A 57,671-nucleotide genomic window follows, 5' to 3' on the forward strand; every position below is an offset into this window, starting at 1 on the left:
TTGTTTACTGTCACTATGAAAGTCCTCTCCTTCGCGATTATCGCACTGCTCGGCCTGCTACAACAGGTGAATGCTCAAACCAACGAGACGACTCTCAACACAATGACAGGCGAATCCGCCACTGAACTCGACCTAACGAGCAGCACCGCACCAAGGGAGGTGTCGCCCTTCTCCGAAGGCACACTGGATCTGCCCGTGATGCGTGAGCGACTCACCATCACCGAAAGCTCTCAAAATCGGCCACTTCTAGGTGAAGATATCGATGAAACTTACGTTCAGATGATGCAAGACTTCGCGGCGACACACGAAGACAATAAAGTAAGCCCAAGCGCTCAAATTAAAGAGCCTGAGTTAGACCAGCTACTGAGCACGCTAATCGTTTTTTTCGTCGAGGCCATCATCACACTCATTGTTCTCAAAATTACATTTCGACTTGGGGAGCATCGCGCCCGCCTGAAGCACATCCTCCCAATCAGCCTCGTAATTGCCACAGTCGGTGCGCTGCTCCAGCTCCTCTTCGATCTCAGTCCCTTTAACCCGATTCAAGTCAGCCTCAGCTCCATACTCTTACTCATGTTGATCCGCTTGGCGACTAACGTGCACGAGTGGGCTGCAGCACTTCAGATTACAATTGCGACACGGCTCATCTCTCTAGGAGTGATGTGGCTGACTTTCACGAGCATAATCTTGCTCCTAGGGCTCTAAAGAGAATTGTGATAGGCAGCTTCACGGCAATCGCGCTCGCCCCCGCCGAGACGCCAAAGTAGCCAAGCAACGAAGCCAACGAATGCGCCCCCGAGGTGCGCCCCGCCAGAGATACTGCTGAGCCCCGCAATCTGCTGACCAGAGATGACAACCTGCATGAGCACCCAAAGGAAAAATAGCCAAATCGCGCTCATACGAAACCAAAAGGGCTTGATGAACCAAAACATCATCGACAACTGCGTCTTAGGAAAGCGCAACGCATAAAAGGCAATCACACCAGAGATCCCACCACTCGCCCCCACACAAGGAATCGTCGAACTCGGGTCGAATAAAATATGCACGAAATCCCCAAACAGCGTGGCGACCACAATCAATAGAAAGAGCTCCAAACCGCCAAAGCATTTCTCCACATTATCACCAAAGACCACCAGAAAATAAAGATTTCCGAGCAAATGAAGCGGCCCAACATGTAAGAAAAATGAAGTCAACCACGTCAGCCCACCAAGACGCCCGAACTCCGCAGGAATCAAGCCATACGCCTGAATGAGAGGCTCTAAATCAAGCATCGCCAGCGCACTCACTAGAAAAATACCGCTCGCCAGCGTCCAGGTGAGTAAAGGTCGCTCGTGATTCTTATGATGCCCCGCAGGTTGAGCATCCTCAACAGGCATACCAAATAGCGCTGGTATCCAATGCCAAAACTCAGTCGGCCCCTGTCCCCAAGCGCGCGAAGGCTCTGACTCCGCATACACATGCTGATGGGGCTGCCTACCGCGACGCCGCGTGACCTCAGCGCCAGCATTTGGCGAGCGTCGATGCGACTCCACAGGACGTGCCTTTGATTCGCGATTCTTCACGGCCGATACATTGCGACGCACCGGCTGCGACCGAGGCGCAAACTCCCGAAGCGCACGGCTCGGTTTAGACTGCGGCAGCACAGGCGACGAGACGCACTCTTCTTTCAGCTCAGACCGCGAATGCTCCTCCAATGGAGAAGGCGCATTTCGAACGCGCCGTTTCTGCTCAACCCGCTCGCGCACCGCTGCGCGCAGATCAGCACTCGGTGCGTGCGCGCGCACTTTCAGATTTGCTAGATCATGCCACTCTCCACCATCCAGCCAGACCGACTGACAATGCGTGCACACATCTACCTCACAATGCCGCCCCGCCTTAGTCTCAACAGCCACTTCTTTCATACGATTTGAACAACTTGGGCAGGACTGCTTCAACGGCACGTCCCCGCGACGCGCTCGCTGCCACACAGAGTTCAACGCCTCACGCGGCACAAATTTACGCAGCAGCGACATCGTCACCACACTCCCATCGCAAGCCTGGCAGTGCCAAAACTGACCAAAGGAATTGGTCGCACGCGCCATCTTAGACTGACATCTGGGACAATTAAGCATATTTTAAAGAAGTTAGTATATAGTTTTCAGAGCGCAAGCTAGAAGAATCATCCCATCCGATCAGGAAAACGATAAGATCCCCTATAAATGGCTAGTAACTGTTAAAAATAAGCCAAATCGCCACAGATTCACCCAGAGCCGCCCCTTTGTTTTGACTCGAACGCATTGACCCCCATAGTCGCCAAGAAATCATAACTGTGAGTATTAAGGCAATCATTTGGGGCTCATGTGGCTCCCTTCCGTCTCCCGCATCCTCTGCTACCATCCGTGGCAAAGTCAAAGCGGCACTTTGGGCTGCACGAGATGAAAATTTCACATCCGAAACACAGGTCGATGCCTTCCTCGATACGCTGCCTCACAACATGCGGGGCACCTTTAAAGCCAACACCTCCTGCGTGCAGATCGATGCTGGCACAGAAGACGTTATTCTATGTGATGCGGGCACTGGCATCCGCGATTATGCACTCACACTGCCAGCAAACACTCCGCCGAAGACCTACCACATTTTCGTCTCCCACCTACACTGGGATCACATACAAGGCTTCCCCTTTTTCACCCCCGCCTATGTCCCCGGAAATCGTATCATCTTCCACGGCTTCCACGCGGGAACTGAAGCAGCGCTACGCATGCAAATGGAGGCTCCCTGCTTCCCAGTGCCCTTCGAGACGATGCAGGCCGAAATCGAGTTCGACATCCGTGAGTCCGGAGCCTCTTTTCAAGTCGGCGATGTCGCGGTCAGCACCATCAAGCAACAGCACCCTGGCGATTCTTGGGGCTACCGGTTCGAGCAAGACAGCAAGTCAGTCGTCTACTCATCGGACTCCGAACATGGGCCCGAAGCACAAGAGCCCGACTACCCATTTGTAGACTTTTTCCGCAACGCCGACGTGCTCATTTTCGACGGACAATACACCTTCCAAGAAGCCACCACTAAAAAGCGTAACTGGGGTCACTCCAACCACATCACCGCCGTAGAGCTTGCCGCACGCGCGCAAGTCAAACAGCTTGTAATCTTCCACCACGAACCCTCGCATACGGATCGCGATATCGAGAAGATAAACAAAGGCTCCCTTCAATACAGCCGCAGCTACAACCAAAAAATTTACCCAGACAACGAGCCTTTCTTTCCCAAACAAATTGCCATCGCTTATGATGGCCTCGTGATCGAAGCCTAAAGCGCCGAAGCATCCCCATTAAATCATCCACTGATGATTTTGAATCAGCCCCATTACATGTCAGCAAATAACGAATCGTCTAAACCAGAACCACGCAGCATTTCCAAAGCCGAAATCAACGAGCTCCCAATGATCTTCTGGGAAGGTCGTATCGAAGTCCTCAATACCATAGAGGAAATGGCAGCTGCCGTCGAAAAATTAAAAGACGAGACCATCCTAGGGTTCGACACCGAGACACGCCCCACCTTCAAAAAAGGCGACTACCATCCGCCCGCACTCATACAGCTAGGCACTCCAGACTGCGTCTATCTCTTTCGTATCAGCTGCACCAAGACACTCGCGCCCGTGCTGCCGATTTTAGAATCCCAAACGATCCTAAAGACCGGCGTTGCCATCAAAGACGACGTCAAAGAACTGCGTAAGATGGAAGAGTTCAACCCCGGCGGCTTCGTCGAGGTTGCCGATATCACACTCAAGCTCGGTTATGAGAATCGAGGCCTCCGCGCCCTAGCGGGACTGCTGATGCAAGGCCGCATTAGTAAAGCCGCACAAGTCTCGAACTGGGCACGTCCCGAGTTAGATAAGAAGCAAATTCGCTACGCAGCCACCGATGCATGGATCAGCCGCGAGCTCTACGTCCGCGCCATCGCCGAGCGCGACGCATCCGCATAGGTAGCATCATAGTCTAGGTCATAATCGTAATTTTATTCATGATCTTAATCCTCTAGCTGAGCCGAAAGGCCTTCTTTCCCACGCTCTGATTATGTTGAAGATTAAGAGTAGGATTAAGAGCGTAGTAGTGCGCTCCTATGCCCCTGACACCTAACATCTAGGATTATTATCCTTCTCAAAGAGACAGCATTCGGCTCTATTCGTCGCCATGCTCTACCTAGCCATCGTCTCTCTTATATGGGCCTTCTCATTCGGCCTGATCGGCAGCACCTTGTCGGGTGTCGACTCTTACTTCGTCGCCACCTTGCGACTCGGCTGCGCGACCCTGCTCTTCCTGCCCTTCTTTCGACCTAAAGGACTCGGCAAGCACGATCAGCTCAGACTGCTAGGCTACGGTGCGGTTCAATTCGGTTTAATGTATGTGTGCTACATCAAAGCCTTTCAATACCTCCCCTCGCACCTCATCGCTCTTTTTACAGTGCTCACCCCTGTCTACGTCGTGCTCATCCATGATGCAAGGCAACGGCAATGGACGCCGCGCTACCTCTTTGCAGCCCTGCTCTCCGTCGTTGGTGCTGCGGTTATCAGAGCCAAAGGCACACCCGATGGCGACTTCTGGCTCGGCTTCGTTCTGATGCAACTAGCTGGGCTCGTCTTCGCCTATGGCCAAGTCGCGTATCGCGATTGGAAACGCCAACACTCAAAGATCAAAGACCACCAATGCTTCGCACTCCTCTACATCGGCGGCACGCTTTGTGCCCTCACCTTCAGTCTCACCTTCACTGATTGGGCAGCCCTCGAAGTCAGCACTGATCAATGGAAGGCGCTCCTCTATCTCGGCTGCATCGCCTCCGGCCTCGGCTTCTTCCTTTGGAACAAAGGTGCAGCCCTGAGCACCCCCGGCACCCTCGGCGCGTTCAACAACGCCGTCGTGCCACTCGCCGTGCTCAGTTCCTTATTCGTCTTCGGCGAAATCGAAAATACCAACGCCGAGACCCTCGTGCGCCTAGCCATCGGCGCCGCACTGATCGCCACCGCCGTCTACGTCGGCCAACGCAAGTAGCGCGACGCTTCAGTGCCTCATCAACGAAGTGAAACAGACATTTCTGCCTGTCCCGTAGCATCAGTCACAGGCAGAAATGCCTGTGTCACAATACTAGGATCCTTCGCGTGCAAAACACAACAGAGCCTCCACGCGCAGCACCTCGCTTGACTCCACACACGAAACCACCGATTTTCCGCTCACGCATGAACACATTTAAAACACTTGGACTCCCTGAAAAACGCATCGAGGCACTGGCGCGGCAAAACATCACCACGCCCTCCGACATCCAAGTGCAGGCCTACCCGACCTTAAGCAATCAACAGGACGCATGGCTCAGCGCCCCCACCGGCAGCGGCAAAACACTCGCCTACCTCCTACCCCTGCTCGAACGCATTGACTCCAGCAGCAAAGACCTGCAACTCGCCGTGCTGTCACCCACGCAGGAGCTCGCCGTCCAAATTCACGAGTGTATTCTCTTGCTCGCAAAGGACTACGAGCCAGCCATCCGCAGCCAACTCTTGATCGGCAACGCCTCCGTCGTGCGCCAAAAAGAAAAGCTCAAGAAGAAGCCACACGTCATCGTCGGCACCATCGGCCGCATGCTCGAGCTCAACATTCAGCGCAAACTCAAGCTCCACAAATGCCACATGATCGTGATCGACGAGGCCGACAATATGCTCGCCGACGACAACATCGGCGACGTCGAAGCCTTCCTCAAAACCACGCCACGCGACCAACGCCAAGTGGTGTTCACCTCCGCCACCGACAAAGGCGCGGCATTCGAAACCGCGCAATCGATCGGCACCGACGTGCAATGGCACGCCGCCCAGGCGCAACAAGTCGTGCCCACGATTGAGCACAGCTTCATCGAAGCGCCCTATCACAACAAAGCACGCGCCCTTCACCATTTCATCAAAACCGCCCGTCCCGAACGCGCCATCGCCTTTGTCCATCGCAACGAGAGCGCCGAAGAGCTCGGAGCCGACCTAGAACGCAGACACCTACGCATCGCCGTGCTGCATGCTGGCCTGAGTAAATTCGAACGCCAAACCGCGCTTGATGAATTCCGCAGCGGAAAAATTAAACTGCTCATCGCCTCCGATGTCGCAGCCAGAGGATTAGATATCAAAGGCGTTACCCACATCATTAATGTGGACCTGCCATCCGACTCCAACGACTACCTGCACCGCGTCGGACGCACCGCCCGCATGGGCGAAAGTGGGCACGCCATCTCACTTGCCAGCGAAGACGAAATGAAATTGATCCGCCGCTACGAACGCGACCTCAAGATCTCCGTGAACGAAATCACGCTTTAAAAGGGCTCGCATCATAATTTGCGAAAAATGCCGCGGCTTACGCGGACCTGCTGAATGTGTATAGCTTAGGGAGGGACGGCCTCGGCGCTTGCGCGTTTTACGCTGCCGTCAGCGGAACAAAGCACCAGCACACCGCAAGACGAGGCGGAGCCTGAGCTTTATCCATAAGTTGTAAATGTGTAAAGTTAGTGGTAAAAAAGCTCCTTCCCTGCGAAGAGAAGGAGCTAAAAGAACCGCTTTCATCGCGAAAAGAAGAAGATACACACTTATGGATAAAAATCCGGGCGGAGCTCGTCCCTCCCGAATGGGTTAAGCTAGAAATCACAATTCGTGATGCGCAGCAGTATCAAGCATCAGTCACTTCATCTTTTTTTAAACGCTCATTCAGTCGATACTCAGTCGCGTAGTCTTTCCCGGGCTTCAGCAAGTTCACTAAATCCGCATCACACAGCTCGCGCAGTGCCGCCAACGTTTCCTTACATTCTGGGTTGTTGATCAGGTTGTTCCTCTCTCCCGGATCCTCTGTAATAAAAAGCCTCGGCTCAGTAAAGAACCGAGGCTTTGAAAGAAACGTGTTGAGCTCTGACTAATTCGAGGTCGCCGAGTCACTGGTCTCGACGTTGTCATTCGGGTCGTAAATCAACCCTGCTGCAGTCACTGAGTTCACGGTCAAAACGAAGGTGCCCGGATTGCGCACTTTGTCCGACGTGTGCGTCGCGACACCAGAGGCATCAGTGACTACACTTACTGTTTGTGCGATCGCACCACTCCAAGCGATATCAACCGTCGCACCGGCGACTGGATCCCCAACAGCATCGACGATTGTAAGACTCGCCACGCCGCGATGACGTTTGCCGCCATTGGTTGACTCGGCAATCACTGCAATGTCCGAGACAGAACACTCAGCTGGCACGTCGACGTTGATCGTCATTTCAGCTGCCACAGGAGGATTGATACCATCATCGACTTCAATGAAAAAGACGTTATCACCTCCATCGCTCACGCTTGGAGTGCCCGTCAATTTACCATTATCAGGAGAGATCGACAGCCATGCAGGACCGGAGATTTTAACATAGTTCAAATCATCTGATTCTGGATCGGACACCCGCCAGTTGACATACGACGTATATGCCACGTCAGCCGTCGCACCCGTTTGCGTGAAGACCGAATTGTTCCAGACAGGAGGCAGATTGGCTGGCGGTTCAACATAAGTCACCTCAAGGAACGCACCTTGGCTACCCTCGCGTGAACCCAATTGACCAACAGAATCACCGACTTCCTTAATCATAAAGGAGACCGTTGAGTCTGCACTCACCGCACTCGTCACATCAAGGCCGGAATAAATACCGACTTCAGGATCAAAGCTACCCACCAATGCACCTGCGGTCGGTTGATTGTCCCAAGTCAACGCGCCCTCATCCCATGTGGAATCGACACTATACACTTCCAACGCATCGCCTTCATCCAACGAATAGAGGAACAACTTCACGTCTTGAATCGTGCCATTCACGGTCGGCACGCTGAACTTCACGAAGCTGTTACGCGAAAATGAATTCGACGCTTGTGTGCGCACTTCAATGTAGGCACGTGTCCCGAAGTTCGTCGTCGCACTGCTTGATTTCGAATACGTATCTTCTGCGACATCCACAAATAGAATAGGATCTGCAGGCGCTTCGAAGTAAGGCGATTCACGCACAAAGACTTCGAGGTCGAAATCAACCGATGCTGTGCCGTCTGAAACTTGCACGCTAAATACATTGGAGCCTGACTCACCCGCATTTGGCACACCTGTCGCGAGGCCCGCATTTGAAATCGCCAACCAGCTTGGACCGGACAGCAAAGTATAAGTCAGCGCATCCCCATCTGGGTCATACGAACGATCAACGAGGTCGGCGACGAATGTTTGACCGACAAGAGCATCCGCAGTCTGTAGTGGATTTTCAACGACTTCAGGCGAGTGATTGCCTACACCCACTGGGAACACACGTTCACCCAAAGCAGATGTCAGTAGCATCGGCAAGGTATGCATCGTCACGACTTCAGAGACCTTTGCACTATCTCCCGTGGCGGTGAGCAACGTAAGTGTGCCATCACCAACGTTGTCGTCCTGGATGCCAGGAATCACACCACCGACCGATTCGTCAGTCGGATCTTTCAGGCGCGGCTGGCTACCCGAACCACGCGCACCCATGTAATAGCTGCTCGCAGCGGCATTATTCCCCAGAATGTAATCCCAAGAGCGTGTGCCACAGTCGCGCGCATCCTGCCAACCGAAGACATCTGCGACCATCAGCATTTGCGGGCCGATATGTGTGAGCTTACGGCTCCAGCCATTACTGACTGCCGCGGCACCCGCATTCTCTGGCACGCCCCAAGGTGTCGGATTGTTTGCAATCCAGTAGTCCTTCCAATCTTCCATCTGCACCTCGATCGCAGCAGCGACATTGCTCGCAGCCACTGAGTGGTAACGGCTCAAATGCAAGACAGAGCCCGAGTCGGTCAAATCACGTTGACGATTCGTATGCACGCCCGGCCAGTCATCTACCGAGCTCAGGTTCTTATAAATCCCGCCTTGGTAACGTGCTTCTAAGATACGCGCATCGGCATAGTTCGCATATTCCGCAGCACCGGTCAGCAAATATAATTCCGTCGCCAGATTGATGACATTGCTTTGAGCACCGCGGTAATCTTCACCGTTCTTATTGCCCAACACCGTAAAATTATTAGGCAGCCCATTGGCATCCACAGAGCTCTGCACATAATCCCACGCATCCTCCGCAGCAGCCTGCGCCCCAGCCGAACGTGTCGCATCGACGCCGTCGAGCGCCTGCGCCAATAGAGCGAGCCCAGTGCCAACACGTGCCGTCACGCCTGCATCCGTATCCGTGCTCCACAGATACACCGTCGGCGAAATACGGAATTTACCCAATGGGAAACTACCATCCGTATTTTGCTCCAACTGAAAGTGATCCACCAAATCCTGCAGCACAGGAGTCAAAGTCGCGCTCTGCTCGGTTGAGCCTGCGTAGATGTGAGATAAGGACAAATATTTAGCAGCCGTGCCAGTGCGAGCCATCTTGCTATCGCGAGACGTCGCATCGTAAAAACCACCCGTCAGCGTATGCTGCGAAGTGAGTTGCGTATAGCCGTTATACTCTTCGCCATTTGCTTCATCAATGGTATCTCCCGAAGTCGGCACCACTTGTGTCGCCAAGAACCCATCAACAAAATCAGACCAGCTCAGTTCACCGCCATTCTCAGCACGGACAGAGCGCATCGCATCTTCACTCACAGTGAAATGCTGTGTTAAGCCGTCCGCGGTTAAGGTATACTGACCTTCAGTCGTCAAAGAAGTGAGGTCCGCTTGATAGAAATGCAGCCCCCATTGGTTGCCCCAATAGCTCATGACACCACTGAGTTGCTGTGGACCAGTCACGGTAAAATTCACCGTGGCCAATGCATCACGCGTCAAAGTCACCACCTTCTGCTGTGCAGGCGCATAGCCCGAATGGTTGACGCCCAATTTATGTGTGGGCGTATGCTCAGAAATAAACGGACGCCATTGACGATCATACTCACCGTTCTTTTCAGACAAGACACCGAGGCCATCATGATCCACCGGATTTTCTGGAGTCGTATCTTCGGAGTGCCCCAGCAACAATCCACTCGCAGGATTGACGATTTGTATATGCTGGTCACCTAGATCTACGACTTCCCAGAGTTGAGAATCCGCACCGGTCAATGCCTCCAGACCAATTGAAGTGCCTTCCGTCACACCGCCACCAGCGACCGTGACATAAGTGCCATCCGACTCAGATTGAATCGTGAACAAATTCCCACCCGCAGCATTAAAGATAAAACGGCGACTGCCGTCATGCCGTGCCGATGCAAGACCGAGCGAACTGCCCTGCTCTTGCAGGACCCAACCGTCTAGACGGCTTTCGAGAATATAAGGTTCACCGATTTGAATATCGGCGAGAGAATGCTGAGTAAAGCTCAGCCCAGCGCAAAGCGCAGCGGACGCACGCAGTGCGCGTCTAAAATAAGTCTGACTAGACATAATCGGAGTAAGGGGTTGATGTTGTGGGGTATTTGAATGCGACAATCACACTCAGATTCAATTAGACCAACTTTCGCCTTCAATTAGCTCAACTCGCAAATCACATGAAGAAATTCATCTTTCAAATGCAGGCGTGCACTTGAGATTTTGCATCAACGTCGCAGCGATTAAGCACCTTCAACACGGCCTAACGGACAACAATAACGACTCTTTTAGGCGAAGAGGAAGATGGCTGAAGCCACGAAAAAAGTGACTCAATAAGAGAACTACAGTCACGACGAGACCTATAAATATACTCACACAACGACCGAAATTGAACGACACCCCAAAGGAGATGAAATTGATCCGCCGCTACGGGCGTGATCTCGAGATTTCCGTGAACAAGATCAGAATTTAATATTAAAAATATGTTGAACCGTTAATGAACGTCAATGCACGTTAATAGGATACCATCAACACATGCGGCTAACACCACCCTGAGACATTTTCAGGTGGTATGATGCCTTCCCACAATCTCAGCGAACACTACGGTTAAATTTTTCACCGGTTTAAGTCACGAGTTGCTATTAAATATTTAAGTAACTTCTCAGCACCGACTTCCTGCTTTAGCTCAATTGCCACTTGGACAGTTGAAATGATTCACGTTCATGAACGTCCATTAACGGTTCGAGAATCTACGCTTCACCCCTCAAGTTGAAACCGCAACACGGTTTTCAATTTCTCAGGTGCGGTCTTGCGGAAATCCGAAAGGTAGATTTCGCGGTGTAACTTGGACAGGCGCTTAACACCTTCGGCAGCGGCAAAATCCTCCATCACTTGAAAGGTCGCGGCCTCAGTTTCATAAGGCCCGACATGTAGCATCTGGATACACGGGCCCTCCTCGATCGTCTCAAACTGGACTTTGTCTAGAAGTGGATGCGGCTTCTTCTTGTTCACCATCTCCCAGATCTCCTGATAAAAGGCATCGTCCACAAAGTCAGGCTGCCTAAGCATTAGCTGATAGACTAAATCATCCTTATTGATCTCCCCAGTAAAAGTCTGCTTCGCCTCATCGGTAATGTCCCAGACACCTTCAAGTGGATAGACGGTATAGTCGTAATGCCCTGCGGGTGCGCATCCCGGCTTCTTGGCAGTCATCTTGATGCCATAAGCCAACGAATAGAGTGCACCAATACATTCAGCAAACGCCGCGCCATTGGGATTCCCCGCGCCCCTTAAAGTAATAAACTTAAACGCCGGAACAGTCACGATCTCGGGCGTTGCTTTGGGAATATAAAGCGCCTTCTCACGCTTTCTCCACTCATGCTTGTCGGTTGGTGATGTCATATGGGTTACGGGGTTAAAACTCACAGAGAACTGAGCTCTAGCGAAATAGGTTACTTCGACTGATTACCTTACTCTGAAAGGACACGAGCCCGCACAGCATTATATTCGGACTCTGAGAGTTGCCCTAAGCGCCTCGCCTCATCAATTTCGCTAAGTTTATCGGACAGCGATTTCTGCCTAGTGGTAGGCGCTCGATTGATTTCAACATCGTAGAGTGCCACGACGGGTTAGCCTTCTTGTAATTGCGCGATTCTCGCCACAAGCCCCTGGCGCTTCTCGACTCGAAAGCGTTCAGGCAACTCATTATACTCAGGTATCGTGCCCATCCAGCCATCGACCTCCAAAGCGAAACGTAATGCCTCACGCTGAGCAGCCGCAGCTCCTTTTTTAAAGCCATGATACTCCCACTTTATGCTGGTTCGTATGTGAGTGGCATCAAGGTCGACGTAGAGGTAGAGTTGCTCACCGCGACCAGCTGGGCGCGAAAACCACACCCGTTGCCCTTCTTCACTATGAACCCCAGCCCAAGAATCCAGTTCTGATGGAGAGGAGGTCCTGCTAAACCCTGCCAATGTAAGAAAGTCCTCGAACTCTGAATACACTTTCATGCAATCCGCTGCCGATTCAGCATGAAACGAGCTTCCCGCAAAAGTGGCCGAAGAATACCCCCGGCCCGACACCCAGAACTTAGTGCCAAGAATGGCGACTAAGACTAGGACCAAGATCACTGATACGTGTTTCGATTTCATAGTGTATTTTCAGGCTAATGTTACAGGAATGGCGCGCTGGGGTGATGCTCGGATTCAATCAAAGGGCTGGTTCGGCGGCGCCATCTTCGACTTGTTCTGCTTGTTCTGCCTTACCATATTGGGCTGCAAATCCACAGAGAAAACCAAGGAACGAGAGAATCCCTACGGAGATGATGAAGTTGTCGGCGTGAAAATAGGACAGCTCGACAGGGGCAGCCAGGACAAAGGTGATAGCCGTCAGTGCAGATGCCATCATAATCGCTCCCAGCCAAACTCTGATTGATCGAAACGAAAAGCCTCGCAGCGGAACGAGAAGAAGGCCAATAGCAAGAAGTGTAGTAATCACGGCACCGTAGAAATCCTCCCATGTCATTAGCGACTGATCTAAAACGCCTCGATCTCGAAAGAGCACTTCCGAGCAGAAAGTGATGAGCAGCGCGACGGTTCCGGCTGTGCAGACCGCGCCGGACAAGTGGATCGCCCATCTGATAATCATATGCTTATTCATAGGTTCACTTGTTTTTAATTTTCTGCCGAACGTCGAAGGTATGCATAGATGAGCGCGCGAAATCTATTGTCATATCCTATTTTGTTCAGCTTTTTCCCTGGACATGATTTTATCTTTCATGGCTTGAGGCAGGATTTTGGCTAAATTCAATGGAACTTGATTTTTCAACCACTCACCACTGGAATCAATACTATATATACCTCCTCCGGGATAGCTGAATTGTAATAGAACAAGCCTTGAATCCCCATTGTAAAACCAAGTGCGATCCTCGGATTCCACGTAGAAAAACCAACCGCTGGTGATCTCTACTACTTCCTTGGGGCCAATGGTCTTTGCTATCGTAGGTGTTTCCATCGTCCACGAATAGCTCAAGCCCATATCACTGCTCTCTATGCTTAATGTTCTCTGGCCACCAGCATAGCTAAAGGTGCCAGAATCATCTCGAATAAATGGATAATTCTCGGCGTGTGCTAAGCAACTCGTTAACAGTATAATGATAAGGAAATTAATTTTCATAATTATATTTTTCGCTAAACAAGTTCTTATTGAATTATACGTTATGATTCCCTCACCCCCACTGTCAAACGTTCCATTCGTATGTATTTCCTCCAATCTCTAACACCATATAATGACAATGATCCTAGCGGGATGATCAAAACCAGCCAACACACATTCGCAGCCCTCAAGGATCTGCGCATACCTGTGAATCCGTGGTTCAAATAAACAGCTTATGGAATCGGCTCTGTGGATCTAGAACGCAGTCTAAAGACACGCGCTACCAAGATACTCGCGCAGAGGCTCGGCTATTTTGAACTTCAGCGTGATGGTTAAGCGATAATTAAGCGTCATTAAGCGAACCCGCGCAGCGGCTCTGGGACAGTCGTTGAAGATCATCTATCAATGATGCAATGCTATTGAGTTTAACAGCTCACGACAGAGGCTCTTTAGCTCTGAACGTTCACTAAAGCTTCACGCCACGCAGCATCCAGCCAGCAAATTTCAGGCAAAGAGTGGAGTTGCTTAGTCAAATAATTTACTCCAGAGATATGACGTAAATCATGATACCTTTCCTAATTGTCCTCGGGCTAATTATTATTTCAGCATTCTTTTCCGGATCTGAAACCGGCTTGACCAGTGTCTCGCGGGCAAAAATTCACAGTCTTAAAATGGACGGAAACCGTAAAGCGATTACGGTCAGTAAGCTGCGCGAAGACAAAGAGCGCTTAATCGGTGCGATTTTACTGGGTAACAATGTCGTCAACATTGCCGCATCGGCCATCGCCACCGCGCTGGCGGTCGAATATTTCGGCCCCACTGGTGTCGCCTACGCCACCGCGATCATGACGGTGCTCGTCCTCATCTTTGCGGAAGTGCTGCCAAAAACCTACGCCGTTCGCCACGCAGAGCGGGTGTCACTCGCAGTAGCACCTTTGTTAGTGCTCATCGTTAAAGTGCTCTCGCCAGTCACGCTAGTCGTTCAATCCATCGTCAACCGCTTCTTATCCCTCGTGTCAGTCGCGCCGCAAGAAGAAATCAGTGGCGTCGATGTGCTACGCGGCACCGTGCAAATGTATCACGAGGAAGGCAATGTGCTGACTGAAGATCGCGACATGTTGAGTGGTATTTTCGATTTAGGGGAAACCGAGATAGAAGCGATCATGGTGCATCGCAGCGACATGGTCATGGTCAATGCGGACGACCCGATTGAGGAAATCATAGCGTTCGTCGCCAATAGTTCACTCTCCCGCATACCAGTCTGGGAAGAAAGCCCGGATCATGTAATCGGTGTGATACACTCGAAAGATTTGTTCAAAGCGGCAGAAAACCACAAAGGCAAACCGGAAGACCTCGATCTGAAGCAACACCTTCGCGAGGCGTGGTTCGTGCCGGAAACGACGCGCCTCAAAAACCAGCTCAATGCCTTTAAGGAAAGCCGCAAACACATCGCCCTCGCGGTGGATGAGTTTGGCAGTATTAGCGGACTGATCACACTTGAAGATATTATCGAAGAGATCCTCGGGGAAATTGACGATGAGCACGACACCCCGACCCTGCGTCGTGTGCGTAAATGCCGCGACGGTTCCTACGACGTGAACGGCGACATCTCGATCCGCGACTTAAACCGTGAACTGGAGCTCGGATTATCGGATGACGATGCGACGACACTGGCCGGCTATGTCATGGCAAAAATCCAGAGAATCCCGGATCAGGACGAAATATTGGAGATCAATGACCTGATGTTCAAAATCCTCAAGAAGGAGCGCAATCAGCTTGAACGCATTAAAGTGCGCAAGACCAGCGAACAAAAGCCAGCCGCGGAAGAACCCGAAAAAACGAGCGACGAACCCTCAGAAAATAAACCGTAGCGGGTTGCTCCTCAATTGAAATAGGAATACTGTCCAGCACATGGTGCAGCAAACGGTGCAACGTTCGCGCCCCGTGTGACATTCCCTCTAAATAACTATGCCCGACGAATCCCCCTCCGCCTTCAGTTGGAAATCTGCACTGGATCAAACCTTTCAAGATTTCTCACAGCACGTCGCCGACTATCTACCGCAACTCATTGGCGCGCTCCTGCTACTGCTCATCGGTTGGGCAGTTGCCCACTGTGCACGAATCGCTTCGAAAAAAATCGTCACCGCCTTTGATACGGTGTCCGCAAAGCTCTTCAAGCAGCACCACACCAAAAACGAGCTCTTTAAAAAGTCATACTCCCGAATCATCGGGCAGGTGGTGTTTTGGTGTGTCATTCTATTTTTTGCCGCGGCCAGTGCCAATTTGCTGGGATGGAATGTCTTTTCCGGATGGATGGGAGGCATCGCGGTGTTCCTACCTAAAATCTTAACAGGCCTACTTATTATCCTGTGCGGCTACTTAATCGGCAACGTTGCACAATCACTGCTGTTCAATGCAGACCTAAAAGTCGGCGCGACTCAAACCGCAGTGCTCGCCAAAGCCGTGCGCATCGGGATCCTGATCTTGGCATGGGTCATCGGCGTGGAGCACATGGGCTTGGACATGCATTTCCTAACATGGTTGGTGACGATCGTCATCGGTATCTTACTCGCTGGCGCTTGCCTCGCCTTCGGCCTAGGTGCCAAAGGGATGGTGGCCAACACCGTCGGTGCTCAATACATCCGCCGCAATTGTCGCGTGGGTGAAACGATCAAGCTCGCTGGCTACGAGGGCGAGATCCTAGAGATCAGACAGACCTGTATCATCCTTGATACCAAAGACGGCCGGGCAATTATCCCAGCTAAACTCTTCCATGAGCAAGTCACCCTCGTGTCCACCGTAACGGAACCGTCGACATCAACTGCCGCAGACGCAAGCGAATCGAAATGAGTGAGCATAAAATAGCGCTCGCGCGCGCATTCATCGGATCACACCCAGAAGCTGCGGCTGAAATACTGGAGCAGCAAAGCACGCAAGAGGTCGCCGACTTCTTACAACAAATGCCACCGCACGACGCGGCGCAAGTGCTTCGAAAAATGCTGAGTAAGCGTGCGGCAGAGATCTGCATAAAACTGCCCTTTGAGGCAGGCATTGGAATGCTACGTCACCTCCCCGTCACGGATATCGGCAGCATCCTCCGCTGCCTGACCAATAAACGAAGAGAGCGTTTCATCGCAGAACTCCCAGTGAAAACACGGGTTAGCTGCATTCTAATGCTCAGCTATGCGGAAGATATGGTCGGCGCCCACATCAACCACTCCGTCATCGTCGTGCCGTATGATGCCAATGCCGAAGAGGCACTTCGCATAGTCAAAGCAACCAAGGAGGACGCACCTTCCAAATTCGTTTTCGTGATCGACCGAGAGCGAAAATTGGTCGGCCAGTTTAACTTGGTCGAGTTACTACGCTGCCCCAATGAATTCCCCATCGCATCACTGCTAAATAGCACCTGCAAAACAATCCAAGGGCGCATGAACATCCGCCAAGCCGCCACACACTCGATCTGGAAGCAACACGAACAGATCGCCGTGCTCAACCGCAATGAAGAATTTATCGGCGTGCTACGCCATGCCGATTTGCGCAGTGCCATCGAATTGCTCAACGAGCAAACCACCCAAGCCGAGCAACCCGAGCTCATGGCTGGTATCGCCCAAGGCTACGGCCGCTCCTTGCTCGCACTTTTCCTATCGATGAAAGAGTTTGTCGCATCCGATCTACAGACATTGAAAGGCTCTGAAAAATGACTGAGACCACGACCGCTCCCTCACGTCATATCGACGAGCTCAACAAAGCCTTCATCGTCAATTTCCCAAACGATGCGGCACGCCATATTGCAACGATGCCTGCAAGCGAAGCGGCCATCGCGCTCGTCGACCTGCCCAATCATGCCTTGGTGCCACTCTTTGAAAAATTGAGCCATGGCATCGCCGATGCGATTTTGCTACAACTGCCTGAGAGTCAATCCGCGGCCCTGCTCAGTTTAATGGAGATCGGCAGCGCATCCGCACTCCTCGGTCGCCTCGAGCCCTCGGATCGCGAGCGCTACCTCGCCCTGATGGATGTCAATGTCACCAAGGAGCTGAAGGATCTACTGGAGTATCCAGATGACTGCGCAGGACGCCTGATGCAGACCAATATCATCGCATTCGATGAGCAGGTCACCGTCGATCAAGCCATTGCTCAGATCAAACAACAAAAGATCGAAGCCCTGCATCATCTCTATTTACTCGACGATGCGATGCGACTCACCGGCCAAGTCGACATTCAACGCATCGCACTCGCCGACGGAAGCCGGAAGCTAAAATCACTCGCGCTCCCGATCAAAGTCTGGGTCAGCGCCCTTGATCCGAAAGACGAAGCCATTGACAAGCTCAACAAGCACCGCCTCGACTCACTCCCGGTCGTGGATATTGATTTCAAACTCGTCGGCACGATCGAAGGTCAAAGCATGATTGATGCCCTGCGCGAGGATCTCGTCACCAACATGCAAACCATGGTCGGTGTGAGCAAAGAAGAGCGCGCACTTTCCAGCAGTTGGTTCGCCGTTAAGAAGCGGCTCCCCTGGCTGCAGATCAACCTGCTCACCGCCTTCCTCGCTGCCGCCGTCGTCGGGATGTTCGAAGACACCATCGCCAAATATACTGCTCTGGCGATTCTACTGCCCATCGCGGCCGGACAATCCGGCAACACCGGTGCTCAAGCCCTCGCCGTCACGATGCGCGGCCTCACCTTGCGCGAGATCACGGTGCGCCATTGGTTACGCGTTACGATCAAAGAAATCAGTGCTGGAATGATCAACGGTGTCGTCACCGCAATCACCTGCGGGCTCGGTGTGCTCGTCTGGAGTCGCAGCACCGGCCTGGCCCTGATCATCGCACTCGCCATGATCACTTCGATGACGATTGCCGCCGCCGCGGGCGCACTCGTGCCGATCATCCTTAAAAAGGTAGGGCAAGATCCCGCGCTCTCCTCTTCGATCATCTTAACGACCGTCACAGACATCGCCGGCTTTATGTCATTCCTCGGCATCGCCACCGCACTGTCAGGCATGCTCGAAGTGGGCTAGAAGACTGTCTCACAAATAGAAATAGAACGATTTCCGACCTCATAATCTTACTCATAATCTCAATCCTCTGAACAGGTCCGTGGGGCCTTCTATTTCAACGTTTAGATTATGATTACGATAAAGAGTAAGATTAAGAGCGTAGCAGCCAGGCAACCAATTCACTCGAGTTGCAGATATTTTGAGACAGAAGGCTAATCGATAATCACCGACTCGTATTCTGTAAGAACAATCTGAACCGACGAGCTTTCGATACCCTTCTGGTCTTGGGTTCTGTTCCAAACCTTCAACCTTAATAAATGAGTTGAACCACGAATGGACACGAATCAACACGAATGAAAATCTATAAACACTTCATATTCAAAGCATCTCCCCTCGAATACCTCAGAGCTTCATTAAATTTAAACTTCGCCATATTGGCGACTCATCAGATTCGTGTAAATTAGTGTGCATTCGTGGTTTCTAAAATTGAACCTAAGTCTACTGCCGTATTTAGGTTCAATCGCTGCGATAATGCTAAGGACTCTGCCCTTATCGATTCGACGTAAATCCTTCTCCGCCGACCGCTTCAGTCGGACGCTATAGGAGCCCATCCCCTTGCAGCTTCTGTTTAACTTCTCCAAGGGAAACAGACGGTTCGTCACGACGCTCAGCAATCACTGCCAAATCCTGAAGATCTTCAAGGTCGAGGTAGTCCTTAACTGTGCGCTCTCGAATCAATCGCAAAAGCGTTCCAGTTTATCTCAGCTTCACTCCAAAAGTCCTGCGGTAGGATCGAGTTCTTACGCTGGATTTGAGCAGGCGTCGCTTTGCCAGATTGCACAGCAAGTTGATCTTCGCGGCGAGCCTGAATGCGGGCGCTTACGAAGTCCTTGTCAAAATCTTTAGCTGTGGCGAGAGGCGACATATCCCATAATAGAATGAAATTTCATTCTTTCGTCAAGGTTGAGCTTGTGTGCTGCAAGGAGTGGGAGAATGACCAAAGGGACTATACCGTTGCGCATCAAGCATTGTAATTTTCAATGAACAGCGTGGTCGCAGCGCCCCTCTTCCGGATTTTGGGGTCTGAAGTGCAAGCGTCTTCCTTCAGGCGGTCGCCACCCGCTGGGAGGAAATGATATCGATTGCCGTATCGGTCGAGCACCTGAAGGAATACGACTACACTTTTCACGCTTCACCACTCTGATGGGTTCGAACCAGACGGATTCCCTCTATTTTTGAGTTCAATGCGATCGTTAAGCGCCAATATGCGGCTCCGCACAGCGACTCTGGAACAATCGTCGAATAAGCTGCCCCTAGCGAAGGTGCCCGAAAAGGCTTGAAGCCAGCGGTTTGCGCGGCAAATTACTCCGCTTTTCCAAATTTACGCAGATTTTAATATGAAAACACTCAAATTCGCAGTTCTCCCCGGTGATGGTATCGGCCCTGAAGTCATGGAAGTCGCTCTCGACGTCCTTAAAGCCACTGGCGACAAGTTCGGCTTCGCGCTCGATTACGCACAAGCCGACATCGGCGGTATCGCGATTGATAACCAAGGCGTTGCCTTCCCAGACAGCACCAAAACAATCTGCGAAAACTCGGAAGCCATCTTGTTCGGCTCCGTGGGTGGACCAAAGTGGGAAAGCCTCCCACCCAAAGAGCAGCCAGAGCGCGCGGCCCTCCTACCGATCCGCAAGGCTTTCTCGCTCTACGCGAACGTTCGTCCAGGTCTCCTTTACCCGCAATTGACCGAAGCGTCGCCGCTCAAGGACAATCGTATCCCGAACGGCATCGACATCGTCTGCATCCGCGAACTCACCGGTGGCATCTACTTCGGTCAGCCGAAGTCAACCACCACGCTTGAAAACGGCGAAGAGCAAGCGATCGACACTATGGTTTACAAGACCAGCGAGATTGAGCGCATCGCTCAGGTTGCAATCGACACTGCCAAAGCACGCGGCGGTAGCGTCTGCTCCGTCGATAAGGCCAACGTCCTCGAGACGTCTGTCCTCTGGCGCAAAGTGGTCACTGAATATTTCGCGAAGAATGCTCCAGAGATCAAGCTGAGCCACATGTATGTCGACAACGCTGCGATGCAGCTCGCTCGCGACCCGAATCAATTCGACGTGCTCTTCACTGAAAACATGTTCGGCGACATTCTTTCCGACGAAATGGGTGTCATCTGTGGCTCCCTCGGCATGCTGGCATCTGCCAGCCTCGGCGCAGAGAAGAACAGCCTCGGCTTCCCGTTCGGCTTGTATGAGCCATCTGGCGGCACCGCACCTGACATCGCAGGTCAAGGCATCGCCAACCCTTGCGCACAGATTCTTTCCGGCGCAATGATGCTCCGCTACAGCTTCGGCGAAAACGAAGCCGCAGCCGCAATCGAAGCCGCAGTCGAGAAAGCCGTCACAGGTGGCACTCGCACCGGCGACATCGCCTTCGGCCTCGACTCCGTAGGCACCAAAGAAATGGCCGCTGCGGTGCTTGCAAATCTGTAAACAGAAAATCCAAGAGGAACCGCGAATGGACGCGAATACACGCGAATTTAATGGGCCGAATGCCAAAGAGGTCTATGAAATTATGGGATGTGCCTTTGAGGTGCTGAATGAATTAGGCAGTGGATTAGTCGAGAAACCATATGAAAATTCAATGACTGTTGAATTTGAACTCAGGGAAATTCCGTTTGTTCAGCAAAAACGGTTCCCTGTTCTCTATAAAACAGTCAACGTGGGTGACTACATCCCAGATCTCATCGCGTTCGCGAAAGTGATTATTGATACCAAAGTCATCGATAAAATTACCAACATCGAACGAGCCCAGATGCTCAACTATTTGAAAATCACTGGTCTAAAAACTGGCTTAATCATCAACTTCAGACGCCCTAAGCTAGAATGGGAACGTATCGTTCTCGAAAACCATTCATCCTAATTCGCGTATATTCGCGCCCATTCGCGGTTCCAAACTCCCCGCACATCCTTTCATCATGAAATCCTCCGAAATTCGCCAATCCTTCCTCGACTTCTTTGCTTCGAAGCAACACACCCCGGTGCCGTCTGCTTCGCTCATGCCGCAGTCGCCTGGCTTGCTCTTTACCAATGCGGGGATGAATCAGTTCGTGCCCTACTTCCTCGGCACCGAGAAGGCGCCCTACTCGCCGCCACGTGCGGCAGACACGCAGAAGTGCATACGCGCAGGCGGTAAGCATAACGACTTGGAAGATGTGGGTTACGACACCTATCACCACACATTCTTCGAAATGTTGGGCAACTGGTCCTTCGGTGATTACTTCAAAAAAGAAGCCATTGCTTGGGGTTGGGAGCTGATCGTCGATGTCTGGGGAGTGCCAGCGGAGCGCCTTTACGCGACTGTGTATGCCCCCTCCGAAGGCGACCCGTCTTCGTTCGACCAAGAGGCTTACGACTTATGGGCGAAGCATTTCGAAAGCAAAGGACTCGACCCGAAGAAGCACATCATCAACGGCAACGTGAAGGACAACTTCTGGATGATGGGCGAAACCGGCCCCTGTGGCCCTTGCTCCGAACTCCACGTCGACCTGACGCCAAACGGCGACAGCGAAGGCAAACTGGTCAACATGGACTCCGACCTCTGTATTGAGATCTGGAACCTCGTATTCATCCAATACAACGCAGAGGCCGACGGCACGTTCCGCGATCTCCCGGCGAAGCACGTCGATACCGGCATGGGCTTTGAGCGCGCTTGCTCACTGATCCAAAACACCAAGGGCTTTACCGACTTTTCCGAGAAGCCAACCAATTACGCGACCGACGTCTTTCAGCCAATCTTCCGCACACTCGAAAAGCTCAGCGGCAAGACTTACAAAGACATTTATCCGGAATCCGTCGAAAGCGATAAGTCGAAGCTCTCGACCGAGATGAAAGAGGCCATCGCCTTCCGCGTGATTGCTGACCACATCCGCACACTCTCCTTCTCGCTGGCCGACGGCATTTTACTCGGCAACACCGGCCGCAACTATGTGCTACGCCGCATCCTGCGCCGTGCCGTGCGTTATGGTCGCACACTCGGTTTTTCCAGCCAGCAGACATTCCTTCCAGAACTCGTCGATACTCTCGTCGAAGAATTCGGCGCGGTCTTCCCTGAACTCAAAAAGCGCGCTGATGCGATCAAGGAAAATCTCCAGCGCGAAGAAGCCAGCTTCAACGAAACCCTCGACCGTGGCCTAACCATGTTCGAGCAGGAAATCGCTGACGGCAAAAAGCAGCTCTGCGGTGAATTTGCATTCAAACTTTACGACACCTTCGGCTTCCCGATCGACCTCACTCAATTGCTCTGCGCCGAGCGCGGGCTCAAGGTTGACATGCAAACCTTCGAGAAGCACATGGAAGCGCAGCGTAACCGCGCCCGCAAGGCTCGCACACAACAACTCGTGCGCGCCGCGGACATCGCGACCGATGCGCACACCGATTTTACTGGCTTCGAGGAAGACGAGAGCAGTGCCAAGGTGCTTGAAATTCACAAGCAAGACGACGCCCTGCTGGTCATCACCGACCGCACACCGTTCTACGCAGAAATGGGTGGCCAACTCGGCGACCAAGGCACGCTCACCGTCAATGGCACCGAGTATCCCGTCAGCGCGGTGCAACAGCTCAGCGCCGCACGCGCACATAGCCTACCACTCGACGCGCAGGTCGCAGTCGGCGACGCAGTGAGCCTCCGCTTGGATCCGACACGTCGTCGTCCCATCGAAGCACACCACACAGCCACGCACCTGCTACACACAGCGCTGCACGAACTCATTTCCACCGACGCCGCACAACAGGGTTCGATGGTGAGCCGCACACGCTTGCGCTTCGACTTCAACTCCGGCGCGCTCACTCAGGATCAGATCGATGCCATTGAGCTCAAGGTCAACGCCTGCATTGAAGCGGGTGAGCCCGTCAGCTGGAAGGAAGTCCCACACGCCGACATCAAAGATCGCAAAGACATCCAACAATTCTTCGGCGATAAATACGGCGACCTTGTGCGCGTCGTGCAAATCGGCGGCCAACGCGAGCAGCTTGATGGCGACTCAATGGAACTCTGTGGTGGCACACACGTGCGCAACACCAAAGAAATTGGCCTGTTCAAAATTAAATCCGAAGGCGCCATCGCATCCGGCATCCGTCGCATCGAAGCACTCTGCGGCACCGCCGCCTACGATTGGGTTCGCAGTGTTGTCGAAAAATCCGTTGCCGAAGAAAAAGAACTGCGTGCAAAACTCGAAGCCAGCAACAAGCAATTAGTTGCCCTCGACGCGGAAGCCATTCAGTTCCCCGAAATGCCTCATGTCATGTCAGGCATGCTCGCTGAAGGCAATTTTGAGCAAAAGAACAAAGTGTTTAAGGATATTCTTGCGAATGTCCAGGGCCTCAAAGCAGCAACCGTCGATGCCGATAAAGCCGTCAAAAAAGCTCAAGCAGCGGGTGCAGCGAAAATCGCCACGGCCCTAATCGCTGAGCAAGATCTAGAGGGCAACCTGGTGCTCAATGCCGAAGGCCCCGCCGCCCTACTGCAAGAATTGCTCAACGGACTCAAAGGCCGCCAATTCGCCAACGCCGCGTTCTGCATCGTTGACGACGGTGAGAAGCTCTACCTCGGCGCACTCTGTGGAGCCACCGCCAAATCAGCAGGCCTCATAGCAGGCAAGTTGATCCAAACCCTCGCACCCATCGCTGGAGGTAAAGGTGGCGGCAAGCCAGACATGGCACGCGGCGCAGCATCTGATCGCGCGAAGATAAGCGAACTAGAAGCCGAAGCAAAGAAGACGCTCGGAGCGTAAGTAAGACATCTACCATTACACAAAAGGCTCACCATGCACGGTGAGCCTTTTTTTGTCCTAATTTCCAAGGGCATACTGACAGAATGCCAGCCGTTCACGATCTGTAACTGAACCTAAGTCTACTTCCGAATTTAGGATAAACTAAACTGAATATTTTTGCTCATCCGAATGAACAAAAAGCATAAAATATAAAATCACCTGCCAAAAAAGATGCACATTTGAGCTCAAACAGAGACGATCCTCGAATCAAACTTGTAAATTGGTTGCTAATACAGACCTAAAGAGACAGCTGGCATTCTCCCTGCTATTCGCAACACATGTTTGATAACGCAGATCTGAAAGAGCTCACAGAGCAAGGCTTCATAGGCGCTATTGCCTCCAATACAAACGGCAATATAATCGAAGCAACCAGCGACGACCTTGAAGTGTTTGGTAGTATATTAGGCTACATCACACAGGTCGCGGACATGATCGGCGAGCCATTCGGCATGGACTCGATCGAAGAAGTTCACCTGAGCAGCTCAAAAACACACGCGGTCTGCATTCCTCAAGAAGATGGCAACCTCGGGGTGCTCTGCGACAACCGAGCCAACGTAGAAGATATCCTAGGACAACTCCTGTAACCATTATTTGAATACCATGTTAACAAAGATAATCAAAAATGTGCTAGAACTCCCGGGAGTCGACGGGGCATGTATCTTAGATAAAAAAGGAAACTTACTCCACAACGCTCTACCGGACTTCTTCCTCGACGACTTCTTAGATGACCTCTCCAGACGAGTTGCTGCACTCTACGAAGCGGTCGATGAAAACTATGTGCCTTGTGACGACTACTTGCTGAAATTCCCGCAAAAATATATCCAGCTACGTCGTAGCCGTAACGTATATTTACTCGTCTGCGTCGACCCTGCGGTTAACTTAGTCTCGCTGCGCATGGTCACCAACATGGTCCTTAAGCATATTACGCCCAAGGCACTTGGGCAGTTACGTGCTGCGCTAGCTGAAGCAGCCGAGATGGAACCCAGCACACCCGCGGAACCTAGCCCGACACCAGAAACGCCTAAAGCACCAGCGACTGCGCCTGAACCAGTTGCTGCAGCTCCTGAACCGGCTCCAGCAGCAATGCCAACTCGACGCGCGATACGCCCGCGACCAACACGCTCTTTCCGCGGCACACACTACTAAACGAGTCGAACGACTCACCTCCTTAAAACTCTGAAGCACAGAGTTAACGCATGATCCATGTCCTAACACAAGATCGTATAGCCAAAAGCCAGCTATCATTGATACTTCGAGAGCTTGGCCAAGACACGACATTCTACACAGAATTCGATTCATTGATCGATGCAGACCTACCTGCGCAAAACTCAGATGCCGTGCTGATCGACTTACACGTCGCACTACCATCAGAGACATTCAGTCAACTCAAAGCGGCACATCCCGAACTCAGGCTCATCGGATTCCAAAACCATGCCAGTGTGGACACAGAGTCACACATCGAAAAACCAGACGGGTTGCACCAATTCTTCCTGCTACCTGCACATGCAGAGCGCGCAAAGACACGAATCAAATCAGCACTCAAAGACAACAGCTCTCCAAATAAGCGAAGCAACAACAGAAAGTCCTACACACAGTCACCATTTACAAGAGCAGCCACACAAGCCCACAAACGCTTAAAGATACCGAAGAAGCACACCACACAAGCGCAAGAGCCAGGCACCACGACCCGCTACGTAACCGCACACAGCGCCGCCACATCAGGACTCATCCAATCGATCAAACAAGCCGCAAAACAACAGACCGCTATTATACTCAACGGCAACGAAGGCGCAGAATTTGAAATCGTGGCACGCGAAATCAACTTCCAGGCCAATGCAGACCGCCACAATATGTGCGTCATCGAGAACGATGAAATCAGCCTCGATACGCTTGAGAAAATTGAGAGCAGCGCGAATCGAAACAAAGAACTGTCATTCTGCTATCTTGGAAAAATCGACGACCTCAACGAAGACTCGATGCAGGCCATACAGCTCTTCATTCAACACTTGGAGCACCTACGCAATCCCCACCTGCGGCTGATCATCGCATATGAAAACGGGTGCGAGTATCTACTACCCAATCGAGTCTCTGAAATCTTCAAATCCATCAAAAAGCGATTCAACCCACTATCGATTCCGGATCTATCCGAACGCAGCGAAGACATCAGTCCGATCTGCCTCAATCTACTAAGTGCTTTACGCACAGCACACCCGTTCTTGCGCGTGAAGAGCATCTCCGACGCTGGCATCGATTATCTAATACAGACACGGCACACGCTCAACTACGCTCAATTGATTCGCATACTGCGCAACTCGATCGCACTGAGCCAGCGTAGCTCCATTTCGCCAGAAGACTTCAAGAATTACGGCGAAAGCGAAACCACTACACAGCATCTGCTAGAGAGCATGGCAGATGAGCAATTTTTTCCTTCATCAGAAGCCGTCAACTCTTAACTAAACACAAAAAACAATGAATACAGACTCATCCATTATGCCATCGTGGCCAAGTAAGCTCGCAAGAATCGCGACACTAGGCTGTGTTGCACTTCCACTCGTGGCCTCGGCACAAGAAGAGGCCCCCGCCTACCTAAGCCAAAACACAGGAGACATTCTCTGGTATCTACTCGCAGCCGTGCTCGTGTTCTTCATGCAGGCTGGCTTTGCGCTAGTCGAAACCGGACTCACTCGTGCGAAAAACGCCTGTAATATCATGATGAAGAACATGCTGGATTTCAGTTTCGGCGTGATCGGCTTCGCAATCGTTGGCTACGCGATCATGTATGGCGATAGCATCGGTGGCATCTTCGGATGGAGCACAGGCTATCTATTCATGGGCGATGCACTAATGGTCGGCAACGATACCGCAGCGACCAACCTCATCTCAGCAGAGTGGCTCTTCCAGGTCGTATTCGCGGCAACCGCAGCCACGATCGCATCAGGAGCAATGGCCGAACGCACCAAATTCATCGCTTACATTTTCTACAGTATCGCCATCACCTGTATCATCTATCCAATCGTCGGCCATTGGATCTGGGCCAGCGATGGTTGGTTAGCAGCACTCGGCATGCGCGACTACGCGGGCTCGACAGTGGTGCACTCCGTAGGTGCTTGGGCAGGTCTCGCCGGTGCGCTGGCACTGGGAGCACGCACAGGCAAATACAACAAAGAGGGCAAGCCACTCCCCATCCCTGGGCACAACATGCCACTGGCGACGCTCGGCTGCTTCATTCTAATTGTCGGCTGGTTCGGTTTCAATGCAGGCTCTACGCTCGGCGCAGTCGACGACATGGCCTATATCGCAATGGTCACCTTAATCGCCGCATCCGCAGGTTGCATCGGCGCAACAATGACTACATGGATGAAGTTCAAAAAGCCGGACTTATCGATGACACTCAATGGCTGCCTCGCAGGCCTCGTCAGCATTACCGCTTGCTGTGGCAGCGTCAGTATTGTGGGTGCGATGTTCATTGGCCTGATCGGCGGCATCTTGGTCGTATTCTCCGTGCTCTTCCTTGAGCAAAAAATGCGTGTCGACGATCCAGTCGGCGCAGTCAGCGTGCACGGGATCTGCGGCATCTGGGGCACACTCGCGATCGGACTTTTCGGCACCACTGCAATTGATAGCGGCCTCGTCTCTGACGGTCTGTTCTACGGTGGCACGCAGCAACTGGGCATCCAAGCAATCGGCGTGCTCGCAGTCTTCGCCTTTGTCTTCCCTACCTCTTTTCTTATTTTCAAGGGTATTAAAAGCACAGTCGGCCTACGCGTCACTGAAGAGGAAGAAATGGAAGGCCTCGACATTAGCGAGCACGGCAACGAAGCCTATGCCGACTTCCAAGTCTACGCCGACCTGCCAGAAGAAGAGTTGGCATAGCCCATACCACATTACAAAAACCACAAAGCTCACCTCTCTGGGAGGTGAGCTTTTTTTGTAAGCAGTCTCGCGTAAAGAGTCTAACGCGCCATCAACTGATAATACAATAAGCCCGTAAGCGCGAGTGCGTGACCGATCTTGCAGTCCTTGGCCCATTCAAAGACATCCACCTCGGGCACCACGCGAACCTCAATCTCCTCGTGTTCGTCCCAATCGGTGCCATCGTCATGCAGCTCCACGTTATCGGCAAAGACGACATGGCACTGATTATTTAGAATCGCTGGATTCGGATTACAGTGCCCGATCAGACGGCCGCTTTCTGCGACATAGCCAGTCTCTTCCTGCAATTCACGTAGACCAGCGGTCACTGGATCTTCGCCATCGTCGATGATCCCACCGGGAAATTCCCAAGACAGTGCATCGGTGCCCCAACGGAACTGGCGCACCAAAATCAATTCACCTGCTCGGGTGCGTGCGATCACGATCACCCAGTCGCGTGAGTTAATATAGTAGAACTCCCCCTCGTTACCCTTAGTGGGATGCCGATAGCGACGTGCGCGTAGATCCCAAACTCGGCAAGCCGAGAGTAATTTATCGTCTAATAAATCCCATGTCGCCGGCGTGTGGTCAGACATTACTTAGCAGGGATGTTAATCGTCTGCCCGATCGCTAGGCGACGCGGATCTGCGTTCGGATTCGCATCAAGGATTGCTTGCACCGAGACGCCATGCTTGGTGGCGATTTTGCCAAAATTATCTCCAGCGGCGATCACATACGTCGTGGCGTCGCCAGGAGTCGCAGCTTCAACTGGGTCTCCCTCATTGGATGTCACAGTCGGTGCAGATGGCGTTGGCGCCGGAGCTGGGGCACGAAAGCCTGCAGCGGCAAATTCATTCAGCTTCCCGGCCGTCTTCACGATCTGCTCGCGATTGGCGCTCAATTCAGCAGCAAGTTTCTTGAGATTCCGTTCACCTTCTGAGCTGTAGACCCGTAGACGACCAATGGTCTTCTCCTGCTCTGCAACTTGCGCGGCAAGTTCGGCAATCTGCGTATCATAGCCATTGATAACTTTCTCAATCTTCGCGGAACTCGACGCACTCTCGGAGAGCGTCTCATCGAGCGGATTGAGGCGTTGATTCGCAGTCAGACCGAAATAGAGGCCTGCGCCGCCAAGAACGATACCGAACACTGCGAGTGCAACGGGGATCATATTGTTAGGGGATTGAAGTGCGTCGTCTTCCATAATGGTTGAGCACGCTAAGAGATTTGATGAACTGTGCAAGCAAGGGATACGCAAGGTTGCCACTTAAAGAAAATGCTTCCAACTTAGCGAGAATGTCGAACCAGCCAGAGCCAACAAAGCGTCTTTTCCGCATCCTACTCCTGCTATTTATATCCGCAGTCGTTGGAGCATCCGTGCTCTACTATGCATGGAGTGCGCATCCGGATCTCGAATATTGGCTCGAACTCGGGCGCGCAGGGCAAACTTATCTGTCCGAGCACCCGCTACTACTCATCCTCGCGCTCGCGACACTACCGGGTATGGGTGCCCCACTCACCCCATTATTATTACTCTTCGGCATCGTCATGGGGCCTCGCTTCGGCATGCCCATGACTTGCTTGATTGGCATTGCCACGATGGGCGTATGCACGACATGGACCTACCTACTCGCCTCAGGCCCATTGCGCGGATTCTTGAAAAATCGTCTACTCAAGAAGTGGAAACTGCCAGAGCTATCCGACAAGAGTGCACTACGCTTGGGGCTCATCATACGCATCACCCCTGGCATTCCCTATCCCTTGCAGAATATTGCGCTGGGCGTCATGGGCATGCGCCTGAAGCCCTACCTCATCGTATCGCTCCCGATTCAAAGCCTCTACACCATCGCGCTGATCGTCACTGGCGGCGCACTGTTCGAAGGCAATGCAGGCATCGCTTTAACTGGTGTGCTACTACTAATTGTCATCGTCCTAGCCACTCGCATGCTGCGCAATCGCTCTAGAACACCACAGACCAGCCATGTTGGATAATCTCATCACCCCCGCCTCTGAGCAGGTGCTCAAAGTCACTGAGCTGACGCGTCAAATCAAGGCACAGCTGGAAGGTCGCTTCACTCAGATCTGGGTGCAAGGCGAAGTCTCCAACCTACGGCGCCAAAGCTCGGGACATGTCTATTTCTCACTCAAAGACGCCGGCAGCCAGCTCCCCTGTGTGCTATTTGCCCGCGATGCCGCGCAACAAGGATTCCAGCTCGAAGACGGCATGGAAGTGCTACTATTTGGCAGCCTTTCAGTCTATGCGCCACATGGTCGCTATCAACTGATCGCAAAAATGACCGTCCAGAGCGGCCAAGGCCGACTGCAAATGGAGTTCGAGCGGCTCAAAAAGAAGCTCGCTGCCGAAGGTCTATTTGAAAAATCCCTCAAGAAGCCGCTCCCTACCCTACCTATGCGCATTGCCGTGGTGACTTCGCCCACAGGCGCGGCAGTGCGGGACTTTCTGCGCATCCTTCACCGCCGGAACTATAAAGGCGAAGTCGTGATCTTCCCCGCACGTGTGCAAGGCAAAGGCTCGGAAAAGGAAATCGCCACGATGCTCGAATATGCCGGCGCAAGTAAGGACTTTGACCTCGTCGTGATCACCCGAGGCGGTGGCAGTATCGAAGACCTTTGGGCATTTAACGAAGAAGTGCTCGCGCGCGCCGTCGTCGCTTGCCCGATTCCCGTCATTTCCGCAGTCGGCCACGAGATCGACATCGTATTGACAGACTATGTCGCGGACAAACGCGCCGAGACCCCTTCCGCCGCCGCCGAACTGATCTCTTCGCTCATGATCGAATCGGAGCAACGCCTCGAACAGGCCGAGAGCAACCTACGCTACTGGATCGAGACAGGCATTGCAGAGCGCCGCCAAAGCTTAGACGCACTTCAAGCGAAGATGCACATCATCGCGCCTGCGCGTCAGGTCGAAATGCTCGGCATGCAGCTTGATGATCTGGAGAACCGCCTCAGCCAATCGCTGCAAACACGCCTAACGCGTGAGCGCACAATGCTCGCCCAACAGTCGCAGCGTCTCGCAGAGCACCACCCTCGCATCAAAATAAGTCTCGCACGGCAAGCGCTCGAGAATCTCGACCGCCGCCTGAGCCGAGCCTCGAAAGTGGACATGCATACGAAGAGCGAGCACCTACTACATCTACAGAAGCGCCTAGAAAACGGCAGCTTAAACGCCACACTGAAGCGCGGGTTCGCGATCCTTCAGACCACCGACGGAGCGATTATCAGCAGTGCCGAAAGTGGCCAAGCAGAAGACCAGCTAACCGCTCGCTTAAACGACGGCGACCTCACGTTGAAGGTGCTCAAATAGAGCCACATTTTAGTGCGCCGAAAAGTGCGCTATTTTGAGGAACTGTTCCAAGAACGTCAGGTCTAGAATTGGTGAACACGTTTCATTTTTTAGAATACTGGATTTATTTCGGAACCTTTTTAGTGAAACGCGTTCTGAAATCAGCATAGGTTGGTTTTTTTCATTAAGTTAGTTAGGGTTAGTAAGCAGGCTCGACTCCTTTTATTAGGGGTCGAGCCTCAGCTTTTTTTAGAGGTCACGGCGGCATCAGCAGCACTCTCTGCCGAACTCGAATCGATTTGAATCGGACATCAGACCGTAAAGAAACTCCTAAAGAATAAAGCACTCGAAAAATCGACATAAATTCAGTTTACCTAATAAAATCTAGCCTCTAACGTCCACCGCATATGACCGAAGAATCAGGCGAGCCCAAACCGTTAAAATTGAAACTATCCAGCTCGAGGAGCCAACCGGACAAGCAAAAGAGTGCCCCGACTCCCCAAGAGAGCGCGCCCGTCCTTCCTCCTATCACACAAAAGGCAGATTCTAAGCCCACAGAAACCCTACGGACTGCTAGTCCGCAAGAAACTCCACCGCCCATCGCAGCGACAAAAGTAACTGAGCCAACTCCGGCACCCATTGTAGCAACTCCAGTAGTCGAACCAACGCCCCCCCCCATTGCAGCGACACCTGCGGTCGAACCAATTCCGACACCACCAACGAATCCACCTACATCCGCCCACGAGACTCCACCGCCACTCCCCAAAGAGCAGCCAATCCGCCTCCGTAGCGATGAGCCCAACCCCACAGCAAACAAGCCCATACCGATCCCCTCACCTCCCCCTAAAGACGATCCACTCGGCAGTATTTTAATCGTCGCGGCCCTACTCTTAATACTCGCCGCAGCCGCAGGCGGGATCTGGTATCTCTTCCAAAGCGATCAACCGGAAACCACCGAAGAATTAACGTCAGAAGAGGCGACTCTCAGTAACCCAATTACACGTGCCAAGATTACGATCGATAGCGCGGCGGATCGCATGCGCGAGGACGTGACCGACACTCAAGAAGCTCCAACTGCAGAAGCCGTCACCACCGCGAACGCTGAAGCTGCTACCGTGAAGGCAAGTGATGCTGCCGCCCAAGCTGCTGCTAATGCGAAAGCGGCTGCCGGAGCCGCCGCCAACGAAGCGCTCAAAGAAGCCGTGTCGCAATATCTTCAAAACGTCCACATCGGGGGCCTACGCACCGGAGCACGAGCCCGTATCATGCTCAATGGCGACAATTACAATATAAATGACACTGTCGATGCCGCCACCGGGCTCGTTTTCGTTGGAACACGTGACCAAAAGCTGCTGTTTAAAGATTCGAACGGAACGATATATGTTAAAAGCTTCTGATTGCACTCTCCTCAAAATTACTTTCTTATGTCTATAAATATGAAAGCGAAAGCAATAATCCTCTCTCTTCTAACACTCACCGTAGTCCTCTTTTCAGGCTGCACGACCCCCGTCGCAATCGATCCGATGACAGGGCAACAGCAGACTGCCAAATACAAGGGAGGCTACTTCTACGCGCCGATCGCCGATGACGCAGACGCCGTATTCCTAACTGCAATTCGTGCAATGGATGACATGGGGCTCCTTCGCACTGCCGAGCTCCACAAGAATGACTACATCATGATCTACGCACGTATGGTCGGTGACAAAGAAGTCGTCGTTCGTATCAAGCAAATCGCAGCTGGCGAGTCTCAGATCCGTATTCGCGTTGGCACTCTAGGTGACCTACCACAGTCACAAGTCATCTACGCGAAAATTCGCGACGAGATGTAATTGACCACACAAAACCTTTCCAAACCGCCTTTCCACTTGGATCGGCGGTTTTTTTATGTTCTCTTCACCCTCCTCAAAATCAACTTCCACACACTATCCACATATGAATGCACCATTTACCATTATAGGCGTCGGCAGCCCCATCGTCGATGCAATCGCCCAAGTAGAGAACAGCTTCATAGAGCAAATCGATGGCGATAAGGGCGGCATGGTGCTCGTCGATGCCACAGGAATTAACAAACTACTGGAAGCACTCCCCGCTCAACCCGTCAAAGCTCCAGGCGGCTCAGCCGGCAACACCCTCTTTGCGCTCGCTCGCATGGGCAGCCAAACCAGCTTTCTCGGCAAAACAGGCAACTGCTCCGAAGGTGAGTTCTATCGCGAACAATTCGCTAAGCTCGGCGGCGATTGCGCACGCTTCAAGATCGGAAATGTGCCCAACGGTCAATGCGTCTCCCTCGTCACACCTGATGGCGAACGCACGATGCGCACCAATCTCGGTGCAGCCATGACACTCGCCCCCGAAGAAATTTCGGCCGCCGACTTTGCAGGCTGCAATCACGCCCACATCGAAGGTTACCTCCTCTTTAATGAAGCGCTCATGATGCGCGTGCTCGAATCGGCTAACGAAGCAGGCTGCACCATCAGCCTCGACCTCGCCTCTTTCGAAGTCGTCAACGCCACCAGCGAAATCCTCCCAGATATCTTAAAGAACTACGTCGACATCGTCTTTGCCAACGAAGAAGAAGCCGAAGCCTTCACCGGTATCAAAGGCGATTACCCTGCAATGGCTAAAAAGCTCTCCAGATACTGCGACATCGCAGCAGTCAAAGTCGGCGCACATGGTTCCTACATCGCCCACGCCGGCACCATCACCAAAATCGAGCCAATGCATGCAGCCAAAGTGGTCGATACCACAGGCGCTGGCGATCTCTGGGCGGCTGGATTCCTACACGGATGGTCACAAGGTCAGTCCCTCTTTAAAGCCGCAAAGGCAGGCTCCATTCTCGGAGCCGCCGTCGTCCAAGTCCAAGGCAGCGTCCTTCCGCCGCATGTCTGGGATGACATCATGAGCGCCATCCACGCATAATGCCGACTCCTAATTCCTAATTCCTAATTCCTAATTCTCATGATCACCACTCTCATTGAAGGCATTGCCAAGCGTGCGCGCGCCGCATCGCTCGACCTCGCGACACTCTCCACTGAAGCGAAAAACCGTTTCCTAGAGCAATTAGCAACAGATCTCGTCGAGCAGACCGATGCCATCATCGAAGCCAATGCACTCGACCTCGAAGCGGCCAAGACCAACGGCCTCTCAGGCCCAATGCTAGAGCGCCTCAGCCTAACGGCCGAGCGCATCGCAGCCATGGCCGAAGGCGTGCAACAAGTCGCCGCCCTGCCCGATCCTGTCGGCGCAGAGATCGAGCGCCTTTCACCGCCGAAGGGATTTGATCTGCGCAAAATCCGCGTGCCCATGGGCGTGATCGGCATCATCTACGAATCGCGGCCCAACGTGACCGTGGACTGCGCCATCCTTTGCCTCAAATCCGGCAATGCCTCCATTCTTCGTGGTGGCAAGGAAGCTTTCAATAGCAACATGAAGCTAGCCGAAATCATTCGCGCCGCGCTCAAAGCATGCGACATCAACGAAGATGCTGTGCAAGTCATACCTACCACGGATCGCGCCGCGCTCAATGTCCTACTCAAGCAAGACGACACGATTCACTGCATCATTCCACGTGGTGGCGAGAGCCTCATCCGCTTCACTGTGGAGAATAGCCGTATCCCCGTGATCAAGCACTACACTGGCGTGTGCTCGATCTACATCGATGCCGCGGCCGATCCTGAAAAGGCCGAATCCATTCTCATCAACGCCAAGTGTCAGCGCCCCAGCGTCTGTAACGCCGCAGAAAACTTGCTCGTGCACCAAGACGCCACCGCGCTACTACCACAGCTCGCCAAAGCACTGCACGATAACGGCGTTGAACTGCGCGTCGAAGCAAAGGCCAAAGCCATTCTCAGTGGCACCGGCCTACCACTCGTCGATGCGACTCCCGAAGATTTTGCCACGGAATACACCGATCTTATCATTTCAATCGCCGTCGTCGCCGACACCAAAGACGCCATCGAACTGATCAACAACAACGGCTCTGGACATAGCGACGCGATCATCACCGAAGATGCCGACGCCGCTCGTTTGTTCCTTGCTGGTGTGGATGCATCCACCGTGTATCACAACGCATCGACACGCTTCACCGATGGCTTCGAATTTGGCCTAGGCGCCGAGATCGGCATTTCTACAGATCGTTTGCACGCCCGCGGCCCAATGGGACTCAACGAGCTTTGCACGTATAAATACGTGATCCACGGAAAAGGCGAGGTGCGGTAAGGCTTAGAAGTGATACAGACATTCCTGTCTGTTCCGTAAGAGTCAGTCCCGGTTCTACAGAACAGGCAGGAATGCCTGTATCACTTCACTCCCCCTACGCCTTCGGATCAATATACGGACTACTCGGCTTGCTCTCCGCTTCGGCCATCGCCTTTTCGGTTTTCAAACGCAACTGACCGCAGGCCGCATTAATATCGTGCCCCTTCTCGCGGCGAATCGTCACCGACACACCGCCCTTGCGGAGCACATCTACAAACGCATCTTGGCGGCGCACACTCGGGCGCTTCCACTCAAGGCCTTCCACCTTATTATACGGAATACAGTTCACGTGCGCATGCAGCTCGCGCGCGATCTTCGTCAACTCCTTGGCCTGATCCAGACTGTCGTTGATGTCCTCGATCATAATAAATTCGAGGGTCAACATACGACCGTGCCGATCTTTAAAAGCCTTCGCAGCAGGGATCAGTTCTTCCAACGGGTATTTTTTATTCACCGGCATGATTTGGCTGCGCACCTCGTTCGTCGCACCGTGAAGCGAAATGGCCAAGCGCACTGCCACGCCTTCCTCGGCCAACTGCATGATCCTCGGCGCTAAGCCTGAAGTGGACACCGTAATGCGGCGTGCACCGAAATTCAGTCCCCAATCCGCATTCAAAATTTTAATCGTCTGCACCAGCGACTCATAATTCGCAAGTGGTTCACCCATGCCCATGAACACGATGTTATCGAAGGAAGCGATTTCCTCCTTTGCACGCTTAGTATGCGCATCCTCCATCTTACAGATGTGCATCAACTGAGAGACGACTTCCGCCGCCATCAGATTACGCTTAAAACCAGCCAAGCCCGACGCACAGAATTTACACCCATACGCGCAACCCACCTGGATCGACACACACACAGTCTTGCGCGAGCTCTCTTGCCCCACGCCTGTTTGTGGCGCACGAATCAAAACCGTCTCGATCAGCGCCCCGTCCTCAAGTTGCAACAAAAACTTCTGCGTCACATCGTCCGAGCGCTTATCCAGCAGTGAATCCGTCGGATACATAATGTAATGCTCATCCAACCACGCACGAAACGCCTTCGGCAGATTGCTCATCGCATCCCACTCATCGACGCGCTTCTTGTAGAGCCATTCCATGACCTGCTTTGCGCGGAACGCAGGAAAGCCCGCCGCGACGACGCTCTCTTTCAGACTTTCCAAGGTTTCGCCAAACAGGCTCGGTTTTGCAGGTGTAAATTTCACGAGGGCGAACTTGCACGGATTTTTCAGAATCTCCATCGAAATCTGCCAACTGACACTTCGAGATTGCAAAAATTAGAAAACACACCACCTTAAGTGAACAGATGAGCACTCCATATCCCACCAATCGCCGCATGAAAGATATGGTCGCCAGCGAGCGCCCACAGGAACGGCTCGCCAAACACGGGGCCGAAGCACTGAGCGACAGTGAACTACTCGCGATGATTCTGCGTAGCGGCCCGCACGGCATCGATGTGCTCACCATGTCCAGCGAGCTCATCAACAAAGCCGGCTCGCTCACCAACCTCTTGCGCTGGAGCGCCGCAGATTTTCAAACCATCAAAGGGATCGGCACAGTGAAGTCCCTGCAACTGATGGCGGTGATGGACTTCGCTCGCCGTATTTTAAAAGAAGACGACTCGGTCGAAACGATCTTTGATACACCCGAAGTCGTCGCTCGCCACTTTCGCACCTTGATCGCGGGCAAAGAAGTCGAACATTTCTGGGCGTTGTGCCTCGATCGTAAAAATCGCCTAATTCAACGCATCGAAGTGTCAAAAGGCACGGCCTCATCCTGCTTAGTGCATCCACGTGAGGTGTTCAAAGAAGCCATTAAACTCAGCGCCTCTGCCATCATCGTCGTGCACAATCATCCGAGTGGCGACCCCGCACCAAGTCGCGCCGATATACAAGTGACACGCCAACTCCGCGAAGCCGCCAAAATCATCGGTATCGACTTGATCGACCACATTGTCGTCGGCCAGCGCAATAAAGACCCCCACGGCATCGGGTTTTACAGCTTCAACGAGGCCGGCTTGATTTAGTGACTTCGGCACAGACCTCGAACGCTTAACATTGCCCGTTCGACCTTTGCTCAGGGGCCACTACCTAATAATACTGACGTCTTTAAGTTAATGACTTGCAGCGAATCATAATAGGATCTTTTTATGATTCGGCCGATAACGCTCTGAAAGGTCAGAGCAAACAAGAAAACACTAGCACCCGAAGCTCAATCGACTAGATCAGTCTCATGCATTTATTTGTCACTATAAGGCATCAAACACTCGGATTGTCGCAGATCATATTCTGCATCATTGTAGCACTCGCATTAAACCTAACCACACACGCCACGGCTGCCAGTCGGCTCTTCGAAGATATAAGAGACTCCAGCGTCACGCTACAGAACCAATCAGGAAAAGAGATCCAGTGTAGACTCATACGTTACGACATCAACGAACAACTCATTCAGATTTCGCTACTCGACTCCGATAAAAAAATCTGGATCGCTCCCAAAATCCTAGATGCAGCAAGTCAGAGGATGATATACCACTGGATCATGCAACAAACGATTCATGACTTCATCATGATAAAGGCAGAAACAAAACTAGCCCAAAAAAGCACGAAGTATACCGCGCAACAAACTAGCTTTACCATCGAGCTGCGCAACCTGAGTAAAATCAAGATGAAGAATATGCAGGTGCAATATCGGCTCTATAAGAAATCAGCCGATCATAGCGCGGCCAATGCAGCCAGCAACGGCAGCTCTTCATTACCCAAAGCAGGTTGGACGTTTATCGAAGGATCCAAAAAAGTGACTGAGCTAGAAGCAGGTAAGACAGAAGCCTTCGAGACCTCGAGCATTCCGATTATAAAAAGTAAAGTATCAACCACTTACAGTGTCACCTACCTATCATCGGGGAGCACATACAAAACCGGCGAGAAACATGAAAGCGCCCGAGACAGCCTAAAAGGACTGGCGATGCGCATCAGTTACAACGGCGTGATCATTAAGGACTGGTATAGCGAAAAGGCACTGGAGCATTTTGTGAATTGGTAATGCACGACTAAACCTCCGGCTTTTGCACCGCCCAGAAACGGCAGTCGTCGGAGAAATCATCCACCTCCCGTGACTCGTGCGCGAGCTGCGAGCGCATGACTGTCGCTTCGATCCGGAAACCGACCCGTTCCAGCACCGTTTCCATTTCCTGCACCGAGGGCACGTGCATATAGTGCGCACCATCATCAGTCGTTTCTGTGCGATCACCAAAATCATCGAGCTCGGCAGACTGTTCTGCCTGTTCCCAGCGCTGCTCCTCCTGAATCCAAAAGCTACGGTGCGGCGAGCGATCGCGATCATGCGAGGTAAAGACAAACCACCCGCCTGGGCGAATCACGCGAAAGATCTCACTCAGCGCCTGCTCGCGCTGCGCGGCCTGCGGGATTTGCATCAAGCCATTGAACCCAAAAATCGCGCCATCAAAGACATTATCCTCAAACTCTAGATCCGTCGCATCACACACGCGCAGTGGCATATTGTATTCCAGCAGCGTCGACAGATGCTGCGCTCGCTTGATCATTTCTGCAGAATAGTCCGTCGCCATGATATTCTGATACCCCAGCTCATGCAGGCCAAACGCGATACGCCCCGCTCCACAGCCTAGCTCCAGCAACGAATCCTCCTGCTGGAAAACGCGAGTAAAGATCTTCTCCTCCGACTCCCATAGCCCCAGACGCGCCGCCGCCTTCGCGTAGTGATCCACCACGGATTCAGAATCAAAATATTTGAGCACAGTTTCGCGATCCATGGACTGAGAAAACGGTGTATCCCCACGATCTGGCAACTCTTATCTGGCACGCGGGCGTAGGGGCTTTGCTTGCGAAGACCGCGACAACATAGAAACCTCTCGAAACTTCGCGGTCCGCGCAAGCACGGCCCCTACAATGAGACACAATTCGTCACATCTACGGCTTGCCTCTGGAACTGTTGTCTCCAAAGTTTGACCAAAATCACCACATGGTCGCTTTTATCAAAACCATTACCCTTCTGCTCATTGCCAGCTGCCTAGCAATGGCAGCGCTGCTTGTGCCTGCACACATACGCTCGATCGATCAAAGTGTCATTGAGCTGGCAGGCGCCAACGGCACATCCGTCGAAAACAAACTCTGGGAAGAAGTGAACGCGGCCTATATCGGCCCCGCTCAACGTATCGCCGCAGCCACGCAGATCGAAGCTCCCCTGCTCCAAGCACGCATCGTAGAGCTACTCCAAAAGAATCCGGATTTCTCGCTAACAGGCGGTCCCGATCGCAGTTTTGAAGACTATTTAAAGAGCAGCGTGAATTCACGTCGCGCTGCCGCCGTCATCCCTCAACTCCTGCCACGTGTGGAACGAGCAGCATTGAGCGCCACACTGGCCACATCCAACAACCGTAATATTGCCGCGCTCCTTAACATCCGCGATCTCACCGGCCTGTTACGCTTACACCCAGCGAGCCACGCCGCCGGTGCACCCTACGACTCTGGCGTGCTGACCTTAGCCCTACTCATTGAAGGCGGCCATTTCCAGCCCGCACTCGCTCAACAAATCGGCAACTTAGCCACACTCGCCGCCAGCCGAAATCCCGATGCGGTCATCGCCTGCGAAGACTTTGTCATTGGCACCCTCTCACTCGGCCGACAGCTCGACTACCGCTCGCTCGCCAGCCTCGCCGAGATGACTAAAACACTCAGCGACTGGTCACAAATGGCCTCCCTCTTTCGCGCGCAGCCCGAGCGTATCGACGAAAACTTCACCGCGCTGCTGTTCACACAAGATCCGGACGGACTCTATACCTATCTCGCCGAGCACGACGAAACGGGCAACACTGACATCGACCTAGCTCTGCGCAACGGCTCCGCTGCCGTCAGCAAACTGATCGACTCCGACCTGCCGATCTACCGCCCCAGCACGCTCCCCGCCACCATTTTAACCACTTTAGCGCCCTACCGCCCTGAAAGTTTCGTCGCCATTACACTCCAGCAAAACGCACTCGGTAAGCTACTCAAATTCGCCCTACTCTTCCTCGCCGGCCTCGCCTTTGCCTTTGCAATGGGCAGCGCATGGCGCGCGAGCATCGGCAATATTACGACCGTCTCGCGCACCAACCCGATGGTCATGGCACGCGATATCTTGATCAGTTTGGTCGTCGTCCTCACCATTTGGACTTTCTTTGAGCCCGACATCCTCAAATCACAGGAAACCGCCCCCGACAACACGCCACGGATCGAATTTGCCGTCGCCGACTCACTTTCAGCAATCAAATCACCCGTCAAAGCCATGCAAGAACTCAACCAAGTCACCCTCCTCGTGCTCGCGCTGTTTTTCATCATACAGCTCGTCATCTATTCCTTCGGCTTAATCAAGCTACGGGAAATCTCGAAGCAGCAACTCAGCGCTGACATGAAAATCAAGCTACTTGATAATGAAGAAAACCTGTTCGACTTCGGTCTCTACGTCGGCCTCGGCGGCACCGTCCTCTCCTTGATCCTTGTCGCAGTCGGCATCGTCGAAGCCAGCCTCATGGCCGCATATGCTTCGACACTCTTCGGCATCCTGTTTACAGCGATGCTCAAGGTCATGCACCTGCGCCCCTACCGCCGTAAACTCATCCTCGAAGCCGGTTCTAATGAAGCGCCGTCGACGCTGATGAAAAACATCGAGCTGTAACTTACAGAAGTTAGGAGTCAGGAGCTAGAAGTTAGCTCACATCTACACGACCTCCTAACTACTAACTCCTAAATTCTAACTCCTTTTTCAATGAACAAAACTTTGATGCTCGTCATCTGCGACTTCCTGCTCCTGAGCATGTTGGCGCTCGCACGCTTTGACCCACCGGAGGAAGCACCAGTCGCCACGCTCGACGCGAGCGCATCCTCTGCCAGTGCCGAGGCCGAGTTGATCAGTCTGTTGGAAGAGTCACTGGAATCCGAACTCGAATCGCGCTCCAACCTCAACGAAGACCTAAGCGAAACACGCGAAGATCTCATCGAAAAAGCCCGTATCCTCGCTGAACGCGAAGCCGCATTGGCAGAGACACAGAAGAACCTCGAAATCACTGAAGCCGAAGCGAAGTTGTTAGCCGAAGCCAAAGCCGAGATCGAAAGTGAACAACAGGTGCTCGCCGCAGAGAAGGTAAAACTCGAAGCCGACCGCCAAGATCTGGCCGACAAATTTGAAACCACGCGCACCAAACTCGAAGACGCTAACTCCGAGCGCGTGCAATTGACACAGACCTTGGGTCAACTGAAAGAAGAAAGCTCCGTATCGAAAGAGCGCCTGAGCCAAACTGAGGAAGCCCTCATCGCACGCGAAGTCGCCCTCGCGCAACGCGAAGCCGAACTAAAGGCTGCGAAAGAAGAAACCACACGTCTCAACCAAGAACGTGAAGCGCTCAACCAACGACTCGAAGTCGCACAAGCCGAACGCTCCATGCTACAACAAAGCCTATTCAAGGAGCAGCAGGAAAAGGAACAAGCCATCGCCCACGCCAGCCGCTTAACCGAGAATGTATCTGAACTCGGCGCAGGCGTCACACAGCTGGGCGCGGGCGTCTCGCAACTCGGTGCGGGTGTCTCTCAACTCGGCGCGGGCGTGAACGAACTTACGCAATCCTCAGAGACTATCATCGAAGAGATGGATGCTAGCCGCCCACGCACGATGAGCGAAATCTTCACCCGCTTCCAAAACAACCGTGCGACGATTCGTTTCACTTCCACAGAGAAACCACTCATTGGCAGTCCGGTCACGCGTAACTACGAAAGTAAAAGTATCTTAGTTTCAGACACCACTGGCACCTACCTAGTCACCCACTCGGCAGACACGCCCTTTGCCTTTTCTAAAAATCCAGAGAACTTGCTCGGCGTGCGCATGGATGTGTTGCTCGGCAATCGCAAATTCCCGGTGAACCAGATCGCTTACCTGAGCGCTGACCCTCGCCTGATTTACATCCCACTCCCAAAGGGTTACGTCGAGGCCTCTGGCCTCGAGACGTTTGAACTTGCGCTCCAGCCTGAGCGCTGGGAAGAAGCCGTGCTAGTCAAGAACGACGAAAGTAACTTCGGTCGCAGCGAATTCCGCCGCCTCACCAGCAGCCCGCGCTTCCTCAAAATGGAACGCCCTGCTTTGGGTGAACTGTTTGCCGACTTCGCCTCCTCGCGCGGTGATTTAGCATTCACTAAAAACAGCCAATTCATCGGCGTGCTGACCGACAGCAAACACGCCGTCGTGATCGACGCGTTTCTGGCCAGTGGCATCCAGAACTTAGGTAGTTCCTACACCACGCAGAGCAACGTCACCACTAAGGCGCGCCTGAAGGATCGAGTCAGGAAGCTACCGAGCGAAGTAAGGTAAGGGACGGCGGCAGTCTTCCGCAACTGCGCCCTTCAACACTCCAATGTAGGGGCTTTGCTTGCGAAGACCGCGCAAAGGCCACCTGTGCACGGAGTTTCGTAACGCCTCAAACATTTGCGGGTGCCGCAAGCAGCACCCCTACTTTTCCTTTTGCATTCCTGCCTGTCGCTACGATCTTCACTGCGAACCAGCGTGCGTATCTGACGTAAACGCGGTCTAAAAACCAATGCCATTGCATATTTCCAAACCTTCTTACTTCTCGGGGATAAATATAATCAAAGCCACTGAGTTTTAGCCACAAAAAGGCACGAAGAAGCACGAAAACTAAATAGCAGAAAAGTTTGTGTCTTTTTGTGCCTTTTCGTGGCCATAAAATACGCATGGCTAGAACGTAATCCTATTTAAATTTTGCTAATCTGGTAATATGCAATGGCATTGGTCTAAAGACACGCGCTACCACTTAAGATCCGCAACCAGCCCCCCCCATCCAAACACAAAAAAAAGCCCCCGGTGTGAACCGGAGGCTTTTGAAAGTTTGGAGACTTCGAGCGCTTACTTAGTCGCTTGGTCGAGAAGGTCACCAAGGTTGGTGAGGTCTTCTGTGCCAGTGACGTTATCGAAGGCTTGGCGTTCCTTAGCGAGGTCTTCATCGCTGTAGTTCGCTGCCTTGATCGAGAGACCGATACGACGGTCGTCTTTGTCGATCTTGATAACACGTGCAGTGACTTCGTCGTCTGCGTTAAGCACGTCCTTGATCTTCTCAACACGCTCTTCGCTGATTTGCGAGATGTGCACGAGACCGTCGATGTCGTTGTCGAGTTCGACAAATGCACCGTAGCTTGTGATCTTGGATACCTTGCCCTTGACCATGTCGCCGATCTTGAAGTGTGTTTCAATTTCGTCCCATGGATCGGTTGCAAGCTGCTTCATGCCGAGAGAGATACGCTGTGAATCTGCATCCACGTCGAGGACCAATGCGTCGACTTCGTCGCCCTTCTTGACCATCTCTGATGGGTGGTTGATCTTGCGTGTCCAAGACATGTCGGAAACGTGAACCATACCGTCGATACCTTCTTCAAGTTCGACGAATGCACCGTATGTAGTGAGGTTACGAACCTTACCACGGACGCGTGCACCCACTGGGTAGTTATGGCGAGCCATATCCCATGGGTTGGTGTCGAGTTGGCGAGTTCCGAGGGAGATCTTCTGCTCTTCCTTCTGAACACCGAGAACCACTGCTTGGATCTCTTCACCGATCTTAAGCACTTCGCTTGGCTTGGAGATACGCTTTGTCCAAGAAAGCTCTGTAACGTGGACCAGACCTTCAACACCTTCTTCGATTTCGATGAAGGCACCGTAAGGAACGAGATTAACAACCTTACCGGAAACCGTAGCACCGATTGGGTATTTCTCTTCGATCTTCTCCCATGGGTTGTTCGCAAGTTGCTTCAGACCGAGGGATACACGCTCGCGATCGCGATCGATTTCGATGATCATCACTTCGATCTCTTCACCCTGCTTCACCATTTCTGATGGGTGGTTGATACGACCCCATGACATATCAGTGATATGCAAGAGACCGTCGAGACCGTCGAGATCGACGAATGCACCGTAATCAGTGATGTTCTTGACTTGGCCACGACGTGTGTCGCCTGGCTTCACATCGTCAAGCAGCGCACGGCGCTTCTCCATACGTTGCTCTTCGATGAGCTCACGACGGGATACAACGATGTTCTTACGGTCGAGGTTGATCTTGATGACCTTAAAGTCGTATGTCTGACCGACATATTGATCGAGGTTCTTAGGAGGCTGAACGTCGATTTGAGAAGCAGGCATGAACGAGTCAACGCCGATGCTGACGATAAGACCGCCTTTAACCTTGGAGCGGACACGACCTTGAATGATCGAACCTTCTTCACAGTTCTCGACGATTTTTTCCCAGTTCTTCTTTTGCTCTGCTTTGTCGAAGGAGATAACAGGGTTACCTTCTTTATCTTCGAGCTTTTCGAGAAAGACTTCAATTTCGGATCCGACTTGAAGTTCGCTCATGTCAACGAATTCGTTGGCGTTCACGATACCTTCTGATTTACCACCGATGTCGACGACGACTTCGGTTGGGCGGATTTCGATGATAGTTCCCTTGATGATGGAACCTTCTACGAGGTTGTCTACGGTGCTGCTTTTCAGCAGTTCTTCCATTAGGCTCATATTATATATAAGTTACTGCACGCCGGAGCGGCAGTGTGGTTGAGGTTATTGTTGATATCACCTCTCAAGGCAGAATGCCCATCAACGCGCGGGCGCATCGTGAGAGGAACGCGAAAAGGTAGGCCTGCCCTCCAAGCCTGCAAGCCTAAAATACTAGGTCCGCTGCGACTTCTGGCTCAAAACAACAGCATTTTTACGCCAGTTTCCCAGCTTCATTGAATTCAGACTTTGAACTTTCAGAATTTCTGCGCACAACAAAGCCATGCTCAACGATCAATATAGCCCAGCAGAGGACAATTCCAGCGACGAAGAAAAGCTCGATAAATACTCAGGAAACGTGGACTGGAGCTACTTAAAGCCCCACTTTGAGGCTAACTCCATGATCTACGTCGACCCGAGCCTCGACCTAAAAACCGCAGGCCTAGCCTTTACCAACGACGACCAAGCACAAGTCAAAGCCTGGCTCAAATCTGGCGACCTCGTGCAACCCTGCGAGCTACATGCCGAACACTGGAAGCAGAGCGATACACATTTCAATGCCATGATTGTGCGCCCCTTCGTGCTCGCCCAGCCAATTAGCAAGTCCTAAGAATCCATAAACTATGACAAAACCACATCTAGCCAGCATCAGCCTATTCATCGCCTCACTCGCCACCAGCAGCGGTGCAGAACTCACAAAGCCATCAGTCCTAGGCTGGCAAATGAGCGAAATCACTGCGCCCGATAGCAGAAGCGACTATAATCCCTACTCGAAACTAATACTACCAGACGACCAGCGCTTTGCCATCGTGCAGGCTCGATTCAAGATCGAATGGGCAGATGCTGACAACGAAAAGGAAGAACTGGAGCACAGCTATGCTGACATCGCACTCACCCTAGCAGATGGAACCAATATCGCACCCATCGCATCCATCACCAGCGATGGCCGAATTGACACATTCAGCAAACCAGAGCGCGAAGATATTGAAGCAAAGGAAAGCAGGGGAGCCGAAGAGCTAAGATGGGGAGCGATCTTCATTCTACCGAACTCCACTATCAAACAAGGGGACATCACCTTCATCGACTCGCAATACCCAGTCGAATTCGCCACCACGCAACCTCCACACCCATCCGAACAGATCCGAGTAGAAATTACCTCGACCGACTGGCTCAAAACAAACACCAGTGCCCCTGGCGCAGAGCGACGTATTCCCGATGCCTCATTAAAGCTTGAGTTCCCGGGTAAAGGCCTTTTTCAGGTCGAACTCAACGTGCACGCACTGAAGCCGAACGTCATTGGCGGCGAGAACCGCATGATTTTCAAGCCCTCCGACTTCAGCCTAAAAACTGAACACGGATCCATCGAACCCATCGGCATCCTAGGCTCGCGAGGACAAATCACCCGCAGCACGATCTACAACATCTCTAGAAGATCACTCGAAGACCTCCCAGAGGCATCCACCGACCTCAAACTCCTATTCAAAGCACCAGACACATTTGAACACGGCCAACTGGAGTATTTCGGCAAAGCCATCGCCGAAATCACCGCGCCAGCCGAATAACACACTCCACGTGCAAGCCACTCGACGCATCATACACATCGACATGGACTGCTTCTATGCAGCCGTCGAGATGCGCGAACATCCCGAACTCGACGGGCGTCCGATTGCCGTCGGCGGCGCATCTGGACGCGGAGTTCTGACCACCTGCAACTACGCCGCCCGCGAATACGGCGTGCGTTCGGCCATGCCGGTGTTCAAAGCGCGCGAATTATGCCCGCATCTAGTCATCCTGCCAGTCCGCTTCGAGCTTTACCGAGCAGCCTCCAAGCAAATCCGCAACATCTTCCACTGCTACACAGAACTGGTAGAGCCCCTCTCGCTCGATGAAGCCTATTTAGACGTATCACACCTAAAGCGCCGTGGTGCAGAAATCGCCGAAGAGATCCGCGCCGCAATTTTCACAGAGACTCAACTCACAGCGTCAGCTGGCATCGGGCCGAACAAACTAATCGCCAAAGTCGCGAGCGACTGGAACAAACCAAATGGGCAATGCGTCGTCTCCCCCTCACATGTTGCGAATTTCATGCAAACCCTCCCCGTGCGCCGCATCCCAGGCGTCGGCCCAAAGAGCGCTGCTCGCCTCGCCGAGGTCGGCGTCGAGACCTGTGCCCAACTGCAAGAGCACAGCAAAAACGCACTCGCCAGCGAATTTGGTAGCTTCGGCCTAGAACTCTATAAACTCTGCCGCGGCATCGACGAACGCCCCGTCCTGCCCAATCGCATCCGCAAAAGCCTCAGTAACGAGCATACCTTTACCAAAAATATCGAAACCCTCGAAGACTGCGAAGACGCCCTGCGCCGCCAGCATGGAGAAATGCTAGACGACTTGCGCAACACGGCAGCAGATCGCCAGATAGCCAAAGTCGTGGTCAAATTAAAATTCAGCGACTTCCGACGCACCACTGCGGAAGTCTCCAGCCGCCAACCTGAACTCAAAAGTTACCTGAAGCTCCTACGCGAAGCCTGGGGACGCAGTGGCGAACCCGTGCGCCTACTCGGCATCGGCGTGCGCTTTGCCGAAACACAAGACGGCCCAGAGCAACTAGAGCTCGGATTGTAAACACGGTAGAAGCGCGCTTAGCCACTTGATAGGGCACTAAAAAAGCGGCAAGATGCCGCTTCTAGGTAACAACCCACAAAAATGGCGCACCTCCTACCCCTAAGAAGTGCGCCAACCATTGTCTACTTTATACCTAGCGTAAACGCTAGGATTTATTCTGTTACCCCAAACTCCCTTGCGGGAGAAATTCGTTGTTGATAGATCAAACTAAGATAAAAAATCAGGCCCCCTGCAAGCATTATTTTATAAAAAATGGAGAAACGAATACATCCTATCAAATAGTGCACCTACGCAGGAAAATCCACTGCAAATGCGCCATAAATTCAGAGAAACGACGTATTCGAGCTGACGCGAGCCCCTACTCCAATGACCTTAAAAAAAGCTAGAATACACCCTAGCCTTAAAACAGACACAAAAAATGGCGCACCTCCTACCCCTAAGAAGTGCGCCAACCATTGTCTACTTTATACCTAGCGTAAACGCTAGGATTTATCTGTTACCCCAAACTCCCTTGCGGGAGAAAAGTTGATGCCGAAACAAGGATAAAAAATCTAAGGCCCTGCAAGCATTAATTTAGAAAAACTGAAAAAAAATTTAAAGAACGATTATTTTTAGACAACTAAGCGGCGCAGGGAATACCCCTAAACCCCGCGCCGCACCATTGTCTACTTTATTACCCTATATAACTCCCATACACTGGGAGACTATGAATATATAATAATACAACAGGAATAATGCCAAGTTCCCTGCGGTGTCATTTTTTGCGCGTTTTTTTCTAATCCGCCTCAAATTATCGTATTTTAGATGGCACCGTGGCTCAAATTGACCATAGCTTTTCAGTGCTGACACTTATGAATTTCTCTAAAAATACCGAAGACATCATCGCCGACTTTCGCGGACTCCCGCGCACGGCGACCTACTCTTCGAAACGACCGCCAGTCCAGCTCGACAACATACTCGTCCTGCTCACAGAGAAATACAAACTAGAGCAACCCAGCGCCGAGCGCACACTCGTCGAGCATTGGGGCGAAATTTTCGGCAATCTCGCAGGCCGCTGCAATCCCGTGCGCATCAAAGACGGACGCACTCTCATCGTATCCGTCACCAACCAAACGCTGCGTTCAGAACTTCAATTCCGCAAACGTGCCGTCTTAAAGAAAATTCAAGCACTCCCCCATTGTAAAGATGTCCGCGAAATCGTCATCCGCGGCTAGCAGGCAAATTACCCCTAGAGCTTAATTGACACCACTTCCTCACCAGCAAACTCTAGCGCCACTTTATTTACATGAAAAACTATCTGGATCTCCTTCGCACTGTCCTCGAAACCGGCACGTATCGTGACGACCGCACCGGCACTGGCACCTACTCTATTTTTGGCGCACAAGCGCGCTTCTCACTAGAGCCAGACTTCCCCCTGCTCACTACGAAGAAACTCCACCTGCGCTCGATCATCCATGAGCTACTCTGGTTTTTAAAAGGCGACACCAACATCAAATATTTGAAGGATAATAAAGTCCGCATCTGGGATGAATGGGCAGACGAAAACGGCGACCTCGGCCGCGTATATGGTGCACAATGGACAGATTGGCGCGCCAGCGATGGCAGCAGCACCAATCAGATCGCAGAAGTCATCGACTCGATTAAAAACAATCCAGACAGCCGCCGTCACATGGTGTGCGCGTGGAACCCAGGCGAAATCAAACACATGGCGCTCCCTCCCTGCCATGCGCTCTTCCAATTCTACGTCTGCAACGGCGAGCTCAGTTGCCAACTTTATCAACGTAGCGCCGACATTTTCCTAGGCGTGCCATTCAACATCGCATCCTACGCACTACTCACTCAAATGATCGCCCAAGTGTGCGGGCTCAAAGCCAAGGAATTCGTCCACACTTTCGGCGATCTACACCTCTATGCCAACCACGTTGAGCAAGCCAAGCTACAACTCTCCCGCGAACCGCGCCCGCTGCCGCAGATGAAACTCAACCCCGACGTGATGGCTATCGATGGCTTCACCATCGACGACTTTGAGTTGGTCAACTACGACCCGCACCCAACCATCAAGGCACCGATTGCTGTGTAGCCTTCGGCTAGTGCGAGTGAACATGAGTGACAGTGATAGTGCTTAAATAAATCCAGCTACCCACATGAAATCTTTTAAAGCGATCGCCGCGATGGCGGAAAACCGAATCATTGGCAATCAAGGCGACATTCCTTGGCACCTACCGGAAGATTTTAAATGGTTTAAAAAGACCACGATGGCGGCGATCCTCGTGATGGGACGCAAGACTTACGAATCGATCGGACGTCCGTTGCCGGGGCGCGAGACATTCGTGCTGAGTCGCACTCCACGCGAGATCCCAGGCGTGCATAGTTTCACAGACCTTGAGATGTTGGATCATCTCGAAACCGACAAAACGATCTGGATTGCTGGCGGTGGTGAAATCTACAAGCAGATGCTCCCCCGCTGCAGCGAACTCTACCTCACGCGCGTGCATCGCACCGTTGAGGGTGACGCAGCCTTCCCTGAATTCGAAGACTACTTTGAACTCGCCGAAGTGATCGAAAAAAACGCCGACTTCACCATCGAGCGCTGGGTCAACACGCAATAGACCCTTCACGCATCATAATTTGTGATTCTCAATGGTTCAGGAACTTAGCAGGGGTCGTGCTTGTCTCCTGACCATGAGCTTGTCGAATGGCGCGAACCGCGTAGGCACGAAACATTGGAAAACTTCGCGGCCTGTGGCCTTTGAGCGGTCTTCGCAAAGCAAAGCCCCTACCTCAAAGAGAGAGAGAAATGCACGGAAAGCAGTTTCCACAAATCATGAAGAGCGTAAGCAATAAACGACCAATCGCTACGAGCTCTCGAATTGCTCCTTCACCAGTTTCAGCTGATGCTTAGAGACACGCTTCGCCTGATTGTAGATACGTTTCATATTGTCGATAAATTCCATCTCGACACGAAAAATCACTAAGCGATTCGGGTCACTCAACGAGAGTCGCTCGGCCTGATACTCAAGCGCTTGATCAATGGTCTGCTTCACGACTCCCGAACGCTCTAACACTTGACGCGCAAGTTCCGGATCATCCTTTGCAATGGCATCGGCACATAAGTTCGTCGCTTCCCAGACAGTCCGATACACCGTCGACATTAACGCCCGCATCGCCTGACTCGGCACCACACGCTCCGTGCGCGCTTGATTGACCACATCCACCAACTCGGACTTCAACATACCACTCAGGCTGCGCAGATAATTACTCGCCGTCATCAACAGCAACAATTGCTGACCATCCTTCTGGCTCATCGCCTCTTTGGGCATCGAAGCTAGATACTTCAAAATGTGCTCCGTCAAAACCTCGATATCTTCTTCCTGTCGAGCAATGACATTGAGCTGCTCAGCCTCGGCCTCCCAACCTGCTTGCTTAAAGGCGGCAAACATCGAGTCTATGATCGAGCCGACGTGTCCGATCTCCAACTGCACCCGTTGTAGCGCTAAGCTGGGTGCCTCCAGTAATTCACGATCCAAATACTTCGGCTGAATCACTGCCTTAACCACTTCAGGACGATCCGGCACGATCTTCTCACATAACTTCGCCAACAATCCAGTGAACCAGATCAACACCATTGTATTCGCCACGTTAAAAAACGTATGTGCGTTCGCAATCTGCCGTGGCACTTCAACACTCAGACGCTCTGCCCCGGTCAACGATTCCGCCGCCGGCGAAATCGCTCGAATCAAATCACACAGCTGAGGAATAAAGAACGCCCACGCTGCGACACCGATCACATTAATCAATACATGCGCGACTGCGGCACGCACCGCAGGGCGCGACTTGCCGAGCGCAGCCAAAATCGCCGTCACGCACGTGCCGATATTCGCCCCCAGAGCTAAGGCAACTCCCGCCTCTAGCGTAATCGACCCACCACTCGCCAGAGCAATCGCAATACCCGTCGTCGCAGCCGATGACTGAATCAGCGCAGTGAACACGGCGCCGACCAAGATGCCCATCACGGGATTATTCATCTGAACCATCAAATCCAGAAACGGTTGATAGTCACGTAACGGAGTCATTGCCGCCCCCATCAGCCCCATACCAAAAAAGATCAGCCCTAAGCCCATCACCGTGTCACCGTAATTGCGCGCACGATCCCCCTTTGCAATAAAGCGCACGAGAAATCCAAGCGCCACAGGCAGCAAGGCATACTGCGTCACATTGAAGGCAATGATTTGAGCTGCGAACGTGCTCCCCACATTCGCGCCCATGATAATGCTCACCGCCTGCGTCAACGACATGAGCCCCGCACTAATAAAACCGACCACCAATACCGTCGTCACCGACGATGAATTCAAGATACCAGTGATCAAGGCACCCGAAAACGCACCGGAAAACCGGTTACCCGTCATCTTCTCTAGGAACAGTTTCAGGCCGTCGCCCGCCACCGCTTTAATGGCATCCGACATAATATCCATCCCGAGCAGAAACAGCGCAAGCCCACCAAAGAGCTGCATCCATACCGTGCTCCAAGCGATGTCAACTTCGACGACTTCAAGCTCCTCGATCACCTCAACCGCAGACTCAGGCGCACCAAAAGCGGCAGCCACACAACAAAAAGCCAAACAACACAGCAGAATCAATCGACTGCGTTGCTGCTTTAAGGAACGCATCATAATACCCATATCCTAATACTTTTCAGGAATCCAATTACGATCGGCCACCGACGCCGCAGTGTCATAAGCGCCCTTCTTTGAACGCTTCGGCAACTTGATCAGTTCCTCTTTCATCGTCTCATACGGAATCTGATCCAATAAATGCGAAATACAATTTAAGCGCGCTCGCTTCTTATCATTGGAATCGACTAAATTCCATGGTGCCCATTCGGTATCCGTCGCTTCCAGCATTTCGTCGCGCGCCTTCGAATAGTCATACCAGCGACCACGCGATTCCAAGTCCATCGGACTTAACTTCCAACGGCGCTTTGGGTCATGCACCCGTTTCAGGAAGCGTTTCTCCTGCTCCTCATTGTTAACATCCAACCAATACTTCACCAGCACGATGCCTTGATCAGTGATCCATCGTTCAAAGTTCGGGCAGATCTTCAAAAAATCAGCATGCTGCTTCTTGGTGCAAAACCCCATTACTTTCTCGACCCCCGCACGGTTATACCAACTACGATCAAACAAAACGACCTCACCAGCAGCAGGCATATGTGCGATATAACGCTGAAAATACAGCTGCGTCTTTTCCCGCTCACTCGGAGCTGGCAGCGCCACGGTGCGAAAAATACGCGGACTGACACGTTCACTAATCCGTTTGATCACGCCCCCCTTACCGGCAGCATCACGTCCTTCAAACACCACAACAATTCGTAGTCCTTGCTCAACCACCCAATGCTGTAAATGAACTAATTCTGTCTGCAACCGCTCAATTTCCTCCTCATAGAATTTATTTGAGAGCTTCTCAGGTGTTGACGTTTTCGAGACAGAAACAGGCTTTTTCTTCTTTTTAGGCATACGCTGAATAGGGGTGAATTAAATAGACTAACCAAAGTATAAAGAAGGCAAACAGAAGCAACTTCCAACAAAGAAAAAAGGCCTCACTGTCACTTTCAGGCGAAGATTGCAGAAGTGCACGTAAAGAGAGTGATAGACCTCGCTAGCGCGAGGTCGCTACGATTTCTCTGATAAAAAACCGACCATAGCGATGCGACGCTAGTCGTGTCACTTTTCGGAGCGGGATATTGAGCAGTCGACCTCGCTAGCGCGAGTGCGCTACGATATTTCTACTTCATCGCACGACCTTCGCCTTTCTTTGACGATGAGCCATAAAAAAGGCCTCACTGCAATATACAGCGAGGCCTTTTTAAGTAAGTATAAATATCAGACTATGCAGTCTTCGACGGAGCCACACACGCGTAGAGCAAGAACAAGACGTTCACTCCTGGAACCAACATCCAAAGCGTCATGTATGCGCCCTTGCCCATATCACGCAGACGCTTGAGTAACTGCATCAACCCGATCATCGAGCAGATCAATGCGCCAATGATCGCGCAGAAAATCCCCAAAGTGCCAAAGGTCCCATGGTGGAAATACTCCGGATGCGTGAAAAAATAATCCGCACCGTAGCCAATACCGGCAGTCAACGCGATCAGCACGACAAGGCTCAGAATGAATTTAACACGGCCAATGCCGCCTTCAGAACTTAAAAAACTTTTGCTCATAATGGGTAGTAGATGAAATACTTAATAGCAGATATTTAAAATTGCCGCCCAAAGCGCAACAAAAACTTACACCCGCACTATCGATCGTCTTTGATCCAGATTTGCCGAATCAACCACTCCCCCTCTACCTTTTCCCAGACAATACGGTAGTTCAAACGATCGCGCCAGTCATCACCACCACGCGTCGCAACTTTAGCGCTAGCCCGAACGGAAGACTCCGCGCGCGCGGCATCGGCATCCACCGCAATGGTATGCTGGCTCAAGCCCACAGACGCAGTCTCAATTGCATTTCGCACACTCAAAAAGGCAGCACTGATGGAATCTGCCCCAGACAGACTCGAGCGCTGCGGCAAATACTCGATCTCGCACGAATCTGTAAACAAGTCGGCGACTCGGCGACTACGCCCCAACGCCTCGAACGCCGATTCTGGTTCTGACTTTTCGACCAAATCCGCCAGCTCATTGAGTTGTTTATCAATCGCACGCGCATCCCAATCGACATTCCAAAAGAGGGACGCGATGCATAAGGCAACCAAAGCCGCCACAACGAGCACTGTTTTCTGATTGGGTGTCATTTTGCTAGCTTTAATAGAATGCACGGCGGAGCAATCGGTTATTTCCATACGGCGATGACCTGCTAGCGTGCCACACTATATTTAGGAGTTAGAAGTTAGGAGTCAGGAGTTAGTCTTTCGTAATGGTGCGCATAGAGTTTCGCAAGTGGTCTCTAATCTAGCGAACCACACAGAATTGATACTCAGATTCTAACTCCTTTCTTACGACTTCTAACGACTCTTTTAAGAATAACACATGTCTTGGATTATACTCAGCATATTATCAGCGCTCTTTCTTGGTTTCTACGACCTGGCCAAGAAGCATGCGCTCCGTGAAAACGCGGTATTCCCCGTGCTCTTCTTCGGCATCGTTACCAGCGCCTGCGTTTGGCTGCCCTTCATCATCTGGTCGCACTGGTCGCCCGAGTCTTACCCCGCCGCTGATTTCTTGATCACTCCGATTGGCTTGCACGCGCATGGCCTCTTGTTTTTCAAATCCGCGTTGGTAGCAGGTTCTTGGATATTTGGCTACTTCGCGCTCAAGCACCTTCCGCTTTCGATCGCGGGACCGATCCGCGCCACCAGCCCGCTTTGGACGATCCTACTCGCAACCTGCCTGATGGGTGAAAGCCCCAATAGCTGGCAATGGATCGGTATCGCTATCGTATTGGCATCTTTCTACGCCTTCTCATTTGTCGGCAAAAAAGAAGGCATTCACTTCCACCGCGACAAGTGGGTCGGTTACATGATCATCGCCACGCTCGTAGGCGCTTGCAGTGCGATCTATGACAAATATCTACTACAAACCGTCGGACTACGCCCCGCCGATGTGCAGGCATGGTTCTCCATCTATTTGGTGCCAGCGATGGCTCCCTTTTACCTGCTCTGGCTCAAAGGCGCATGGAAGCGCGGCACCTTTCAGTGGCGGTGGACGATTCCATTAATCGGTTGCTGCCTATTGATAGCCGACTTCCTCTACTTCACGGCCATCACCCAGGATGATGCGCTCATTTCAGTCATCTCTCCGGTGCGCCGCACCTCGGTGGTCGTCACATTCCTGGGCGGCATTTACCTACATGGCGAAAAGAACGTCCGCATCAAAGCGATCTGTATCGGAGCACTACTGATTGGCATCACACTGCTTAAGCTAAAAAGCGGGAACTAAGAACAGCTATAATGCTAGGCGTGAATCTTGAAAACGCGTCAACGCACGGATGGCTTCATCACGCACATCGTCAATCGAGTAGTAACGGCGCCTGTAGAAATCGACCTGCAATGCGTCCGCAGTGCTTTGGCGGTCACTTTGAAGCTCCATCAGCAGGCTAGTCACGAAACGCTTTAGCATGCGCTGATTGTGCGAAGAGTTCGTGCCTCGTTGCCACTGAAAATCTCGGTCAAAATTTTTAAATAAATAGCCCAACGAATCATGACTCCCGTAACCAGTCATCAGCTTATCCTCATACTGTAACATATAGCTGATATGCCACATCACTTTGGTGCGATCTTCATAGCGATGATACAATTCAGACTGCTGATATAAATCATTCAACGCGATCTGCCCCCACTCAATTTCGCCATCTAGCCGATAACCAAATCGACGAATATCAGCCTGCTCGGAATCTTCAGTCCACTTTGACTTCACGCTAAAATCCTTCAGGCGTGATGCAATCGCGACGACCTTGCCCAACTCATCATGCATAATGGGACTGCCGCTATTCCCAGGAACAAACTTAGCGGACACTTGGAGCTCATCGGGGCCAACACCAGTGACTTCCCCCGTCAAACGCGAGCCCACCCCCGCGCCGTCTGAGTTGCCAACCACCGTAACTGCTTGCCCAATGCCAACTTCGTCAAAACTCAAGGACTGTGAGAGCGGCAGCGTCGGTCCTTCCCACTCGATCGGAACGAGCGCAATGTCACGCTTCTGGCTAATGAAACCATATGACGGCAATGTTATCACCTCACCGTCCAATGTTCGAATCAATGCACCTCGCGCCGCGCCTAACACATGAATATTTGTAATGAGGAAAGTGCGCCCACGCATTTCCGCGATAAACCCAGAACCCTCTGACTGATCCGATGAAATCACCACCAGCGCCCCCGACTCAATCTCGCTAGCAGTAGGCATCGGCTCAATCGCATCACGTGCTGCCAACTCTGCTTCCGCAGCTGCCAGCTCACGTTTCAGTCGCGCAACCTTCTCTTCCAAGGTCTCCAGACCGACCCCATTCGCTTCATCCTGCAAGCGCAGTGCAAGTTCTTCCCGAGCTCGTTTCGCTCGCTCTAAGGGCGACTCACTTGTATCCGGAATTTTCGCAGTGAAGCCCTGCCCCAATACAGTCACACCACTGAGTAACAAGAGCGCGCTCAGCTGTAATGACCGGAAACTAATAAATCGAGGAGAAGACATTGTCCTCAAAATGCGCGACACGACGTGCGCTTCAAGCCGATTTATTCACGATGACTGATGGAATGAACGCACAACATTAAACTTTAAACGTTTAGCGTCGGACCTTGAGTGTTCGAGCGAAGCGATTCTCCCCCTACTCGACCTCCAAGTCGAAATGACCAAATACCTCACGGCCTTCCACCTGTATTTGAGCAAAGACGCGATACCAGCCAGGGTTCGGCACATTAAACAAAAATGCCAAGCCCTGCTCCACTTCCAGGGAGCGAGCTGAGACCACACTGTCAATCGGATGCATATGAGCAAAGCCCTTGCGCGCTGCATCGAAGGCCACCATATGCCCCTTTGCACCCATAATATCCTGCAGATCGACGGCATCGCCACCCTCCGTAGTCACAGTCAGGTCGAAGCGATAGTCCGTGCCCGTGCGTAGCCGCTCAGGCACCTCTCCGATATCAAAACGTATGCCATCCACCACACTCTGTGTATTGCGATCAAACTCCATTGCCGAAGCAATGCCAGCCACCTCAATCACAC

51 protein-coding genes (1 of these 51 running past the window's edge) are annotated in these 57,671 nt (G+C 52.3%); 33 read left to right on the plus strand and 18 right to left on the minus strand.

Annotation, left to right across the window (positions count from 1 at the left end):
- The first annotated feature begins 15 nt into the window (after window positions 1-15).
- A complete protein-coding gene (locus GZZ87_RS16685; protein ID WP_162025426.1) occupies window positions 16-705 on the plus strand; it encodes a hypothetical protein in 690 nt (229 codons plus the stop codon).
- Here the strand turns inward: GZZ87_RS16685 and GZZ87_RS16690 are convergent.
- On the minus strand, window positions 702-2,111 hold the full coding sequence (locus GZZ87_RS16690) for a rhomboid family intramembrane serine protease (protein ID WP_162025425.1): 1,410 nt from the start codon (window positions 2,109-2,111) through the stop codon (window positions 702-704). The two genes, GZZ87_RS16685 and GZZ87_RS16690, sit on opposite strands and share 4 nt — an antisense overlap.
- 197 nt (window positions 2,112-2,308) lie before the next feature.
- On the opposite strand from GZZ87_RS16690, the gene GZZ87_RS16695 reads away from it, so the two are divergent.
- The 4 genes from GZZ87_RS16695 to GZZ87_RS16710 all read left to right on the plus strand — a co-directional run bounded on the left by GZZ87_RS16695 (window position 2,309) and on the right by GZZ87_RS16710 (window position 6,319).
- Window positions 2,309-3,286, plus strand: coding sequence for an MBL fold metallo-hydrolase (locus tag GZZ87_RS16695; protein ID WP_162025424.1), 978 nt, complete (start codon window positions 2,309-2,311; stop codon window positions 3,284-3,286).
- 57 nt (window positions 3,287-3,343) lie between these two features.
- Window positions 3,344-3,958, plus strand: coding sequence for a 3'-5' exonuclease (locus GZZ87_RS16700; protein WP_162025423.1), 615 nt, complete (start codon window positions 3,344-3,346; stop codon window positions 3,956-3,958).
- 208 nt (window positions 3,959-4,166) lie between these two features.
- A complete protein-coding gene (locus GZZ87_RS16705) occupies window positions 4,167-5,021 on the plus strand; it encodes an EamA family transporter (protein WP_162025422.1) in 855 nt (284 codons plus the stop codon).
- 185 nt (window positions 5,022-5,206) lie between these two features.
- Window positions 5,207-6,319, plus strand: coding sequence for a DEAD/DEAH box helicase (locus tag GZZ87_RS16710; RefSeq protein ID WP_162025421.1), 1,113 nt, complete (start codon window positions 5,207-5,209; stop codon window positions 6,317-6,319).
- 586 nt (window positions 6,320-6,905) lie between these two features.
- On the opposite strand, the gene GZZ87_RS16715 is transcribed toward GZZ87_RS16710, so the two are convergent.
- The 5 genes from GZZ87_RS16715 to GZZ87_RS16735 form a co-directional block, all read right to left on the minus strand.
- On the minus strand, window positions 6,906-10,379 hold the full coding sequence (locus tag GZZ87_RS16715) for a DNRLRE domain-containing protein (RefSeq protein WP_162025420.1): 3,474 nt from the start codon (window positions 10,377-10,379) through the stop codon (window positions 6,906-6,908).
- Between the two features lie 681 nt (window positions 10,380-11,060).
- Complete coding sequence (locus GZZ87_RS16720) at window positions 11,061-11,705, minus strand: GyrI-like domain-containing protein (protein WP_162025419.1); 645 nt, start codon at window positions 11,703-11,705, stop codon at window positions 11,061-11,063.
- 227 nt (window positions 11,706-11,932) lie between these two features.
- Complete coding sequence (locus GZZ87_RS16725) at window positions 11,933-12,454, minus strand: hypothetical protein (RefSeq protein ID WP_162025418.1); 522 nt, start codon at window positions 12,452-12,454, stop codon at window positions 11,933-11,935.
- A 58-nt stretch (window positions 12,455-12,512) separates the two neighbouring features.
- Entirely contained in the window at window positions 12,513-12,950 is a 438-nt protein-coding gene (locus GZZ87_RS16730) for a hypothetical protein (RefSeq protein WP_162071474.1), read from the minus strand.
- Window positions 12,951-13,031: 81 nt separating this feature from the next.
- Complete coding sequence (locus GZZ87_RS16735; RefSeq protein WP_162025416.1) at window positions 13,032-13,478, minus strand: hypothetical protein; 447 nt, start codon at window positions 13,476-13,478, stop codon at window positions 13,032-13,034.
- Window positions 13,479-14,020: 542 nt separating this feature from the next.
- Here GZZ87_RS16735 and GZZ87_RS16740 point away from each other — a divergent pair.
- From GZZ87_RS16740 to mgtE, 4 genes are all read left to right on the plus strand, one after another.
- Window positions 14,021-15,328, plus strand: a complete 1,308-nt coding sequence (locus tag GZZ87_RS16740; protein ID WP_162025415.1) for an HlyC/CorC family transporter — start codon at window positions 14,021-14,023, stop codon at window positions 15,326-15,328.
- A gap of 97 nt (window positions 15,329-15,425) precedes the next feature.
- Window positions 15,426-16,307 carry a mechanosensitive ion channel gene (locus GZZ87_RS16745; protein WP_162025414.1) on the plus strand — a complete coding sequence of 294 codons (882 nt, stop codon included), beginning with the start codon at window positions 15,426-15,428 and terminating at the stop codon, window positions 16,305-16,307.
- A complete protein-coding gene (locus GZZ87_RS16750; RefSeq protein WP_162025413.1) occupies window positions 16,304-17,161 on the plus strand; it encodes a CBS domain-containing protein in 858 nt (285 codons plus the stop codon). The genes GZZ87_RS16745 and GZZ87_RS16750 overlap by 4 nt, the downstream gene beginning before the upstream one ends.
- A complete protein-coding gene (mgtE, locus tag GZZ87_RS16755) occupies window positions 17,158-18,483 on the plus strand; it encodes a magnesium transporter (protein ID WP_162025412.1) in 1,326 nt (441 codons plus the stop codon). The genes GZZ87_RS16750 and mgtE overlap by 4 nt, the downstream gene beginning before the upstream one ends.
- 694 nt (window positions 18,484-19,177) lie before the next feature.
- Here mgtE and GZZ87_RS16760 read toward each other — a convergent pair.
- Complete coding sequence (locus GZZ87_RS16760; protein WP_162025411.1) at window positions 19,178-19,387, minus strand: hypothetical protein; 210 nt, start codon at window positions 19,385-19,387, stop codon at window positions 19,178-19,180.
- Window positions 19,388-19,859: 472 nt separating this feature from the next.
- On the opposite strand from GZZ87_RS16760, the gene leuB reads away from it, so the two are divergent.
- The 7 genes from leuB (at window position 19,860) to GZZ87_RS16795 (ending at window position 28,171) form a co-directional block, all read left to right on the plus strand.
- Window positions 19,860-20,960 (plus strand): 3-isopropylmalate dehydrogenase, encoded by a 1,101-nt coding sequence (leuB, locus tag GZZ87_RS16765; protein WP_162025410.1) that lies wholly within the window; start codon window positions 19,860-19,862, stop codon window positions 20,958-20,960.
- A 25-nt stretch (window positions 20,961-20,985) separates the two neighbouring features.
- A complete protein-coding gene (locus GZZ87_RS16770) occupies window positions 20,986-21,390 on the plus strand; it encodes a GxxExxY protein (RefSeq protein ID WP_162025409.1) in 405 nt (134 codons plus the stop codon).
- A 55-nt stretch (window positions 21,391-21,445) separates the two neighbouring features.
- Complete coding sequence (alaS, locus tag GZZ87_RS16775; protein ID WP_162025408.1) at window positions 21,446-24,259, plus strand: alanine--tRNA ligase; 2,814 nt, start codon at window positions 21,446-21,448, stop codon at window positions 24,257-24,259.
- A 317-nt stretch (window positions 24,260-24,576) separates the two neighbouring features.
- Window positions 24,577-24,882: a hypothetical protein gene (locus tag GZZ87_RS16780; protein ID WP_162025407.1), complete on the plus strand. Its 306-nt coding sequence runs from the start codon at window positions 24,577-24,579 to the stop codon at window positions 24,880-24,882.
- Window positions 24,883-24,898: 16 nt separating this feature from the next.
- Window positions 24,899-25,444 carry a hypothetical protein gene (locus GZZ87_RS16785; RefSeq protein WP_162025406.1) on the plus strand — a complete coding sequence of 182 codons (546 nt, stop codon included), beginning with the start codon at window positions 24,899-24,901 and terminating at the stop codon, window positions 25,442-25,444.
- A gap of 50 nt (window positions 25,445-25,494) precedes the next feature.
- Window positions 25,495-26,751 (plus strand): hypothetical protein, encoded by a 1,257-nt coding sequence (locus GZZ87_RS16790; RefSeq protein WP_162025405.1) that lies wholly within the window; start codon window positions 25,495-25,497, stop codon window positions 26,749-26,751.
- Between the two features lie 16 nt (window positions 26,752-26,767).
- Window positions 26,768-28,171 (plus strand): ammonium transporter, encoded by a 1,404-nt coding sequence (locus GZZ87_RS16795; RefSeq protein WP_244648148.1) that lies wholly within the window; start codon window positions 26,768-26,770, stop codon window positions 28,169-28,171.
- An 80-nt stretch (window positions 28,172-28,251) separates the two neighbouring features.
- Here the strand turns inward: GZZ87_RS16795 and GZZ87_RS16800 are convergent, their stop codons facing one another.
- Together GZZ87_RS16800 and GZZ87_RS16805 are read right to left on the minus strand one after the other, a co-directional pair.
- Window positions 28,252-28,806: an NUDIX hydrolase gene (locus tag GZZ87_RS16800; protein WP_162025404.1), complete on the minus strand. Its 555-nt coding sequence runs from the start codon at window positions 28,804-28,806 to the stop codon at window positions 28,252-28,254.
- Entirely contained in the window at window positions 28,806-29,414 is a 609-nt protein-coding gene (locus GZZ87_RS16805; protein WP_162025403.1) for a LysM domain-containing protein, read from the minus strand. The genes GZZ87_RS16800 and GZZ87_RS16805 overlap by 1 nt, the downstream gene beginning before the upstream one ends.
- 92 nt (window positions 29,415-29,506) lie before the next feature.
- Here GZZ87_RS16805 and GZZ87_RS16810 point away from each other — a divergent pair, with 92 nt between their 5' ends.
- The 6 genes from GZZ87_RS16810 to GZZ87_RS16835 all read left to right on the plus strand — a co-directional run bounded on the left by GZZ87_RS16810 (window position 29,507) and on the right by GZZ87_RS16835 (window position 35,735).
- Window positions 29,507-30,202 carry a VTT domain-containing protein gene (locus GZZ87_RS16810; protein WP_162025402.1) on the plus strand — a complete coding sequence of 232 codons (696 nt, stop codon included), beginning with the start codon at window positions 29,507-29,509 and terminating at the stop codon, window positions 30,200-30,202.
- Window positions 30,192-31,538, plus strand: a complete 1,347-nt coding sequence (xseA, locus tag GZZ87_RS16815; protein WP_162025401.1) for an exodeoxyribonuclease VII large subunit — start codon at window positions 30,192-30,194, stop codon at window positions 31,536-31,538. Before GZZ87_RS16810 ends, xseA begins: the two co-directional genes overlap by 11 nt.
- Window positions 31,539-31,924: 386 nt before the next feature.
- The gene (locus GZZ87_RS16820; RefSeq protein WP_162025400.1) at window positions 31,925-32,914 is read left to right on the plus strand and encodes a hypothetical protein; all 990 of its coding nucleotides are present in this window, start codon (window positions 31,925-31,927) and stop codon (window positions 32,912-32,914) included.
- Window positions 32,915-32,953: 39 nt separating this feature from the next.
- A complete protein-coding gene (locus GZZ87_RS16825; protein WP_162025399.1) occupies window positions 32,954-33,346 on the plus strand; it encodes a DUF3568 family protein in 393 nt (130 codons plus the stop codon).
- A 103-nt stretch (window positions 33,347-33,449) separates the two neighbouring features.
- Complete coding sequence (locus GZZ87_RS16830; RefSeq protein ID WP_162025398.1) at window positions 33,450-34,436, plus strand: adenosine kinase; 987 nt, start codon at window positions 33,450-33,452, stop codon at window positions 34,434-34,436.
- A gap of 39 nt (window positions 34,437-34,475) precedes the next feature.
- Window positions 34,476-35,735 (plus strand): glutamate-5-semialdehyde dehydrogenase, encoded by a 1,260-nt coding sequence (locus tag GZZ87_RS16835; RefSeq protein ID WP_162025397.1) that lies wholly within the window; start codon window positions 34,476-34,478, stop codon window positions 35,733-35,735.
- Between the two features lie 94 nt (window positions 35,736-35,829).
- Here GZZ87_RS16835 and rlmN read toward each other — a convergent pair whose 3' ends face one another.
- Window positions 35,830-36,978: a 23S rRNA (adenine(2503)-C(2))-methyltransferase RlmN gene (rlmN, locus tag GZZ87_RS16840; protein WP_162025396.1), complete on the minus strand. Its 1,149-nt coding sequence runs from the start codon at window positions 36,976-36,978 to the stop codon at window positions 35,830-35,832.
- A 101-nt stretch (window positions 36,979-37,079) separates the two neighbouring features.
- Here rlmN and radC point away from each other — a divergent pair, with 101 nt between their 5' ends.
- Entirely contained in the window at window positions 37,080-37,799 is a 720-nt protein-coding gene (gene radC, locus GZZ87_RS16845; protein WP_162025395.1) for a DNA repair protein RadC, read from the plus strand.
- 245 nt (window positions 37,800-38,044) lie between these two features.
- Window positions 38,045-38,812, plus strand: a complete 768-nt coding sequence (locus GZZ87_RS16850) for a hypothetical protein (RefSeq protein WP_162025394.1) — start codon at window positions 38,045-38,047, stop codon at window positions 38,810-38,812.
- A 7-nt stretch (window positions 38,813-38,819) separates the two neighbouring features.
- Here the strand turns inward: GZZ87_RS16850 and GZZ87_RS16855 are convergent, their stop codons facing one another.
- A complete protein-coding gene (locus GZZ87_RS16855; protein ID WP_162025393.1) occupies window positions 38,820-39,560 on the minus strand; it encodes a class I SAM-dependent methyltransferase in 741 nt (246 codons plus the stop codon).
- Between the two features lie 209 nt (window positions 39,561-39,769).
- Between GZZ87_RS16855 and GZZ87_RS16860 the strand changes: the two genes are divergently transcribed.
- Window positions 39,770-41,461, plus strand: a complete 1,692-nt coding sequence (locus GZZ87_RS16860) for a hypothetical protein (RefSeq protein WP_162025392.1) — start codon at window positions 39,770-39,772, stop codon at window positions 41,459-41,461.
- 90 nt (window positions 41,462-41,551) lie between these two features.
- Entirely contained in the window at window positions 41,552-43,144 is a 1,593-nt protein-coding gene (locus GZZ87_RS16865) for a hypothetical protein (RefSeq protein ID WP_162025391.1), read from the plus strand.
- 552 nt (window positions 43,145-43,696) lie between these two features.
- On the opposite strand, the gene rpsA is transcribed toward GZZ87_RS16865, so the two are convergent.
- Window positions 43,697-45,352 (minus strand): 30S ribosomal protein S1, encoded by a 1,656-nt coding sequence (gene rpsA, locus GZZ87_RS16870; RefSeq protein ID WP_244648149.1) that lies wholly within the window; start codon window positions 45,350-45,352, stop codon window positions 43,697-43,699.
- A gap of 262 nt (window positions 45,353-45,614) precedes the next feature.
- Here rpsA and GZZ87_RS16875 point away from each other — a divergent pair, with 262 nt between their 5' ends.
- The 6 genes from GZZ87_RS16875 (at window position 45,615) to GZZ87_RS16900 (ending at window position 50,562) form a co-directional block, all read left to right on the plus strand.
- Entirely contained in the window at window positions 45,615-45,941 is a 327-nt protein-coding gene (locus tag GZZ87_RS16875; protein ID WP_162025390.1) for a DUF2288 domain-containing protein, read from the plus strand.
- Window positions 45,942-45,954: 13 nt separating this feature from the next.
- Window positions 45,955-46,893, plus strand: coding sequence for a hypothetical protein (locus GZZ87_RS16880; protein WP_162025389.1), 939 nt, complete (start codon window positions 45,955-45,957; stop codon window positions 46,891-46,893).
- A gap of 10 nt (window positions 46,894-46,903) precedes the next feature.
- Window positions 46,904-47,953: a DNA polymerase IV gene (gene dinB, locus GZZ87_RS16885; protein ID WP_162025513.1), complete on the plus strand. Its 1,050-nt coding sequence runs from the start codon at window positions 46,904-46,906 to the stop codon at window positions 47,951-47,953.
- Between the two features lie 851 nt (window positions 47,954-48,804).
- Window positions 48,805-49,167, plus strand: coding sequence for a DUF721 domain-containing protein (locus GZZ87_RS16890; RefSeq protein WP_162025388.1), 363 nt, complete (start codon window positions 48,805-48,807; stop codon window positions 49,165-49,167).
- Window positions 49,168-49,238: 71 nt separating this feature from the next.
- Window positions 49,239-50,033, plus strand: a complete 795-nt coding sequence (locus GZZ87_RS16895; protein WP_162025387.1) for a thymidylate synthase — start codon at window positions 49,239-49,241, stop codon at window positions 50,031-50,033.
- Between the two features lie 64 nt (window positions 50,034-50,097).
- The gene (locus GZZ87_RS16900; protein ID WP_162025386.1) at window positions 50,098-50,562 is read left to right on the plus strand and encodes a dihydrofolate reductase; all 465 of its coding nucleotides are present in this window, start codon (window positions 50,098-50,100) and stop codon (window positions 50,560-50,562) included.
- A gap of 246 nt (window positions 50,563-50,808) precedes the next feature.
- Here the strand turns inward: GZZ87_RS16900 and GZZ87_RS16905 are convergent, their stop codons facing one another.
- The 4 genes from GZZ87_RS16905 to GZZ87_RS16920 all read right to left on the minus strand — a co-directional run bounded on the left by GZZ87_RS16905 (window position 50,809) and on the right by GZZ87_RS16920 (window position 54,748).
- On the minus strand, window positions 50,809-52,623 hold the full coding sequence (locus GZZ87_RS16905) for a Na/Pi cotransporter family protein (RefSeq protein WP_244648150.1): 1,815 nt from the start codon (window positions 52,621-52,623) through the stop codon (window positions 50,809-50,811).
- 12 nt (window positions 52,624-52,635) lie between these two features.
- Window positions 52,636-53,466, minus strand: coding sequence for a polyphosphate kinase 2 (ppk2, locus tag GZZ87_RS16910; protein ID WP_162025385.1), 831 nt, complete (start codon window positions 53,464-53,466; stop codon window positions 52,636-52,638).
- Window positions 53,467-53,837: 371 nt separating this feature from the next.
- Window positions 53,838-54,173, minus strand: a complete 336-nt coding sequence (locus GZZ87_RS16915; RefSeq protein WP_162025384.1) for a DUF805 domain-containing protein — start codon at window positions 54,171-54,173, stop codon at window positions 53,838-53,840.
- Window positions 54,174-54,250: 77 nt separating this feature from the next.
- Window positions 54,251-54,748, minus strand: coding sequence for a nuclear transport factor 2 family protein (locus GZZ87_RS16920; protein ID WP_162025383.1), 498 nt, complete (start codon window positions 54,746-54,748; stop codon window positions 54,251-54,253).
- 235 nt (window positions 54,749-54,983) lie between these two features.
- Between GZZ87_RS16920 and GZZ87_RS16925 the strand changes: the two genes are divergently transcribed.
- Window positions 54,984-55,892: a DMT family transporter gene (locus GZZ87_RS16925; RefSeq protein WP_162025382.1), complete on the plus strand. Its 909-nt coding sequence runs from the start codon at window positions 54,984-54,986 to the stop codon at window positions 55,890-55,892.
- A gap of 6 nt (window positions 55,893-55,898) precedes the next feature.
- Here GZZ87_RS16925 and GZZ87_RS16930 read toward each other — a convergent pair whose 3' ends face one another.
- Entirely contained in the window at window positions 55,899-57,137 is a 1,239-nt protein-coding gene (locus GZZ87_RS16930) for a serine protease (protein ID WP_162025381.1), read from the minus strand.
- Window positions 57,138-57,270: 133 nt separating this feature from the next.
- Window positions 57,271-57,671, minus strand: the final stretch of a protein-coding gene (locus GZZ87_RS16935; protein ID WP_162071475.1) for a hypothetical protein. The gene runs 520 nt beyond the window's last position; the window shows 401 of its 921 coding nt (coding positions 521-921); its start codon lies beyond the right edge, outside the window; it ends in the stop codon at window positions 57,271-57,273.

This window comes from Lentimonas sp. CC4, from assembly GCF_902728235.1.
In the GTDB taxonomy this organism is placed as follows: Bacteria; Verrucomicrobiota; Verrucomicrobiia; order Opitutales; family Coraliomargaritaceae; genus Lentimonas.

Excerpts from the sequence above, each read along its gene's own strand:
- GZZ87_RS16685 (WP_162025426.1), top strand. The coding sequence starts at position 16 with ATGAAAGTCCTCTCCTTCGCGATTATCGCACTGCTCGGCCTGCTACAA.
- GZZ87_RS16690 (WP_162025425.1), bottom strand. The coding sequence starts at position 2,111 with ATGCTTAATTGTCCCAGATGTCAGTCTAAGATGGCGCGTGCGACCAAT.
- GZZ87_RS16700 (WP_162025423.1), top strand. The coding sequence starts at position 3,344 with ATGTCAGCAAATAACGAATCGTCTAAACCAGAACCACGCAGCATTTCC.
- GZZ87_RS16705 (WP_162025422.1), top strand. The coding sequence starts at position 4,167 with ATGCTCTACCTAGCCATCGTCTCTCTTATATGGGCCTTCTCATTCGGC.
- GZZ87_RS16710 (WP_162025421.1), top strand. The coding sequence starts at position 5,207 with ATGAACACATTTAAAACACTTGGACTCCCTGAAAAACGCATCGAGGCA.
- GZZ87_RS16715 (WP_162025420.1), bottom strand. The coding sequence starts at position 10,379 with ATGTCTAGTCAGACTTATTTTAGACGCGCACTGCGTGCGTCCGCTGCG.
- GZZ87_RS16720 (WP_162025419.1), bottom strand. The coding sequence starts at position 11,705 with ATGACATCACCAACCGACAAGCATGAGTGGAGAAAGCGTGAGAAGGCG.
- GZZ87_RS16725 (WP_162025418.1), bottom strand. The coding sequence starts at position 12,454 with ATGAAATCGAAACACGTATCAGTGATCTTGGTCCTAGTCTTAGTCGCC.
- GZZ87_RS16730 (WP_162071474.1), bottom strand. The coding sequence starts at position 12,950 with ATGATTATCAGATGGGCGATCCACTTGTCCGGCGCGGTCTGCACAGCC.
- GZZ87_RS16735 (WP_162025416.1), bottom strand. The coding sequence starts at position 13,478 with ATGAAAATTAATTTCCTTATCATTATACTGTTAACGAGTTGCTTAGCA.
- GZZ87_RS16740 (WP_162025415.1), top strand. The coding sequence starts at position 14,021 with ATGATACCTTTCCTAATTGTCCTCGGGCTAATTATTATTTCAGCATTC.
- GZZ87_RS16745 (WP_162025414.1), top strand. The coding sequence starts at position 15,426 with ATGCCCGACGAATCCCCCTCCGCCTTCAGTTGGAAATCTGCACTGGAT.
- GZZ87_RS16750 (WP_162025413.1), top strand. The coding sequence starts at position 16,304 with ATGAGTGAGCATAAAATAGCGCTCGCGCGCGCATTCATCGGATCACAC.
- mgtE (WP_162025412.1), top strand. The coding sequence starts at position 17,158 with ATGACTGAGACCACGACCGCTCCCTCACGTCATATCGACGAGCTCAAC.
- GZZ87_RS16760 (WP_162025411.1), bottom strand. The coding sequence starts at position 19,387 with ATGTCGCCTCTCGCCACAGCTAAAGATTTTGACAAGGACTTCGTAAGC.
- leuB (WP_162025410.1), top strand. The coding sequence starts at position 19,860 with ATGAAAACACTCAAATTCGCAGTTCTCCCCGGTGATGGTATCGGCCCT.
- GZZ87_RS16770 (WP_162025409.1), top strand. The coding sequence starts at position 20,986 with ATGGACGCGAATACACGCGAATTTAATGGGCCGAATGCCAAAGAGGTC.
- alaS (WP_162025408.1), top strand. The coding sequence starts at position 21,446 with ATGAAATCCTCCGAAATTCGCCAATCCTTCCTCGACTTCTTTGCTTCG.
- GZZ87_RS16780 (WP_162025407.1), top strand. The coding sequence starts at position 24,577 with ATGTTTGATAACGCAGATCTGAAAGAGCTCACAGAGCAAGGCTTCATA.
- GZZ87_RS16785 (WP_162025406.1), top strand. The coding sequence starts at position 24,899 with ATGTTAACAAAGATAATCAAAAATGTGCTAGAACTCCCGGGAGTCGAC.
- GZZ87_RS16790 (WP_162025405.1), top strand. The coding sequence starts at position 25,495 with ATGATCCATGTCCTAACACAAGATCGTATAGCCAAAAGCCAGCTATCA.
- GZZ87_RS16795 (WP_244648148.1), top strand. The coding sequence starts at position 26,768 with ATGAATACAGACTCATCCATTATGCCATCGTGGCCAAGTAAGCTCGCA.
- GZZ87_RS16800 (WP_162025404.1), bottom strand. The coding sequence starts at position 28,806 with ATGTCTGACCACACGCCGGCGACATGGGATTTATTAGACGATAAATTA.
- GZZ87_RS16805 (WP_162025403.1), bottom strand. The coding sequence starts at position 29,414 with ATGGAAGACGACGCACTTCAATCCCCTAACAATATGATCCCCGTTGCA.
- GZZ87_RS16810 (WP_162025402.1), top strand. The coding sequence starts at position 29,507 with ATGTCGAACCAGCCAGAGCCAACAAAGCGTCTTTTCCGCATCCTACTC.
- xseA (WP_162025401.1), top strand. The coding sequence starts at position 30,192 with ATGTTGGATAATCTCATCACCCCCGCCTCTGAGCAGGTGCTCAAAGTC.
- GZZ87_RS16820 (WP_162025400.1), top strand. The coding sequence starts at position 31,925 with ATGACCGAAGAATCAGGCGAGCCCAAACCGTTAAAATTGAAACTATCC.
- GZZ87_RS16825 (WP_162025399.1), top strand. The coding sequence starts at position 32,954 with ATGAAAGCGAAAGCAATAATCCTCTCTCTTCTAACACTCACCGTAGTC.
- GZZ87_RS16830 (WP_162025398.1), top strand. The coding sequence starts at position 33,450 with ATGAATGCACCATTTACCATTATAGGCGTCGGCAGCCCCATCGTCGAT.
- GZZ87_RS16835 (WP_162025397.1), top strand. The coding sequence starts at position 34,476 with ATGATCACCACTCTCATTGAAGGCATTGCCAAGCGTGCGCGCGCCGCA.
- radC (WP_162025395.1), top strand. The coding sequence starts at position 37,080 with ATGAGCACTCCATATCCCACCAATCGCCGCATGAAAGATATGGTCGCC.
- GZZ87_RS16855 (WP_162025393.1), bottom strand. The coding sequence starts at position 39,560 with ATGGATCGCGAAACTGTGCTCAAATATTTTGATTCTGAATCCGTGGTG.
- GZZ87_RS16860 (WP_162025392.1), top strand. The coding sequence starts at position 39,770 with ATGGTCGCTTTTATCAAAACCATTACCCTTCTGCTCATTGCCAGCTGC.
- GZZ87_RS16865 (WP_162025391.1), top strand. The coding sequence starts at position 41,552 with ATGAACAAAACTTTGATGCTCGTCATCTGCGACTTCCTGCTCCTGAGC.
- rpsA (WP_244648149.1), bottom strand. The coding sequence starts at position 45,352 with ATGAGCCTAATGGAAGAACTGCTGAAAAGCAGCACCGTAGACAACCTC.
- GZZ87_RS16875 (WP_162025390.1), top strand. The coding sequence starts at position 45,615 with ATGCTCAACGATCAATATAGCCCAGCAGAGGACAATTCCAGCGACGAA.
- GZZ87_RS16880 (WP_162025389.1), top strand. The coding sequence starts at position 45,955 with ATGACAAAACCACATCTAGCCAGCATCAGCCTATTCATCGCCTCACTC.
- GZZ87_RS16890 (WP_162025388.1), top strand. The coding sequence starts at position 48,805 with ATGAATTTCTCTAAAAATACCGAAGACATCATCGCCGACTTTCGCGGA.
- GZZ87_RS16895 (WP_162025387.1), top strand. The coding sequence starts at position 49,239 with ATGAAAAACTATCTGGATCTCCTTCGCACTGTCCTCGAAACCGGCACG.
- GZZ87_RS16900 (WP_162025386.1), top strand. The coding sequence starts at position 50,098 with ATGAAATCTTTTAAAGCGATCGCCGCGATGGCGGAAAACCGAATCATT.
- GZZ87_RS16905 (WP_244648150.1), bottom strand. The coding sequence starts at position 52,623 with ATGATGCGTTCCTTAAAGCAGCAACGCAGTCGATTGATTCTGCTGTGT.
- ppk2 (WP_162025385.1), bottom strand. The coding sequence starts at position 53,466 with ATGCCTAAAAAGAAGAAAAAGCCTGTTTCTGTCTCGAAAACGTCAACA.
- GZZ87_RS16915 (WP_162025384.1), bottom strand. The coding sequence starts at position 54,173 with ATGAGCAAAAGTTTTTTAAGTTCTGAAGGCGGCATTGGCCGTGTTAAA.
- GZZ87_RS16920 (WP_162025383.1), bottom strand. The coding sequence starts at position 54,748 with ATGACACCCAATCAGAAAACAGTGCTCGTTGTGGCGGCTTTGGTTGCC.
- GZZ87_RS16925 (WP_162025382.1), top strand. The coding sequence starts at position 54,984 with ATGTCTTGGATTATACTCAGCATATTATCAGCGCTCTTTCTTGGTTTC.
- GZZ87_RS16930 (WP_162025381.1), bottom strand. The coding sequence starts at position 57,137 with ATGTCTTCTCCTCGATTTATTAGTTTCCGGTCATTACAGCTGAGCGCG.